A 56,221-nucleotide genomic window follows, 5' to 3' on the forward strand; every position below is an offset into this window, starting at 1 on the left:
GCACCCGGGCGGGCGCCGGTCGCGGGCGGCGGGCGGCGGGCTCGGGTCGCCGGGCGGGGCCCGGTACCCGGCGGCGCGGGGGATGCCGGTCGGTCACTGGGTCACCTGCCGGGGCTCGGAGCGGTGCGGGGAGGGCGCCGGGGAACCGGCGGGCGGGAACGGGGTGCTGGATTCGGCGGCCAGCCGCGCGGACGCCGAACTCCGGGGCGTGGCCGGGGAGTTGGGCGAGGCGGTGGCGGACGGGCCGGGCGAGGCGGCGGGTGCCCGGGTGCGCAGGGCGGACGGCGAGGCGGTGGACGGTACGCCGCGCACCCGGCCGTCGGGCCCGAGGAAGGCGGGGTCGCCGCCCGGCACCAGGCCGAGTTCACGGGCGCGGCGCTGCAGGGCGTCCGGGTCGGAGTAGCCGTTCACATCGTGCTGGAGCTCCTGCTCCTGGTCGGTGAGGTCGGTGGTCTCCTTCTTCAGCCGGCTCAACTGGAACGAGCCTTCGTTCAAAGAGGAGTTGAGCATCAGCAGGGTGATCAGCCCGCCGCTCAGCAGGACCACCACCAGCAGGACGAACGGTGTCCTCGCGGCTCGGCTCGGTCCGGTGGGGAACATCCGGGCCAGCCTGGCGGCCCGCCCCCTCAGCCGGGGTGCACTGCTCATCCGTCCCTCCCCTGCGGTGTGGTGGTGCGCTGCTCAGACGGTGGCCCGCGGTCGGCGGCTCATTCGGCGTCCTCGCGGATGCGCTGGGCGCCGCGCAGCCGCGCCGGGGCGGCCCTGCGGTTCTCGGCGATCTCCTCCTCGGTGGGCAGTTCCGCACCGCGGGTGAGGAGCTTGAGGCGGGGCTGGTACCGCTCGGGCACCACCGGCAGCCCGGCCGGCGCGGTGCTCGCCGCCCCGGCCGCGAGCACCTGCTTCACCAGCCGGTCCTCCAGCGACTGGTACGAGAGCACCGCGATCCGGCCGCCGAGGGCGAGCGCCCCGACCGCCGCCGGCACCGCCCGTTCCAGGACCGCCAGTTCACCGTTGACCTCGATCCGCAGGGCCTGGAAGGTGCGCTTGGCCGGATTGCCGCCGGTGCGCTTCGCGGCCTGCGGGAGGGCGTCGCGGATCACCTGGACCAGACGGGCGCTGTTGGTGAACGGTTCCCTCTCGCGCTCCCGCACCACGGCGCCGACGATCCGCTTCGCCTGCTTCTCCTCGCCGTACGCCCGCAGGATCCGCACCAGTTCGCCGGGCGGGTAGGTGTTGAGGACCTCCGCGGCACTGGCGCCCGTCGTCTGGTCCATCCGCATGTCGAGCGGGGCGTCCTGCGCGTAGGCGAACCCCCGGTCCGCCTCGTCCAGTTGCATGGAGGAGACGCCCAGGTCGAAGAGGACGCCCTGGACGCGGGGCAGGTCGAGCCGGGCGAGGACCTCGGGCAGCTCGTCGTAGACGGCGTGCACCAGGGTGGCGCGCTCGCCGAAGCGGGCCAGCCGCTCACCGGCCAGCCGCAGCGCCTCCTTGTCCCGGTCCAGGCCGATCAGCCGGACGGACGGGAAGGTACCGAGCAGGGCCTCGCTGTGCCCGCCGAGACCGAGGGTGCAGTCGACCACGACGGCGCCCGGGGCGGCGAGCGCGGGGGCCAGCAGATCAAGGCAGCGTTGCAGCATCACCGGTACGTGCCGGGTGTTCCCGGCGGCTTCGGGGGCGCCGGTCCCCTCCGGTGCGGCGCCGGGCTGTCGCGGCTGCGGTTCGCGCCCTTGCATTGGCCCTCTCAGGTCCTGCGGGCCCGTACGCACCGCCGGGTCCCCGCCCGCTCGTGAAGGGGAACGGCCCGCCGGCGCCGGGTCAGCGGCGTCAGCCGACCGGGAGCGGGAGGAGGCCGAGCCGTACGTGCGGGCCACGCACGCGGGGGGATTTCCGTGTGAACGGTAATCCCGGTCAGGATGTGAAGCAGACAGTGAGCTGGGAGGCCCCGCCTCCCGCTTCGCGTCACTTTAGTCCACCGGGTCGTCCGGTCAATCAACCGCCCTGCGCGTCGCCTGCGGCGGCGCACCAGCCCCCGCCGGCCATCTCACCCCTACGGGTGAACGAACTTGCGCGGCCACCCCCGTCATCCGGGACCATCGAACACATCTGCGGCGGCCCGGCCGACGAAATGCCCGCGGATCCGGCATAACGCCGCCGGTGTCCACAGGCAAGTGACACAAACGGGCACGCCAACAAGAATGCTCATGTGGCACCGCGCGGGTTCGGCCCGCGAGGTGTCCGTGATTTCGGGGTGGGACCGGTACGCGGCACACAGCGCGGGCCGGTCCGACATGGGGACCCAAGCTCGTCCGGAGCACGGGGAAGGGCCGAGGAGGGCCGGTGACGACCTATGACGATCGAGCGAGCCTCACTGACTTGACCAGCACCGCGGAACGGGTGCGCAGGTCGGTGGAGGACGTGATCGAGGGCAAGCCCGAGGTCGTACGGCTCTCGCTGACGGTGCTGCTCGCCGAGGGGCACCTGCTGATCGAGGACGTGCCGGGCGTCGGCAAGACGATGCTGGCCAAGGCCCTCGCCCGCTCCATCGACTGCTCGGTGCGCCGTATCCAGTTCACACCCGATCTGCTGCCGTCCGACATCACCGGGGTCTCCATCTGGGACCAGCAGCGGCGGGACTTCGAGTTCAAGCCCGGCGCGATCTTCGCCCAGATCGTCATCGGCGACGAGATCAACCGCGCCTCCCCCAAGACGCAGTCGGCGCTGCTGGAGTCCATGGAGGAGCGGCAGGTCACCATCGACGGGAAGACCTACGAGCTGCCCGGCCCCTTCATGGTGGTGGCCACGCAGAACCCGGTCGAGATGGAGGGCACCTACCCGCTGCCCGAGGCGCAGCGCGACCGCTTCATGGCCCGCGTCTCCATCGGCTATCCCAGCCCCGAGGCCGAGTTGCAGATGCTCGATGTGCACGGCGGCGTCTCCCCGCTGGACGACCTCCAGCCGGTGGCGCACGCCCACGAGATCCTCAAGCTGGTCGACACGGTCCGCTCGGTGCACGTGGCGCCCGCGGTACGCCGGTACGCGGTGGATCTGGTCGCCGCCACCCGCACCCACCCGGACCTGCGGCTCGGCGCCTCACCGCGGGCCACCCTGCATCTGCTGCGGGCGGCGAAGGCGGCGGCGGCGCTGGCCGGCCGCGAGTACGCCCTGCCGGACGACGTCCAGGGCCTCGCGGTCGCCGTACTGGCGCACCGGCTGCTGCCCACCGCCCAGGCCCAGCTCAACCGCCGCACCGCCGAGCAGGTCGTCCAGGAGATCATGCAGCGCACCCCCGTCCCCGCCGCGCACGGCGGCCGCGGCGCCGGGCACCCGGCGTACGGGCAGCAGCCGCCCGGCGGCCGGGGGGCGTGATGAGTGCTCAGGGCGCCGCGGCGCCCGGGGCGGAGCAGCCGCGCGGCGGGGTGCGCACCGCACTGGCCGGGCTCACCACCCGCGGCCGGTCCTTCCTGGCCGCGGGGATCGCGGCCGGGGTGTGCGCCTTCGTCCTGGGGCAGAGCGAGTTGCTGCGGGTGGGCCTGCTGCTGGCGGTGCTGCCACCGGTGTGCGCCGTGGTGCTGCTGCGCACGCGGTACCGGGTCACCGCCAGCCGCCGCCTCTCCCCCGGCCGGGTCCCCGCGGGCGCGGAGTCCCGCGTCCACCTCCGGATGGACAACGTCTCCCGGCTGCCCACCGGCCTGCTGATGCTCCAGGACCGGGTGCCGTATGTGCTGGGCCCGCGGCCGCGGTTCGTGCTGGACCGGGTGGAGGCGGGCGGGCGGCGCGAGGTGTCCTACCGGGTGCGGTCCGATCTGCGGGGCCGCTATCCGCTGGGCCCGCTCCAGTTGCGGCTGAGCGACCCGTTCGGCATGTGCGAGCTGACCCGCTCCTTCTCCTCGTACGACACGCTGACGGTGGTGCCGCGGGTGGAGCCGCTGCCCACGGTGCGGCTCTCCGGCAAGGGCAGCGGGTACGGCGAGGGGCGGCAGCGCTCCCTCGCCCTGGCCGGCGAGGACGACGTCATCCCCCGCGGATACCGCTACGGCGACGATCTGCGCCGGGTGCACTGGCGCTCCACGGCCCGGTACGGCGAGCTGATGGTGCGGCGCGAGGAGCAGCCGCAGCGCTCCCGCTGCACGGTGCTGCTGGACACCAGAGCGTCGGCGTACCGCGCCGCCGGGCCGGGCTCCGCCTTCGAGTGGGCCGTCTCGGCCACCGCTTCGATCGTGGTGCACATGCTGGAACGGGGCTTCTCGGTACGGCTGTTGACCGACACCGGGAGCACGGTGCCCGGCGAGGGCGGTGACGGGTTCGCGGCCAGCGGACAGGAGACGGCCGAGGCGGCCGGGCTGATGCTGGACACCCTCGCCGTGCTCGACCACTCCGAGGGCACCGAGCTGTCCCGCGCCTACGCGGTGCTGCGTACCGGCGGCGAGGGCCTGCTGATCGCGCTCCTGGGCGCGCTGGACGAGGAGCAGGCCGCGGTCGCCGCCCGGATGCGGCACCGCGGCGGCGCCGCCCTCGCCTTCGTACTGGACCCGGAGGCCTGGACTCGGGCGGGGGCGGGCAGCGGGGACGGCGCGGGTCTGCGGCTGCTGAGGGAGGCGGGCTGGACGGTGCTCCCGGTACCGCCGGGCGCCGAGCTGACCGAGCTGTGGCGCCGGACGGAACGCCTGCCCGGCGCCCCGGAACCGGCCTCCGTCCCGGGTACGGGCTTCGCCGGAGGATCTGCTCAACGGGCTTACGGAGCCGGGTCGTTCGGTTCCGCGTCCGCTCCGGGAACCGGGGCGGCAAGAGCCACCGGTGCCGGGACCGATTCCGGCGCGGGACCCTCGGGGGCTGCGGATGCCGGTGGCGCGCAGGGTGGTTCGGGGACCGGCCGGGACGGATCCCGGGGCACGGGGCTGAGGGGGCGGCGATGAGCGGACGGAGCCGGCTGGCGGTGAGCGCCGCCCTGGCGAGCCTGCTGGCGGCGTGCGCCCTGCTGCCGCTGGTCGACCGGTCCACCTGGATCCTCCAGGCCGCCTTCCTGGTCGCGGTACAGGCCGGGGTCGGCACACTGGCCCGGCGGATTCCGCTGGCCCGGCCGCTGACCGTGCTCGCCCAGGCCCTGGTGTCGCTGCTGCTGCTCACCCTGGTCTTCGCCCGCGAGCAGGCCCTCGCCGGTGTACTGCCCGGCCCGCAGGCCATCGACCGCTTCGGCCTGCTGCTCCAGGCCGGTTCGGACGACGTCGGCCGGTACGCCACGCCCGCGCCGCTGTCCGACGGGATCCGGCTGATGCTGGTCGGCGGAGTGCTGGTGGTGGCCCTGCTGGTGGACGCGCTGGCGGTCACCTTCCGAAACGCGGCCCCGGCCGGACTGCCGCTGCTGGCGCTGTATTCGGTGGCGGCCGGTCTGGCGGACAACGGGGCGGCCTGGCTGTGGTTCCTGCTGGCCGCCGCCGGCTATCTGCTGCTGCTCCTCGCCGAGGGACGGGACCGGCTCTCCCGCTGGGGGCGGGTCTTCGGCGGGGCGCCCCGCGAGCCGGACGGATCGGGGGGCCGGGCGGGCGGCGGGCGGGTCGTCGCCCCGGTGCGTACCGGCCGCCGCATCGGCCTGGTGGCGCTGGGCGTCGCGGTGGTGGTCCCGCTGACGCTGCCCTCGCTGGACGGCGGTCTGCTCGGCGGCGACGGCCACGGCCGCGGCCCGGGGCGCGGCGGCGGTGGGACGATCTCCGCGGTCAACCCCCTGGTCTCGCTCCAGAACAGCCTCAACCAGCCCGACGACCGCCAGGTCCTGGCGTACCGCACCACCACCCGGGACACCGAGGACCTGTACCTGCGGATCGTGTCCCTGGACGACTTCGACGGCCAGTCCTGGAAGCCCTCCCTCCGACGCATCGAGGACGTGCCCGCCACCCTCCCCACCCCGCAGGGCCTCAACCCCGGCGTGGGCACCACCGAGATCCGGACCAGCATCTCGGCCGCCGACTCGTACAAGCAGGACTGGCTGCCGATGCCGTATCCGGCGACCCAGGTCCGCATCGACGGCCGCTGGCGGTACGAGCCGGTGGGCCGCACCATCGTCGGCGACCACCGCCAGAACACCGGCGGCGCACGCTACGAGGTGACGAGCCTCGCGGTGCAGCCGACGGCCGAGCAACTGGCGGCCGCGCCGGACGCACCGGCCGGGCTGCGCCAGGAGTTCACCTCGCTGCCCCGCTCGGTCCCGCCGGTGGTGAAGGCCACCGCCCGCGCCGTGACCCGGGGCGCGGACAACGACTACCAGCGCGCTGTGAAGCTCCAGGACTTTTTCGCGGAGAGCGGCAACTTCTCCTACGACACCACGGTGGAGACCGGCGGCGGCACCGAGGCCATCGCCCGGTTCCTGAAGCAGCGGCGGGGCTTCTGCGTGCACTTCTCCTTCTCCATGGCGACCATGGCCCGCACGCTGGGCATACCGGCGCGGGTCGCGGTCGGCTTCACCCCCGGCTCCCCGGCTGCCGACGGCACCATGTCGGTCGGCCTGAAGGACGCGCACGCCTGGCCCGAGTTGTACTTCGAGGGCGTGGGGTGGACCCGCTTCGAGCCGACGCCGAGCCGCGGCACCGCCCCGCAGTACACCCGCCCCAACGCCCCGAGCAGCAACCCGGACAATCCCTCGGAGCCGTCCAGCGCCGCCCCCGTGCAACCGACCACCGCTCCCTCGGAGTCGGCCGGCTGCACCCCGGAGATGAAGAAGCTGGACGGCTGCGGCAGCGCGCCGCCCCAGGTCACCGGCGGTTCCGATTCCGGCGGTCCGCCGCTGGGGCTGCTGCTGGGCGGCGGTCTGGCGGTGCTGCTGGTGCTGTCCGTTCCGCTGCTGCCGATGCTCTGGCGGCTGCGGGAACGGTCGGTACGGCTCGGTTCGCGGGGCCGTACGGAACCGGACGCCGCGGACCGGACGCTGGCCGCCTGGCTGGAGTTGACGGACACCGCCTGGGACTACGGCATCGCACCGGACGGTTCGCTGACACCGCGGCGGGCCGCGGACCGCATCGTGCGGGTCACGGAACTCGACCCGGCGGCCGCGGAGTCGGTGCAGCGGGTGGCGGCTGCGGTGGAGCAGGTGCTGTACGCACCGCGGCCGCAGCCAGCGGCGGGGCTCGCCCAGGACGTACGGCGGGCTTCGGCGGCGATCGGTGCGGGGGCGGGCCGGGCGGCGCGACTCCGAGCGCTCCTCGCGCCGCGCTCCGCGGCCCGCGCCCTGTGGTGGTTCCGCGCCCGACGCCACACCCTCGCCACCCGCGTCGCCACCTGGTGGACCACCCACCACGCCCGCCGCGCCTGACGCGGGCCGCCGGAGGGGCGGCGAAGTGAGCGGGGGCGGGGTGGGACCGGCGGGTCGGCACCGAAGTCTGGCCGGAAACGAATGCCGGGCCGGAGGCGACAGAACCACCAACGACCCCGCGATAGGTGGCCACGGCGGCCCGGGCACGACGACCCCGGGGCACACCAGCGGGCCGCCCCGGACGGGAGACGGCCGACACAACCACCGGCGCCGCGGACAGGGCGGCGCCCACACGACTGTGGGCTGCCCCAAGCGGGACAGCCCACAGTCGGCGTTGAGTTGGAGTGCCGCGGGGGCACAGCCCGGTGCGGGCTGTGACACGGCCTAGCGGTCGTGGCCGCCGTCCTGGCGGCGCTGCCAGCGTTCCTCGATGCGGTCCATCATGGAGCGTCGCTGGCGGTTCTGGCGTCGGGCCGAGGGCGCATTCCCGGAATCGCGGCCTCCGGGTCCGGGCTGGGGCGGCTGCTCACCCGGCTTGGGTGCCTTCCGCCATCCGGTGATCGCGAGCACCGCGCACCCCAGCATCACGACAAAGCCCACCACGCTCAGCCACCACATCGACGGCACGATCATGCCGGCCATGAGGAGCGCGATACCGATCAGGAAGCCCACGACCGCCTGGTAGACCCGCCGCCGGGTGTACTTGCGCAGCCCGCTTCCCTCAAGCGCTGTCGCGAACTTTGGATCTTCGGCGTACAGCGCTCGCTCCATCTGCTCGAGCATTCGCTGCTCGTGCTCCGAGAGCGGCACGGAATCCTCCTCATCGTGCAGTCGCCTGGGCGACCGGGGGGTTCCCTTCAGGATAGGCAGGGAATCGCCCCCGTGAAACCCGCCCCTCTGCGCCAATCCACCTGCCGAACCGCCATGATGACCCGGCCCGCTGAAGCCTGCATTCCCCGGCGGGCGGCCCGCCATGCCGAACCGTCTCCCTCGATCATACGGCGCACCGCGCCATATCGGGCGCCGTGTGGCGTACTCCATCTGCCGCTGCGTACCTGATCAGCGGGTGCGCGTACGGGTGCGGTCAGGCGGTGGGAGGCGGCTGCTTCTCGCCGAGTACATGGAGTTGGGTGGCGACGGACTGGAAGGCCGGCAGTTCCGCGGCGGCGGCCTCCAGCTTGAGCAGGGCTTCCAGGGCGGCCGGTTCGGTGTCGACGAGGACGCCCGGCACCAGGTCGGCGAAGACCCGCACACCGTGGACGGAGGCGACCTGGACCCCGGCCTCTTCGACAAGGCCGGTGAGCTGCTCGGCGGTGAAGCGGTGCGGCACCGGGTCGCCCCCGCCCCAGCGGCCGTCGGGATCGGTGAGGGCGTGCCGGGCCTCGGTGAAGTGCCCGGCGAGGGCCCGGGCGAGCACGGCGCCGCCGAGGCCGGCGGCGAGCAGGCTGAGCACTCCGCCGGGACGCAGCGCCGCCACCACGTTGCCCAGGGCTTCGGCCGGCTCGTCCACGTACTCCAGGACGCCGTGGCAGAGCACCACGTCGTAGCCCTCGCGCCGGGCCACGTCGAAGAGGCCGTGGGCGTCGCCCTGGACGCCCTGGACCCGCTCGGCGACTCCGGCCTCGGCGGCGCGGCGCTCCAGCGCGAAGAGGGCGTTGGGGCTGGGGTCGACCACGGTGACCCGGTGGCCGAGGAGGGCGGCGGGCACGGCGAAGTTGCCACTGCCGCCACCGGTGTCCAGGACGTCGAGGGACTCCCGGCCCGCGGCCTTGACCCGGCGGTCGAGGGCGTCCCAGAGGACCTCCCAGACCACGGCGGTACGGAGAGAAGCGCGGGGGCGCATCGGGTCCGACACGGCAGTTGACTCCTCGGCGGGGCACCGCCTCGTACCGGCGGAGCGATCGGGGTGCTCCCGGGCCTCGGTGGCCTGCGGGAGCGGGGCAGGCCTGCCCACCCTATTGCCTCCGCTCCCCGGCTCCGTCCTGGCATACCGGCCCGCCCGGGACCTGCGCCCAGGCCGGACCCGGGCGCCCTCGCGCGTACCGGCGGGCTCATGGCGCCGGGGGGCGCGGCTGGGGCAGTACCGGCTGGAGTACCAGCATCCGTTCCACCAGGCGCAGGAACATCGCGGCGTCCCGGAGCAGGTCGTCGGCCTGGCGGCGGGCGACCGCGTTCCGTATGCCGGCTTCGGCGCGGGCGCGGCGGGCGGCGCCGGAGGCGAACAGGGCGCTCCACTCGGTGAGTTCGGGAGCGATCTCGGGGAGCACTTCCCAGGCGCTGCGGATCTTGGCCCGGCCGCGGCGGGTCGGCTCGGGGCGGGCGCGGGCGGCGAGGACGGCGGCCGCGGTGCGCAGGGCGGCCAAGTGGGCTGTGGCGTAGCGCTCGTTGGGGGTCTGGTGGTGGGCCGCCTCGTCGAGCCCGGCGCGGGCCTGGGCGAGCAGTTCGAGAGCGGCGGGCGGGGCGGACGCGCGGCGCAGCACGGGGTGCACATCGCTGGCGGGTCCGCTCGGCGAGGGGGCAGGGCCGGTGGCGCGGCGCCGCGGTGCGGCTGCTGCGGACGAACTGGCCATGACGATCCTCCTGTCGTCTCTGTGACGGCGCTGTGGCCGTATGTGCCCATCGTGGAGTACGCCACTGACAATCGGCTCTGACCAGGCACTTTGCTTCGATCGCAGGTTCGGGATAGATTTTGAACTGACCGGTCAGTTCAAAAGAGATCGACGGTCGAGCGGCCGCCCGGGAAGCGGCGGCCGGTGGCGGCGACGGCGGAGGGGGCCGGTTCCGTGCAGGGGATGCACCACGGCAAGAGGCGGCACCGTAAGCGTTCCGAGCGTTCCGGTACGCCGGATGCGGGCGGCGGCGGAGCCGGGACCGGAGGCGCGACCGAGTCCGCCCCCACTACCGAACCACCCGCACCTGAAAGGGAATCCGAGCCTTCCGCCCCCGAACTCCCCACCCTTGACTGCGAGTCCGAGACATCCGCCCCCGAACCCCCCACCCCCGGCGTCGAGTTGAACGTGCACGGGTTCGGGTTGAAAGGGCCGCGGGGGTGGGTCTTTCGGGAGGTGGAGTTCAGGGCGCCGGGTGGGTCGCTGGTGGCGGTGGTGGGGCCGTCCGGCTCCGGTCGTACCTGTCTGCTGCTGGCGCTCACCGGGCGGATGCGGGCGAGCGAGGGGTGGGCGGAGGTCGGCGGGGTGCGGCTGCCGGGGCGGTCGGCGGCGGCGCGGCGGTTCTGCGGGCTGGCGCAGGTGCCGGGGGTGAGCGACCTCGATCCCTCGCTCACCGTCGCCGAGCATCTGCGCGAACGGGCCTTGTTGCAGCGGCGGTTCGGCGGTTCGGTGCGGGCGCTGCTGCGGCCGCCGTCCGAGCGGAGGTCGGACGCCCGCCGCCGGGTCGACGCGGCGCTGGAGGCGGCCGGGCTCGATCCGGAGGGCCTGCCCAAGGGCCTCCGTACCCCGGTGCGGGACCTGGAGCGGTTGGAGGCGCTGCGGTTGTCGGTGGCGCTGGCGCTGATCGGGGAGCCGAGGCTGCTGGCGGTGGACGACGCGGATCTGAAGCTGGGGCCCGCCGAGCGTGCCCAACTCTGGGCGCTGCTGCGGTCGTTGACCGACTCCGGCATCACCGTACTCGCGGTGTGCAGTGAGGTTCCGGAGGACGGCGGCCCCCTCGTCCTGGCCCGCACCGCCGCCGAGGCACCACCCCAACTCACCGCCTCCGCAGCGGAGTTCACCCCCATTACAGAGTCCCGAGAGGAGATGCCCGATGCGTGCACCGAGGCTGGCCGCGCTTGAGTTGAAGCGCTTCGGCCGGGGACGGCTGCCCCGTGCCGCGCTGGTCGCCCTGCTGCTTCTGCCGCTGCTCTACGGGGCGCTCTACCTGTGGTCGTTCTGGGACCCGTACGGCAGGTTGGACCGGATTCCGGTGGCGCTGGTCAACGAGGACCAGGGGGCGGAAGCCGGGGGGCGGAAGGTGGCCGCGGGGGCGGACATCGTGCGCGGGCTGCACGAGAGCAACACCTTCGACTGGCGCGAGGTGAGCGCCGCCGAGGCCCGTCGCGGGGTGGCGGACGGCACGTACTACCTGTCGCTGACCATGCCGCGGGACTTCAGTGAGCGGATCGCGTCCAGTGCCGGGGAATCGCCCGAGACGGGTGCGCTGCGGGTGCGGACCAATGACGCGAACAACTACATCGTGGGGCAGATCTCCCGCACCGTCTTCTCCGAAGTGCGCTCGGCGGCCTCCACCAAGGCCTCCCGCTCCTTCCTGGACCGGATCTTCATCTCGTTCTCCGACATCCACGGCGCCACCGAGCGGGCCGCCAAGGGCGCGGACCGGCTGGACAGCGGTATCGGCAGGGCGAAGCAGGGTTCCAAGGATCTCGCGGACGGGCTGAGGGACGCCAAGTCCGGCTCCGGCAAGCTGAGTAGGGGCCTGAAGAAGCTCGACAAGGGTGCGGGTGAGCTGCAGAAGGGTTCGCGCCAGGTGGCGGACGGCACCGAGCAGCTCGCCGGCAAGGTCAACACGACCGCGGACCGGGTCCGGCCGTTCCTCCGGGACCACGGTCAAACCATCGCGGACAGCGCGCAGTTGGTGGCGGACGGGGCGGGCGCCATCCGTGAGCACCTCGATGTACTGGTGGAGACGGCGCCGGCCGCGGAGACCGGCACCCGTAAGGCCGCCGACACCCTCGCCACGGTCTACCGCGACCGCTGCGAGAAGCCGGCCGACGCCCAACCCGCCCCGGACCAGGCCGACTTGGCGGGGCCCGACCCGGCCTGCGCCGACCTGAAGAAGGCCCGGGACGCCGCCGCCGAAGCAGCGAAGCTGACCAAGGACGTGCACACCGTCCTCAAGGACTACGACGGCGACGTCGAGGACTTGGACAAGGACCTGGGCACGCTCCAGCAGCAGGCCAGGGCGTTGAAGAAGGCCGCGCCGACCCTCGCCGACGACCTCGACGGCGCCGTAGCCAAGATCAACAAGCTGAACGAGGGCGCCGGCAAGGTCGCCGACGGGGCCAGGACCCTGCACACCGGTCTCGGCACCGCCCGCAGCGGTGCCCGCGAACTCGACGCGGGCATAGGCAAGTTGGGGGCGGGGGCGAACGATCTGGACGGCGGACTGTTCAGGTTGGCGGACGGTTCCGGGAAGCTCGCGGGCGGCCTGCATGACGGCGTCGACCGGATACCCGACTACGGCAAGCAGGACCGCGACCGGCGGACCGGAGTGATGGCCGACCCGGTGCGCCTCGCCACCCAGGATCTGCACAAGGCGCCCAACTACGGCACCGGTTTCGCCCCTTACTTCATCCCGCTGTCGCTCTGGGTCGGCGCCATGGTGGCGTACATGCTGATCCAGCCGCTGAACCGGCGGGCGCTGGCGGCGGGCGCCTCGGCCTGGCGCACCACGGTGGCGGGCTGGCTGCCGGTGGCGGCCGTGGGCGTGCTCCAGACCGCGGCACTGATGTCGGTACTGCACTGGGGTCTGGGCCTGGAGATGGCCAGGCCGGCGGGGACGGTCGGCTTCCTCTGCCTGGTCACCGCCTGCTTCGCGGCGATCGTGCAGTGGCTCAACGCCCGCTTCGGCGCGGCCGGCCGCATCCTGGCGCTGGCGCTGCTGATGCTCCAGTTGACCTCGGCGGGCGGCACCTACCCGGTGCAGACCAGTCCCGGCTTCTTCGCCGCCATCCACCCGTATCTGCCGATGAGTTACGTGGTGGACGCGCTGCGGCGGCTGATCACCGGGGGCGGGCTGGGGCCGGTGTGGCAGGCGGGTGTGGTGCTCGCCGCGTTCACCGCGGGCGCGCTGGCGCTGACCGCGGTCGCCGCCCGGCGCAGCCAGGTGTGGACGGTGGACCGGCTCCATCCGGAGCTGAGCCTGTGAGCCTGCGCGGCCCCGCCGCCGGGCCTGTGAGAATCGTCGGCATGGACAGCAGCAGCACACGCCGCCGGGCGACCCGGCAGAAGCTCTACGAGGCGGCCGTCACCCTCATCGCGGAGCAGGGTTTCTCCGCCACCACCGTGGACGAGATCGCGGAGCGGGCCGGCGTCGCCAAGGGCACCGTCTACTACAACTTCGCCAGCAAGTCGGAGCTGTTCGAGGAGTTGCTGCGGCACGGCGTGGGGCTGCTGACCGCCTCGCTCAAGGAGGCCGCCGAGCGCACCGAGGCGGCGGGCGGCAGCCGGGTCGACGCGCTGGACGCGATGATCCGCGCCGGCCTGGTCTTCATCGACCGCTACCAGTCCTTCACCCAGCTCTATGTGGCGGAGCTGTGGCGCACCAACCGGGCCTGGCAGTCGACGCTGCTGGTGGTGCGGCAGCAGGCGGTGGCCGTCGTCGAGGACGTACTGCGCGAGGGGGTGCGGCGGGGGGAGCTGAGCGAGGAGATCGATGTGCCGCTGACCGCGGCGGCCCTGGTGGGGATGGTGCTGGTGGCGGCGCTGGACTGGAAGTCCTTCCAGCCGGAGCGGTCCCTGGACGATGTGCACGCGGCGCTCTCCCGGCTGCTCCAGGGCCGGGTCGGCGGCAGCCGCTGAGACGGTTCCCCGGTGGCGGGCCCCGGACGTGCCGGGGCCCGCCGAGCGGAGCGGAGGCCGCCCGCAGGGAGCCGGGAGGTCCGCACTGCGCGGGCCCGCCCGGGACGCGCGCCGTTCCGCCGCCCCGTGTCGGCGGTCCGGCGCACTGCGTCCTTCCGCCCCCACTCTCTCCCCCTCCGCCCCGCCGCCCCATCCGCGCGGCTACTCATCCGGGCGTCTGGGTACGGGTACTCAGCCCCGGCCACGGCACCGGGGCGGGGAGTGTCGGTGGCGGCCGATACAGTCGCCGACATGGGACGTATCGCGGTGATCGGGGCCGGCATGGGCGCCATGGCGGCGGCCGCCCGGCTGGCCGTGGCGGGCCACCGGGTGGTGGTGTTCGAGCGGGCGGACGGCTTCGGCGGCGCGCTGGGCACGGTCCGCCGGGACGGCTTCGCCTTCGACACCGGGCCCGGTCTGCTGCTGCTCCCCGCGGTCTGGCGGGACCTCTTCGTGAAGACCGGCCGGACGGCCCTGGAGGACGTCCTGGAGCTGGCCCAGGTGGAGCCCGCGACCCGGCACGTCTTCGCCGACGGCACCGGGGTACGGCTGCCGAACGCCTCCCGGGCCGGCGTCACCGAGGCGCTGGACGGCGCGCTGGGCACCGGCCGGGGCGCCCGCTGGGCCGCGTTCATGAACCGCGCCCGGGACGCCTGGGACCGCTCCCGCCGCCCCCTGCTGGAGGAGCCGCTCTGGCCCAACTGGCAGGTGCTGGCCGAGAAGGAGCCCTATCCGGCCCTGGAGCGGCGCCGGCTGCTGCGCCGTACCGAGACGGCCGCCACCCTGGCCGGGATCGCCCGCCTGGAGCTGGACGACGAGCCCCGGCTGCGCGCCCTGCTGGAGGGGTACGCGCTGGAGTACGGCCTCGATCCGCGGACGGCGCCCGCCTCGGCGGCCGTACTGCCGTATCTGGAGCAGACCTTCGGGACCTGGTCGGTGCGGGGCGGGTTGCGGGCGCTGGCTTCGGCGGTGCACACGCGGTGCGAGGAGCGGGGCGTGGAGTTCCGTTTCGGTGCGCGGGCGGTGCGGATCGTGGAGAAGGACGGCCGGGCCGCCGGTGTGGAGCTGGCCGACGGCACCGTGCAGGAGGCGGAGTTCGTGGTGGCGGGTGTCCCCCCGAGCGTGCTGGAGTCGCTGCTGCCGGGGGTACGGGCGGACGGCGGGGTGCCGCCGCAGTCCGGGCTGCCGAGCCGGGTGAAGCTGCTGCTGGCGTTGCGCGGCGCCCGCCCCGAGGGCACCGCGCACCGCACCGTGGTGCACGGCGCGGACCGGGACGCGGAGTTGGCCGCCCTCTTCGGCCCGGAGAGCGGCCGGGGCCTGCCCGCCTCCCCGACGGTGACGGTGCTCCGCCCCGGGGACCCCGCCCAACTCCCTTCGCCCGAGCATGAGTCGGTGACGGTGACGGCCACCGTGCCCGCGTCCTGCGAGGTCTCGGCGGAGGATGTGGGGCGGCTGCTGGAGCGGGCCGGGCGGGCGGTGGAGGGGCTTGCCGAGCGGCTGCTGTGGCACGAGGTGCTGGGCCCTGCCGAGGTGGAGCGGGACACGGGGGCGGCGGGCGGTGCGGTGCCCGCTCCGGCGCTGGCCGCGGCCGGCGGCAGGCTGCTGCATCCGGCCAACTCCACGCGGCTGCCCGGCCTGTTCACGGTCGGCGGCTGGTCGCATCCGGGCGGCGGTCTGGCGCACGCCGGGATGTCGGGCGCTCTGGTGGCCGGTCTGATCGTGGAGGGCCCGGAGTTCCGCGGCTCCACCTGAGCCGGTCGCCGGGGCGGGCTCAGTAGCGGTAGTGCTGGTCCTGCTGGCCGGGCTCGGGGGCGGGCGGCCAGGGGGTCACCGGCTCATAGCCCTGCTCGGGTCCGCCCGGGTAGGTGGGTGTGCCCTGGTACGGCGGGTAGGGCTGCTCGGGCGGGAGGGCGCCGTCGCCGTACTCGTGGTCCGCGGTGCCGCGCTGCTGCGGGACCCAGACGCCGCCCGGCGGGGTGTCCTCCGCGTAGGCCCCGGCGTACGGGTCCTGCGCCGGGTGGCCGCCGGTGCCGTAGCCCGGGGTGTAGGGGTCGTGGGCCGCCGGGTAGCCCGCCGCCGCGTACGGGTCGGGCGCCGCGTAGGGGTCGGGGTAGCCGTTGCCGTATGCGGTGGCGGTCTGGTCGTAGCCGGGCTGTGCGTGGGGGTGCTGGTCGTAGCCGGGGTAGGCGGTCTGGTCGTAGGCGGGGGCGGCCGGGTCGGTGCCCCAGGGCTGACCCGGGTCGACGGTGGCCTGGGTGTCCGTGCCGTAGACGCCGTACTGGCCGGTGTCGTCGGGCAGCGGTTCCGGTTCGTAGAGGGGAGCGGCGGGCGCCTGCTCGGGGGGCGGGGGCGGTGTGCCGGGGTGCTCGTACTCCAAGTCGGAGACGTGCAGGGCGGGTTGCTGGGGTGGGGCGGCGCGGCGTCGGCGGCTGGCGCCCGGTTTGCCGCCGAGGGCCCAGCCGGTGGAGAAGCCGCGGCGGAAGGAGAGCGTCACATAGGTCTGGCCGACGGCGAACGCGGCGGCGCCCAGCCCGATGACCGGAATGGAGCGCAGCAGCACCCCGCCGACCACACAGAGGAATCCGCCGAAGGCCAGCAGCCGCCACCGCAGCCGCGCCTTGTACTGGAGCAGCACCTCTCCCAGCAGCCAGAGAGCGACGATGCCGAACGCGATGTAGAGGACCGTCAAGCCCATGTACGCCCCTCTCGTACGCACGGCGACCGAAGCAGTGCTGCGGCCAGCGTACGGCCGGACTAGGCCGGCGAGTGGTGCAGGCCGAGATTTTCGTGGATTTCCAGCGTCGCCGTCGAACTGTTCAGGGTGATGAAGTGGAGCCCCGGGACGCCCTCGTCGAGCAGCCGCGCGCAGAACCCGGTGGCGAACTCGATCCCCATGGAGCGTACAGCGGCCGGATCGTCCTCGGCATCGAGCATCCGCTGCTTCAGTTCGGCGGGGAAGACGGCGGTGCTCAGGGTGGGCAGCCGCTTCAGCATCCGCACGCTGGTGACCGGCAGCACCTCGGGGATGACGGGCGTCTCGCAGCCCGCGGCCGCCACCCGGTCCCGCAGCCGCAGATAGGACTCGGGGTGGAAGAACATCTGGGTGATCGCGTAGTCGGCGCCGGCCCGGCACTTGTCCACGAAGTGCCGTACGTCGGTGGCCTCGTCGGTGGAGCGGGGGTGCAGGTCGGGGAAGGCGGCGACGCCCACGCAGAAGTCGCCGGACTCCTTGATGAGGGAGACCAGTTCGGCGGCGTAGGTGAGGCCCTGGGGGTGGGCGATCCACTCGCCCATCGGGTCGCCGGGCGGGTCGCCGCGGACGGCGAGCATGTTGCGGATCCCGGCGTCGGCGTACTGGCCGATGATGTTGCGCAGTTGGGCCACCGAGTGGTCGACGGCGGTGAGGTGGGCGACGGGGGTGAGGGTGGTGTCGGAGACGATCTGCTCGGTCTCGCGGACCGTGCCCTCCCGGGTGGAGCCGCCCGCCCCGTAGGTCACGGAGACGAAGTCGGGTGCGACGGCCTCGACCCGGCGCAGTGCCTTCCACAGGGACCGCTCGCCCTTGGGCGTCTTCGGCGCGGAGAACTCGAAGGAGATCGCCGTTTTGCCGGTCGCGAGCATGTCACGCACGGTGCGTGCGCGATCAGTGCGGGTGGATGCGGTACCGAAGGCCATAACGGCAGGTTAGCCAGGTGGGCGCGGTCCCCCAACCGGAGCAGCATGATTTGTCACGTTTCGCCGGGCTGCTGTCCACGCCTCGGACAGCAGCCCCCGTTCCGTACGGCGGCGGCTCAGCTCTGCCGCAGCCGCCGGGAGAACTCCTCGGCCGCCGCCTTGGGGTCGTCCGCCTCGGTGAGGGCGCGGACCACGACCACCCGGTGGGCGCCCGCGTCGAGCACCTCGTCCAGATTGCCCAGGTCGATTCCGCCGATGGCGAACCACGGCCGGTCGGTGCCGAGGGCGGCGGTCCGGCGCACCAGGTCGAGGCCCGGGGCGTGGCGGCCGGGCTTGGTGGGGGTGGGCCAGCAGGGGCCGGTGCAGAAGTAGTCGGCGCCGGGCTCCACCGCGGCGGCCGCCGCCTCCGCCCCGGCGTGGGTGGAGCGGCCGATCAGCACCTCCGCACCGAGCAGGGCGCGGGCCGCGGGCACCGGCAGATCCCCCTGCCCGAGGTGGAGGACGTCCGCCCCGGCGGCGTGCGCCACATCGGCCCGGTCGTTCACCGCGAGCAGCTTGCCGTGCCGGCGGCAGGCCTCGGCGAGGACGGCCAGATGTTCCAGCTCCTCCGCGGCCTCCATGCCCTTGTCCCGCAACTGCACGATGTCGACGCCCCCGGCGAGCACCGCGTCCAGGAACTCGGGCAGATCGCCCTGCCGCTTGCGGGCGTCGGTGCACAGGTACAGCAGGGCGCCGGCCAACTGCTCGCGGGGGCCGGTGGGCTCGGTGCGGGTCATGGGCGGCGGCTCCTCGGGCTGGGCGATCACCGGCACGACGGCACGCGCACCACCGGCCTGGGCAGCACAGCGTACGGGCCGCGGACGTTCCGCGGCCCGTACAGGCAGCCCGGTGCTGCGGTCGGTCGGACGGTGGGCGGGGTCAGACGGCGAGCGCCTGGGCGCGGCGCTTCACCTCCGTACCGCGGTTCTCGCTCAGGGCCTCGGCGGGGGTGCCGGGCAGGGACGGGTCAGGGGTGAAGAGCCACTCCAGCATTTCCTCGTCGGTGAAGCCGTCGTCCCGCAGGAGGGTCAGGGTGCCGCTGAGGCCCTTGACCACCTTGTCGCCGTCGATGAAGGCGGCCGGCACCTGGAGGACGCGGTTCTCACCGCGGCGCACGGCGATCAGCTGGCCCTCCTTGACGAGCTGGCGTACGCGCGTCACCTCGACGTCGAGCTGCTCGGCGATGTCGGGGAGGGTGAGCCAGGCGGGGACGAGAGCATCGGTCTTCATGTCAATCTCGGTCACGGGGACAAGCGTGCCATCTGCCACCGACAGCCGCACGTGCCCCGCCCCCGCCACCACTCCCGCAGGGGGTGCCGCGGCGGCGAACGGGGCTATCTGCGGGCCGACTTGAGCGGTCGGGCCGGGTCGGACAGCGCCTGCGGGTCGAGTGCCGCACCGGACTCGATGAGCTTGCGGCCCTGCGCCAGGTCCCGGGGCCGGCCCACCGCGAGCACCGCCACCAGCCGCTCGCCCCGCAGCCAGCACACCGACCAGGCGGCGCCCTCCGGATCACCCCGCCAGACCACGGCGTCGGCGCCCGCGTGATGCCCGGCGTACTGCACGAAGCGGCCGAACTGCTCGGACCAGAAGTACGGCACCGGGTCGTAGCGGATCGGCTCGCCCGCCTCGTCGCCGACGATGTCCGCGGCGACGGTGCGCGGGCCCTGGAGGGCGTTGTCCCAGTGGTGCACCAGCAGCCGTTCGCCGTAGCGGCGGGACGGGAAGGAGGCGCAGTCGCCCACCGCGTACACCCCGGGCAGGGAGGTGCGCAGACGGTCGTCGGCGAGGATCTCGCGGTGCTCGCCGAGGGCGATGCCGGAGCCGGCCAGCCAGCCGGTGGCGGGGCGGGCGCCGATGCCGACGACGACGGCTCCGGCGGGCAGCCGCGTCCCGTCGTCGAGCAGGACGGAGCCCGGCTCGACGCCCACCACCCGTACGCCGGTGCGGAGTCGGGCGCCGGCTTCGGTGTACCAGCGGGCCATGGGGGCGGCGACCTCGGCGGGCAGCGCACCGGCCAGCGGGCGGTCGGCGGCCTCCACCACGGTGACCCGGCAGCCCGCCTCCCGGGCCGCGGTGGCGAACTCGGCGCCGATCCAGCCCGCCCCGACCACCACCACGTCCCGCTGCCCGGCGAGGACGGGACGCAGCCGCGCCGCGTCGTCCAGGGTGCGCAGCAGATGGACGCCGGGGACGTCGGCGGGGCCGGGCAGCCGGACCGGTTCGGCGCCGGTGGCGATCACCAGGGAGTCGTAGGGGACGGGCCCGGCCTCGGTGTCCAGGGTGTGCTCGGCGGCGCGCAGGCCGGTGACCGGGAGGCCGAGGCGGAGGGTGACGCCGAGCGCCTCGAAGTCGACGTCGAAGGCGGAGTCCTCGGCCTTGCCGAGGAGGACGGCCTTGGACAGCGGGGGCCGGTCGTAGGGCTGGTGGGGCTCGGCGCCGAGCACGGTGATCGGGCCGGTGAAGCCCTGTTCGCGCAGGGCGACGGCGGTCTGCACACCGGCCATCCCGGCGCCCGCCACCACGACGCTCCGCCCCGTCCGCTCTGCCTGTGCCCCGCCACCGGGCCGCGTCTCGTCGCTCATCCCGGTCACCCTATCCACCCGGCCGCCCGGGGTCAGCGGGCTTCCTCCGTGATGCCGTGCACACGCCCGCCGCCGGCCCGGTACACCGCCGGCACCCCTACTGCGGCTGGGGCGGCAGGGGCTAGGGTGGCGGCGGACCACACTCGCGGGAGCCCGTACGCGGCGGGCTGAGAGGGAGGCCGAAGCAGCCTCCGACCGTACGAACCTGATCCGGGTCATGCCGGCGAAGGGAGGGGCTGGACGCCCATGTCAGCACGGTCAGCACAGCACAGGGCCGGTGCGCCCGCCGGGGCGGCGGGGCAGCTTGACGTCCTGGTCGTCGGGGGCGGCGTCATCGGACTGGTCACGGCCTGGCGGGCGGCGCAGCGGGGGCTGCGCACCGCGGTCGCGGACCCCGAACCGGGCGGCGGCGCCGCCCGGGTGGCGGCCGGAATGCTCGCCGCCGTCACCGAACTCCACCACGGCGAGCAGACCCTGCTCGGCCTCAACCTGGCCTCCGCGCACCGCTATCCGGACTTCGCCGCCGAACTGTCCGAGGTGAGCGGGCAGGACCTCGGCTACCGCCGCTGCGGCACCCTCGCCGTGGCGCTGGACGCCGACGACCGGGCGCATCTGCGGGAGCTGCACACCCTCCAGACCCGCTCCGGGCTGGACTCCGAGTGGCTCTCCGGGCGGGAGTGCCGCCGCCTGGAGCCGATGCTGGCGCCCGGGGTGCGCGGCGGGCTGCGGGTTGACGGCGACCACCAGATCGACCCGCGGCGGCTGGCGTCCGCCCTGGTCACCGCGTGCGAGCGGGCCGGAGTCGCCCTGCACCGGCAGTGGGTGGAGCGGCTGCGCACGGCCGGTGACCGCGCCACCGGTGCCGTCCTCGGCGACGGGACCGAACTCGCCGCGGGCCGCACCGTACTGGCCGGCGGCAGCCTCAGCGGGAAGCTGGCCGGGGTGCCGCCCGAGGTGCTGCCGCCGGTGCGCCCGGTCAAGGGGCAGGTGCTGCGGCTGCGGGTGCCGGCCGGGTACGGGCCGTTCCTGAGCCGTACGGTGCGCGCCGTGGTCCGCGGCGGCCAGGTGTATCTGGTGCCGCGGCTCAACGGTGAGCTGGTGCTCGGCGCGACCACCGAGGAGCTGGGCTGGGACACCACGGTGACCGCCGGCGGGGTCTACGAACTGCTGCGCGACGCCCATGAGTTGATCCCCGGCATCACCGAACTGCCGCTCGCCGAGACCCGGGCCGGACTGCGCCCCGGCTCCCCCGACAACGCCCCGCTGCTCGGGCCCACCGGCCTGGACGGCCTGCTGCTCGCCACCGGCCACCACCGCAACGGGGTGCTGCTCACCCCGATCACCGGCGACATCCTGGCGCACGCCCTGACCGAGGGCGAACTCCCCGCCGAGGCCCGCCCGTTCACCCCCCGGCGGTTCACCGCCGGCGCACCCGTGGAGCTGCCCGTATGAGCCCGCTGAGCCCGCGCCCCGACTCCGTGCTCCTCTCCGTCAACGGCGAGCAGCGCGCCGTACCCGCCGGGACCGCGCTGGACGCCCTGGTCGCCGGGCTGTCCGCGGCGCCGAAGGGCGTGGCGGCCGCGGTCAACGAGAGTGTGGTGCCCCGTGCCGAGTGGTCCGGGACCGTGCTCGGGGACGGCGACCGGGTCGAGATCCTCACCGCTGTCCAGGGAGGCTGACCATGGCGGACGACCCGCTCGCCCTCGGCGGGACCACGCTGTCCTCGCGGCTGATCATGGGGACCGGCGGCGCCCCCAGCCTGGAGGTGCTGGAACGCTCGCTGGCCGTCTCCGGTACCGAGCTGACCACGGTGGCGATGCGCCGCCTCGACCCGGGCGTACAGGGCTCGGTGCTCTCGGTGCTGGAGCGCCTCGGGATCGCCGTACTGCCGAACACCGCGGGCTGCTACACCGCGGGTGAGGCGGTGCTGACGGCGCGGCTGGCCCGGGAGGCGCTGGGCACCGACCTGGTCAAGCTGGAGGTGATCGCCGACGAGCGGACCCTGCTGCCGGACCCGGTGGAGACCCTGGACGCGGCGGAGATCCTGGTGGACGACGGTTTCACGGTGCTGCCGTACACCAGTGACGACCCGGTGCTGGCGCGGCGGCTGGAGGACGCGGGGTGCGCGGCGGTGATGCCGCTGGGGTCGCCGATCGGTTCCGGGCTCGGCATCCGCAATCCGCACAACTTCCAGTTGATCACCGAGCGGGCGCGGGTCCCGGTGATCCTGGACGCGGGCGCCGGGACCGCCTCCGATGTGGCGTTCGCCATGGAGCTGGGCTGCGCCGGTGTGATGCTCGCCTCGGCGGTGACGCGTGCGCGGCGGCCGGTGCTGATGGCGGAGGCGATGCGCGGCGCGGTGGTCGCGGGGCGGCTGGCGTACCGGGCGGGCCGTATCCCGCGCCGCCACTTCGCGGAGGCCTCCTCACCGCGGGACGGCCGGGCGGCGCTGGACCCGGAGCGGCCGGCGTTCTGAGCGGGGCCGGTGGCGAGCGTCACCAGGGGGTGTCTTCCCGATCTTCGCGGGCGTCGGGTGTGCCGTTTCGCTCCTCGTAGACTCACCACGTGGACACGACCCTTCAGGACCCGCTCATCGGGCAGGTGCTCGACGAGCGCTATCGCATCGACGCGCTGATCGCGGTCGGCGGGATGGCCACGGTCTACCGGGCCCTGGACACCCGCCTGGACCGGGTGCTCGCGGTCAAGGTGATGCATCCGGCGCTCGCCGCCGACGCCTCCTTCGTGGAGCGCTTCATCCGCGAGGCCAAGTCGGTCGCCCGCCTCTCCCATCCGAACGTGGTCGGCGTCCACGACCAGGGCCGGGACGGCGCCTATGTCTACCTCGCCATGGAGTACGTGGCGGGCTGCACCCTGCGGGACGTGCTGCGGGAGCGGGTGGCGCTCCAGCCGCGGGCCGCGCTGGACATCCTGGAACCGGTACTGGCCGCGCTGGGCGCCGCCCACCGCGCGGGTTTCGTCCACCGCGACATGAAGCCGGAGAACGTGCTGATCGGGGACGACGGCCGGGTGAAGGTCGCCGACTTCGGACTGGTCCGCTCCGTGGACACGGTCACCAGCAGCACCGGCGCGGTCCTCGGCACGGTGTCGTATCTGGCGCCCGAGCAACTGGAGGACGGCACCGCCGAGCCCCGGGTCGACGTCTACGCCTGCGGGGTCCTGCTCTACGAGATGCTGACCGGCGCCCGACCGCACTCCGGGGACTCCCCCGCCCAGGTCCTCTACCGGCATCTGCACGAGGACGTACCGCCGCCGTCCCGGCTGGCGCCCCAACTCGCCGCCGGGCTGGACCGGTTGGTGGCCTCCGCGACGGCGCGTACTCCCGGGCGGCGCCCCAAGGACGCGGTGGCGCTGCTGGCCGCGGTCCGCGAGACCCGGGCGGCGCTCACCGCGGAGCAGCTTGACGCGGTACCGCCGGCGGCCGGTCCCGAGGGGGCGGACTGGCTCACCGCGCACGACACCAGGGACGACCGCACCAGCGTCCTGCCCCGCTCCGGCCGCCTCACCGGCACCCGGCCCGCCACCGGGTCCCGCCGGGCGCGCGAGACGGACCCGGAGGCGGAGCTGCACCGCACCAGCGTGCTGGCGCCGCCCCCGCCGGGCCGCCCGCGGGGCCGCGGGCCGCGGCTGCGCACCCCGGGCCGCGGCCCGCTGGCCGTACTGCTCGCGGTCCTGGTGATCCTCGGCGCCGGCACCGGCATCTGGTACATCAACTCGGGCCAGTTCACCAGGGTGCCGCCGCTGCTGGCGAAGACCGAGGCGCAGGCCCGGCAGCGGCTCGGCCAGGCCGGTCTGGAGGCCGGCGCAGTCAAGCGGTCCTACAGCGCGACCGACAAGCGGGGCACCGTCATCTCCACCGACCCGGAGACCGGGCAGCGCATCCGCCGCCACGACCGGGTCGCCCTGACCATCTCGCTCGGCCCGCGCACCGTACGGGTCCCGGACGTGGACGGGGAGCCGCTGGACCGGGCGCGGACCATGCTGAGGTCGGCCGGGCTCGCCCCCGGCATGGTCACCCGCACCTTCAGCGAGGACATCGCCCGGGGTTCGGTGGTCCGCGCCACCCCCGGGTCGGGCACCTCGCAGCGGGCCGGGACCGCGGTGGCGCTGGAGGTGAGCCGGGGCCGGCCCGTCGACCTGCCGGATGTGACGGGTGAGACGCCGGCCGACGCGGAGGCCGCGCTGAAGAAGGCCGGGCTGAAGGTGCGGACCGCCTCGGGGCGGGTGCACTCGCAGTTCGACGCGGGCCGGGTCGCCGCCCAGTCCCCGGACTCGCCCCGGCAGCTCGCCGCCGGGGACACCGTCACGCTGACCCTGTCGAAGGGCCCGCAGATGGTGCCCGTACCGGATGTGATGGGCGAGACGGTGGACACGGCGCGGGCCCGGCTGTCCGCCGCCGGGTTCAAGGTGAAGGTGGACCGGGGCCTGCTGGGCGGCCTGTTCGGCGGGGACAAGGTGAAGTCCCAGTCGGTGGACGGCGGCGAGAAGGCACCCAAGGGCAGCGAGATCACGGTCGAGGTGGGGTAGCCCCGCCGCCCCCGGTGGCCAGAGGCCGTGCCACCCTGGCTGGCGTGATCAGCAGCGCCCTCCCCCGTAATCCCGTCGGCGGCCATGTGCCGGTGGCCGGTGGACTCGCCGCGAACGGCCTGGCCTACGCCCGCACCATGGGCGCCGAGACCGTGCAGGTCTTCGTCGCCAATCCGCGCGGCTGGGCGACGCCCACCGGCAATCCGGCGCAGGACGAGGCCTTCCGCACCGCCTGCGCGGAGGAGGGCATCCCGGCCTATGTGCACGCGCCCTATCTGATCAACTTCGGTTCGCACACGGTGGCCACGGCCGAGCGCTCGGTGCTGTCGCTGCGGCACTCGCTGCGGCGGGCCCGTGCGATCGGCGCCCTCGGCGTGGTGGTGCACACCGGCTCCGCGACGGGCGGCCGGGATCGCGCCACGGCCCTGGCCCAGGTACGGGAGTTGCTGCTGCCGCTGCTGGACGAGCTGACGCACGAGGACGACCCGTATCTGCTGCTGGAGTCGACGGCCGGGCAGGGCGCCTCGCTCTGCGCCCGCACCTGGGACTTCGGGCCGTACTTCGAGGCGCTGGACGCGCATGAGCGGCTCGGGGTGTGCCTGGACACCTGCCATGTCTTCGCCGCCGGGCACGACCTGGCCGGGCCGCACGGGGTGGCGCAGACCCTGGACCTGCTGGTGGGGACGGTCGGCGAGGGGCGGCTGCGGCTGATCCACGCCAATGACTCCAAGGACGTGGCCGGCGCCCGCAAGGACCGCCACGAGAACATCGGCGCGGGGCATATCGGCGAGGAGGCGTTCCGCGCGCTGCTGGCGCATCCGGCGACCGAGAACGTACCGCTGATCATCGAGACGCCGGGCGGTCCGGAGGGCCACGCCCGCGATGTCGCCCTGCTGAAGAAGCTCCGCGGCTGAGGGCTCTCCCCGGGCGGAATACCCCCAGGGGGTATCTCGTTGACCGGTGCGGACACCATCCGACCGGCGACGAGGGGACGCACCATGCGAGAGACGGTCCAGCCGGAGGAACAGCGCCGGCACAGCCACAGCCCTGGGCAGGGCCACGCGCACGGGCACGGCGGGTGGCCGGGTCACCTGGTCCGCCGCCGCGCAGGCCACGCTGCACTGCCTCACCGGGTGCGCCCTCGGCGAGGTCCTCGGCATGGCCGCCGGTACGGCGCTGGGCTGGGGCAATCCGCCCACCATGGCCCTGGCGGTGGTCCTGGCCTTCGTCTTCGGCTACTCGCTCACCCTGCGCGGTGTACTCCGGGCCGGGCTGGGGCTGCGGGCTGCGGTGCGGGTGGCGCTCGCCGCGGACACCGTGTCCATCGCCGTGATGGAGCTGATCGACAACGGGGTGATCGCGCTCTGGCCCGCCGCGATGGACGCCACCCTCGGCCAGGCCCTCTTCTGGGGCTCGCTCGCCGTCTCCCTGGCACTGGCCTTCCTGCTCACCACACCGGTGAACCGCTGGATGATCGGCCGCGGCCGGGGCCACGCCGTGGTCCACGCCCACCACGCCCACTCAGTCCGGCCGCCCAACTCGGGCCGGTCCGTTCAGAGTTCGGGGCCCTCGCCCGGCTCCTCCTGGTAGGAGTAGCGCTGCTCGCGCCAGGGGTCGCCCACGTTGTGGTAGCCGCGCTCCTCCCAGAAGCCGCGCCGGTCCGCCGTCATGTACTCGACGCCCCGCACCCACTTGGGGCCCTTCCAGGCGTAGAGGTGCGGGACGACCAGGCGGAGGGGGAATCCGTGCTCGGCGGTGAGGAGTTCACCGTCCTTGTGGGTGGCGAAGACGGTGCGCTCCGAGGCGAAGTCGGCGAGCCGGAGATTGGCGCTGAAGCCGTACTCGGCCCAGACCATCACATGGGTCGCCGAGGGCGCGGGCGGCGCCAGCTCCAGTACCGTCCGGGCCCGCACCCCGCCCCACTCGGCGCCGATCATGCTGAACTTGGTCACGCAGTGCAGATCCGCGACGACCGTGGCGTACGGCAGGGCGACGAACTCCTCGTGCGTCCAGCGGTGCTTCCCGTCGTCGGCGGTGGCCCCGAAGACCCTGAACTCCCAGCGCTCGGCGCGGAACTTGGGCACCGGGCCGTAGTGCGTGACGGGCCATCCGCGTTGCAGACGCTGCCCCGGCGGAAGCTCCGACTCTGCTGCTTGCCGCGGTGTGCGGTCCACCGGATGACCCATACCTCCATCCTGACAGACCCGGAGCGCCGGACCGGGCCGGCCCCACCACCCCGCCCTACCCGCTCATGTCTGCATATGTCATCGCAACCACACCAACTCACAGTAAGCCTGCACTTACTGGACGGTCACACACGGCCGATGGAAAGATGCGCGGACCTGCCCACTTCCCTTACGGAAGGAGCCTCTGCGATGCAGGGCGACCCCGAGGTCATCGAGTTCCTCAACGAGCAGCTCACCGCCGAGCTGACCGCGATCAACCAGTACTTCCTGCACGCGAAGATGCAGGAGAACAACGGCTGGACCAAGCTCGCCAAGCACACCAGGGCCGAGTCCATGGACGAGATGCGCCATGCGGAGGTCCTCACCGACCGCATCCTCTTCCTCGACGGACTGCCCAACTACCAGCGGCTGTTCCATGTGCGGGTGGGCCAGACCGTCACCGAGATGTTCCACGCGGACCGGCAGATCGAGGTCGAGGCGATCGACCGGCTGAAGCGCGGTGTCGAAGTGATGCGCGCCAAGGGCGACATCACCTCGGCGAACATCTTCGAGTCGATCCTCGCCGACGAGGAGGAGCACATCGACTACCTGGACACCCACCTGGAGTTGATCGAGAAGCTCGGCGAGCCGCTCTACCTGGCGCAGCACATCGAGCAGCCGGAGAGCTGAAGCACCCGGAAGGCTAGGCGGCCTCGGGCAGGATCCCGGGGGTGCCGTCCTGCTCCGGCAGTGCGGCGCCTCGCCGGTCCAGCAGTTCGCGCCGCGGGCAGGCGCCCCGGCCGAGCAGGGCCTGGATCCGGCGCACGCAGGAGCCGCAGTCGGTGCCCGCCTTGCAGGCGGAGGCGATCTCGCGCGGGGTGCAGGCCCCGTCCTCCGCGTGCCGCTTGACCTGGTCCTCGGTCACCCCGAAGCAGTTGCAGACGTACACGCGGTTCACCTCCGGGGGCTGCGCGGTGGTGCGGGATCGACAGTTGCGGCCGCACTCGGCGTTCCCGCTGGGAGCGTCCCGGTGAGGCAAACCTAACCTTACCCACACCGCGGGGGTGGGGAAAAGTCCCGGCTACGGCGATGGGGCACGGATCACACCGATCCGTGCCCCATCCGTCCGTCCGAAGCCCGCGAGGCTCCCGGGCGCTACTGGTCCCGGTACATCTCGGCGACCAGGAAGGCCAGGTCCAGCGACTGGCTGCGGTTGAGCCGCGGGTCGCAGGCCGTCTCATAGCGCTGGTGCAGATCGTCCACGAAGATCTCGTCGCCGCCGCCCACGCACTCGGTGACGTCGTCGCCGGTCAGCTCGACATGGATGCCGCCGGGGTGGGTGCCGAGCGACTTGTGCACCTCGAAGAAGCCCTTGACCTCGTCCAGCACATCGTCGAAGCGCCGCGTCTTGTGCCCGGAGGCGGCCTCGAAGGTGTTGCCGTGCATCGGGTCCGTCACCCAGGCCACGGTGGCGCCGGAGGCACTGACCTTCTCCACCAGCTCGGGCAGCTTGTCGCGGATCTTGTCCGCGCCCATCCGCACCACGAACGTCAGCCGGCCCGGCTCCCGCTCCGGGTCGAGCCGCTCCACGTACTGCAACGCCTCCTCCGCGGTGGTGCTGGGGCCGAGCTTGATGCCCAGCGGATTGCGGATGCGGGAGGCGAACTCGATGTGCGCGCCGTCGAGTTGGCGGGTGCGCTCGCCGATCCACACCATGTGCCCGGAGACGTCGTAGAGGCGGCCGGTGCGGGAGTCGACGCGGGTGAGGGCCGACTCGTAGTCCAGCAGCAGCGCCTCGTGGGAGGAGTAGAACTCGACGGTCTTGAACTCCTCCGGGTCGGTGCCGCAGGCCCGCATGAAGTTCAGCGCGTTGTCGATCTCGCGCGCCAACTGCTCGTAACGCTGCCCGGACGGGGAGGACTTGACGAAGTCCTGGTTCCAGGCGTGCACCTGGCGCAGGTCGGCGTAGCCGCCGGTGGTGAAGGCGCGGACCAGGTTCAGTGTGGAGGCGGAGGCGTGGTACATCCGCCGCAGCCGCTCCGGGTCCGGGATACGGGCATCTTCGGTGAAGTCGAAGCCGTTGACCGAGTCACCGCGGTAGGTCGGCAGGGTCACACCGTCGCGGGTCTCGGTCGGCTTGGACCGCGGCTTGGAGTACTGGCCCGCGATCCGGCCCACCTTCACCACGGGCACCGACGCCGCGTACGTCAGCACGGCGCCCATCTGGAGGAGGGTCTTCAGCTTGGCCCTGATGTGCTCCGCGGACACCCCGTCGAAGGACTCGGCGCAGTCGCCGCCCTGGAGCAGGAACGCCTCGCCGCGGGCGACGGCACCCAGCTGGGCGCGCAACTGGTCGCACTCGCCGGCGAAGACGAGCGGGGGCAGTTCGCCGAGGTCCGCGAGGACGCGCCGGAGGGCTTCCTGGTCCGGATACTCCGGCTGCTGCGCCGCAGGGAGGTCTCGCCAGGTGCTCAGGTCGACAGAAGAGGCTTGTGCGTTCACGCCCACCAGATTACGGGGTGCCGGACGGGTGTCCGCCCGGTGCCCAGAGTGTGGGACGCGGTAGCGGGGGTGCGGTGGAGGCGGGCCGGCGATGGACACGGTGTGGCCCGGCGCCGTAGGGTGCCGCCCATGTTCGCGCAGCAGACCCGTTCCTGGTGGTGGACCGCACATCCGGCGGCCCACTGACTGCGCGTACCCAGCTCGCCGAGGCCGCCCGAGGGGCGGCCTTCGTCATGTCCGGGGCCGTTCCTCTCCACCGTGCCGCCGCAGTGTGCGGCGCCCCACCGGAAGGAACCCGCACCCATGAACAAGCCGTACCAGCCGCACCAGCCGCAGCGACCGCGTCCCGCCCCCCGCCTGGACCGGCTGGCCGAGCCGGACGGCCGGCCGTTCGCCCTGCTCAGGCGGCGCACCCCGGGCCTCTCCGGGGACACCGTGGAAGTGCTGCGCGGCCCGGTGACGGAGGTGGAGCGTCTCGCCGATATTCCGGTGGGTGAGACACCGTGCCTGGCGCTGGTGCCGTTCCGGCAGATCCGGGAGCGCGGCTTCGACGTCCACGACGACGGCACCCCGCTCTCGGTGCTCACCGCCGAGGAGACCTACGAGGTGCCGCTGGACCAGGCGCTGGCACAGCTCCCGGACCGTGCGGTGCGGGTCACGGACGGCGGCTTCGATGTCTCGGACGCGGAGTACGAGCGGATCGTGGGGCGGGTGCTGCGGGAGGAGATCGCCTCCGGCGAGGGTGCCAACTTCGTCATCCGGCGCACCTACACCGGGCGCGTCGACGGCTTCGGCCCCGGTGACGCGCTGGCCCTCTTCCGCCGGCTGCTGGCGCAGGAGCGGGGCGCCTACTGGACGTTCGTGGTGTACACCGGCGCGGCCGGGGGCGGGCGGACGCTGGTGGGGGCGAGCCCCGAGGTGCATGTGCGGATGTCCGGCGGGACGGTCGTGATGAATCCGATCAGCGGCACCTACCGGTACCCCGCGTCCGGCCCCACCGCCGAGGGCCTGCTCGGTTTCCTCGCGGACGCCAAGGAGACCGAGGAGCTGTCGATGGTGGTGGACGAAGAACTCAAGATGATGTGCACCGTCGGGGACCGCGGCGGTGTGGTGATCGGTCCCCGGCTGCGGGAGATGGCCCATCTGGCGCACACCGAGTACGAGTTGCGCGGCCGGACCTCGCTGGATGTGCGGGAGGTGCTGCGGGAGACGATGTTCGCGGCGACGGTCACCGGCTCCCCGGTGGAGAACGCCTGCCGGGTCATCGAACGGTACGAGCCGCTCGGCCCGGACGGCACCGCCCGCGGCTACTACGCGGGGGCGCTGGCGCTGATCGGGCGGGACGCGGGCGGTGCCACCACCCTGGACTCCCCGATCCTGATCAGGACCGCGGACATCGCCGGGGACGGCGGGCTGCGGGTGCCGGTGGGCGCCACCCTGGTCCGCGGTTCGCAGCCGGCGGGCGAGGTCGCCGAGACCCACGCCAAGGCGGCGGCGGTGCTGGCCGCGCTGGGGGTGCGGCCGGCTCCGCGGCCGGCGTCCGGTGGCCGGGCGCCCAGGCTGGCGGACGATCCCCGGGTGCGGGCCGCGCTGGACGGGCGGCGGGCCAGGCTGGCGCCGTTCTGGCTGCGGTTGCAGGAACCGCACACCGAGGGCGCGTCGGGCCGGGCGCTGATCGTCGACGGCGAGGACACCTTCACCGCGATGCTCGCCCATCTGCTGCGCTGCGCGGGCCTGGCGGTCGCGGTGCACCGCTACGACGAACCCGGCCTGGCCCGCACCGTACGGGAGCACCGCGGTCCGCTGGTGCTCGGCCCCGGTCCCGGTGACCCCTCGGACGCCACTGATCCCAAGATGCGGCTGCTGCGGGAGCTGACCGCCGAGGCGCTGTCCACCCATCGGGACGGGGTGCTCGGAGTGTGTCTGGGGCATGAGCTGATGGCGGCCGAGATGGGCCTGGACATCGTGCGCAAGGAGGTCCCGTACCAGGGGGCGCAGAGTGTGGTCGACCTGTTCGGGCGGCCGGAGACGGTGGGCTTCTACAGCAGTTTCACGGCCCGCTGCGACGACGAGGCGGCGGCCGAACTGGCCGCGCACGGCGTGGAGTTGAGCCGGGCCGCGGGCAGCGGCGAGGTACACGCCCTGCGCGGGCCCGGCTTCGCGGGGCTCCAGTTCCATCCGGAGTCGGTACTGACGCTGCGGGGTGCGGACATCGTGCAGGAGCTGCTGACCCAAGTACGGGGCGGCGCCGGTTCGTTCGGGGAGCGGCGCCCGGCCCGGTAGTCGCAGCGGGCGGGCGGCCGCGCTCAGGGCTCCTCGTCCAGGCCCCGTTCGATGGCGTAGCGCACCAGCTCCACGCGGTTGTGGAGCTGGAGCTTGCCCAGGGTGTTCTGTACGTGGTTCTGCACCGTGCGGTGGGAGATGACCAGGCGTTCGGCGATCTGCTTGTAGCCGAGGCCCTTGGCGACCAGCCGCAGTACCTCGGTCTCCCGCTCGGTCAGCCGCGGCGCGTCCGGTTCGTCCGGTGCCGCGGCGGCCGGTTCGGAGGCCAGCCGCCGGTACTCGCCGAGGACGAGACCCGCGAGCCCCGGGGTGAACACCGGGTCCCCGGCCGCGGTACGGCGCACCGCGTCGATCAGCTCCTCGGTGGAGGCCGACTTGAGCAGATAGCCGGTGGCGCCGGACTTCACCGCCTCCAGCACATCCGCGTGCTCCCCGCTCGCGGAGAGCACCAGCACCCTCAACGCCGGGTCGGCGCCCACGAGTTCGCGGCACACCCGCACCCCGGGCAGCTTGGGCAGATTCAGGTCGAGCACCAGCACATCGGGGCGCGCCGCCCGGGCCCGCCGTACCGCCTGCTCGCCGTCACCCGCGGTGGCCACCACGCGGAAACCGGCCTCGGTCAGATCGCGGGCGACGGCGTCCCGCCACATGGGATGGTCGTCCACCACCATCACGGTGACACCGTCCCGCTCCGTCTGCTGCTCGCTCATCCGCCTGCCTTCCCCCCGGGAACCCTCAACTCGACCTCCGTGCCCTGGCCGGGTACGGAGACGAAATCCGCGGTGCCGCCCAGGTCCCGCAGCCGCCCCTTGATGGACTGGGCGACACCGAGCCGCCCCTCGCCCGCCGCCTGCGCCAGCCGGCCCGCCGGAATCCCGGGGCCGTCGTCGCGGACGGTGACCAGGACCGCGTCCGGTTCGTCCTCCAGCAGGATCCAGGCGGCGGCCTCGGGACCGGCGTGCCGGCGCACGTTGTCCAGGGCGGCGCCCACCGCGGCGGCCAGCTCACGGGCGGCGGCCGGCGGCAGCAGTACCGGGGTGCCGGGCGCCGCGAAGGTGACCCCGGACGCGGCGTGCCCGGAGAGCAGCGGCCGCAGATCGACGGGCGCGCCCTCGTCCGGCGCGGCAGGGTGCGCCGTGGGCGCCGGGTCCAACTGGCCGGTGTCGGGGCGGGGTTCGGGGAGCAGGCCGCCGGAGACCAGGGTGCGCAGCGCGATCTCCTGCTCCCCCGCGAGCCGGCCCAGCTCGGCCGCCTCACCACCGAGTGCGGTGCCCCGGCGCTGCACCATCGCCAGCACCTGGAGCACCCCGTCGTGGATGTCGCGGGCCAGCCGCTCGCGTTCCCGGGTCGCGGCGTCGATCTCCAGCGCCCGCGCCAGAGTCCGCTCGGAGGCCCGCGCCACCTCAACCACATAGCCGATGGCGATGGACGCCACCCACACCAGCAGCACATTGTGCGCGGTGTCCCGGCTGAGCGCGCCGCGCTGCACGATATTGGCGACGCCGACCAGTGCGGAGGCGCCCGCCGCCCACCGCCAGCCGCCCTTGAGCGCGAAGGCCAGTACCGAGCCCGCCGCCCAGATCGACGGCAGCGTCGGCCCGCCGGTGACGACCCGCTCATGGGTCACCGCGAGCGGGGTGAGCAGGATGCCGGTCAGCGCCAGCAGCAGATCGGCGGCGAGGAAGCCCCGGGTGCAGGTGGCCGCGGAGCGCACCCGGCCCAGGGTGGCGAAGGTCCAGCCGGTGAGGACCAGGTAGTAGACGACGGCGACGGCGGGGCGGTCGAAGCGGTCATGGCCGACGACGCCGAGGCCGATCGCGTAGCAGAGGGCGAGTACGCGGTACCCGGTGAGCGCACGCCACAGCGGCTGCTCGACGGACATCCGCACGACGCCCCGCCCCTGCTCCCGACCCGCCATCTCCCCACCCGTCCGCTGTCCCTTGCCCCCGCTGTCCGCTGCCCCCGGCACCGGTACATCCGCCCCGGCGCCTATGCCTACGAGTCGCCCCGCCCGTCCTTCACCGGCTGCGGCCCGGCGGTATCGGAGGCCTCGGCGGGGGCGGCCTGTGGCTCGGCGCTCTCCCCGGACACGGCCTGCGGTCCCACGCTCCCGGCCCTCTCGCCGGGCGCCGCCTGCGAGTTGACGTTCCCACCGGGCTCCGACGCCCCGGGCTCCGCCGCTTGCGCAGGCCGCGAGGACTTCGCCGCCGCCTTCACGGCCTCCGCCCTGGCCGCCTTCTCCGCCTTCTCCGCTTTCGCGGCCTCCGCCTTCGCGGCCTTCTCGGCCTTGCCGGACTCGGCCCTGGCCGCCTTCTCCGCCTTCTCCGCGTCCGCGATCTGCCGCTTGGCGGCCGTCGCGTAGATGTCGACGTACTCCTGGCCGGAGAGCTTCATGATCTCGTACATGACCTCGTCGGTCACCGCGCGCAGGACGAAGCGGTCGTGCTCCATGCCCTGGTAGCGGGTGAAGTCGAGGGGTTCGCCGATGCGGATGCCGGGGCGCAGCAGCTTCGGCATCACCTGGCCGGGCGGCTGGATCTTCTCCGTGTCGATCATCGCCACCGGGATCACCGGCGCTCCGGTGGCCAGCGCCACCCGGGCCAGGCCGCCCGGCTTGCCGCGGTAGAGGCGGCCGTCGGGCGAGCGGGTGCCCTCCGGGTAGATCCCGAACAGCTCGCCCCGCTCCAGTACCTCGATACCGCTGCGGATCGCCGCCTCGCCCGCGCCCCGCGCGCCCGAGCGGTCCACCGGCAACTGCCCGACGCCCTTGAAGAAGGCGGCGGTCAACCGGCCCTTGACGCCGGGGGTGGTGAAGTACTCGGCCTTGGCGATGAAGGTGACCTTGCGGTCCAGCACGGCGGGCAGGAAGAAGGAGTCCGAGAAGGACAGATGGTTGCTCGCCAGGATCGCGGGGCCCTTGGCCGGGATGTTCTCAAGGCCCTCCACCCAGGGGCGGAACGCCAGCTTCAGCGATCCCCCGAGGGAGAACTTCATGGCTCCGTAGATCAACCGAGTGCCCTCCTGTGTGCCGGATCAGCACCCTAACCCCTGCCGGGCCGCCGGACGGCTGTCGCGGGGCGCTGCGGCCCTGGTCGGTGGCGGGGCGGTCGCGTACCGTGAAGTACCCCCCGGGTGTGTGTCCCCCGCCCGGTTCCTCCCACATGAACAGGAGACCGAAGGTGCCGGTCCTGCCTGGAGCCGAGCCGTACCGCCACGAGGGCGGCGAGGTCGGCGTCCTCCTCTGCCACGGTTTCACCGGGTCGCCGCAGTCGCTGCGGCCCTGGGCCGAGTTCCTCGCGGCGCGGGGCCTGACGGTGTCGCTGCCGCTGCTGCCCGGCCACGGCACCCGCTGGGAGGACCTCCAACTCACCGGCTGGCAGGACTGGTACGCGGAGGTCGACCGGGCGCTGCGGCTGCTGCGGGAGCGGTGTACGGAGGTCTATGTCTTCGGCCTGTCGATGGGCGGGGCGCTGGCACTGCGGCTCGCGGCGCGGCACGGGGCGGCGGTCCGCGGCCTCGTCCTGGTCAATCCGCTGAACAAGCTGCACGGCCTGTCCCCGTACGCGCTGCCCGCCATCCGGCACCTGGTGGCGTCCACGCCGGGCATCGCCAGTGACATCGCGCGGGAGGGCGGGACGGAGACGGGCTACGACCGGGTGCCGCTGCACGCGGCGAACTCCCTGCGGCGCCTGTGCCGGGTGGTCGACGCCGAACTGCCGCAGGTGACACAGCCGTTGCTGCTGCTGCACAGCGTCGTGGACCATGTGGTGTCGCCGGCCGACTCGGCCCGGGTGCTCAGCCGGGTGTCCTCCACCGATGTCACCGAGATCCTGCTGGAACACAGCTACCACGTGGCGACGTTGGACTACGACGCGGACCGGATCTTCGAGGAGAGCCTCGCCTTCCTCGGCCGGCTCGCCCCGAGCCTGGGCAAGGACCTCGGCAAGGACCCCAACGAAGACCTCGACGAAGACCTCAGCAAGGAAGGGACGGCCAGCGGTGGCTGAGCAGGACCGGCGCGGACCCGATCGGGACGAGGGCCGCGAGCCGGAGGAGGGCACGACGGGCCGGAGCACCGGCCCGGCCGAGGACGCCCCGGCCGACAGCGGCCCCCCGGCCCAGGCCGCCGCCCCCGCCCCGGAATCCACCTCCCCCGCCGACACCACCCCCGCACCCGACCCGGCACCGGACTCCGCACCGGACTCCACGCCTGGCTCCGCACCTGGCTTCGACGAAGAGGCGGCGTGGGCGGCGATCGTCGCCGGGTACGGGGAGGAGCCGCCGGACCCGCCGGGCGCCAAACCCTTCAAGTCCTTCCGCCCGGTACGGGACCTGCATCTGCCGGAGCCGGCCGACGAGTCAGAACCGGACGCCGGCGGGAACGGCTCCGCCGCGGACGGCACCGGCGAGGACGGCAAGGACGACCGTGGCACCCGTCAACCGGCGGGCGCCGGGGGCCGGTTGGGCGGTTCCGTGTCCTTCGCGCCCGGTGTCGGGCCCCGCGACTACACGCCGGAGCCCGACCCGGAGGAGGACCACTTCGTCCCGCCGGACCCGCCGCTGCCGGAGGCGGACGTCACCGCGAAGTTCGCCTGGCTCGCCGTGGTGGGCGGGCCGGTGCTGATGCTGGTCGCGGTGATGCTGCGCTGGGAGATGACGTGGTGGCTGACCACGCTCTGCGTCGGCGGCTTCGTCGGCGGCTTCGCCACCCTGGTGCTGCGGATGCAGTCCGACGACGAGGACGACGACCCGGGCCGCGGCGCCGTGGTCTGACCCGCCCCCGTCACCCCGCGGGCAGTCGTACCGCGGCCAGGACCGGGAGGTGGTCGGTGGCCGCGGTCAGGTCGGCGGGGTCCACACCGGGGAGGCCGGCGGGGACGCCGCAACCCAGCACCTCCACGCCCTCGGTGGCGAAGACCGCGTCGATCCGCTGCCGCGGCCCGGCCGCCGTGGAGGTGTGCTCACCGCCCCACGGCGCCACCGCCCACCCGTCCTGGAGCCGCTCCGCCAGCCGCCCGAAGGTACGGCCCCCGGGGCGCTCGTTGAGATCCCCGCCGGCCACCGCGTACGGCACGTCCAGCGCGGCCAACTGGTCGAGCAGCAGGGCGCCTTGGGCGCGGCGCTCCTCCTCGGCGAGGGAGAGGTGGCAGCTCAGTACGCCGAGCCGGGCGGCGCCGAAGCGCAGCACGGCGGTGGCGAAGCCGCGCCGGTGCAGGCCCGGGGTGGGCGGCAGCAGTACGTCCTCGGTGCGCTCCACCGTGGCGCGCAGCGAGCAGAGCAGGGCGGGACCGGCCGCGGTCGCCCCGCCGGAGAGCGTCACCAGGCCCGATCCGGTGGCGAGCCGGGCGAGTTTCTTGCGCCAGCGGAAGAAGCGCGGCGCCTCCTGGAGCAGCACCACATCGGGTGCGCAGGCGGTGATCACCCGGGCCACGGCGGCCGGATCGTCGCGCAGCGAGCGGACGTTGTAGCTGAGGACCCGGACGACGGCGGCTCCGTCCGACTCGGTCCGGGACGCGGGAAGATCACTGAGGCTGATCGGCATGACGATCAAGATACGACGCCGTGCCGGGCGGCGCCGCCGCTTCCCCGACCCGGCGGGCGGACGGGGGCGGCGGCGTGCGGGCCCGCGGTGCGGTCAGCCCTGGCGGGCGAGGTCGGCGGCGCCCACCAGGCCCGCCTTGTTGCCGAGTTGGGCGGCGAGCACCTGGGCGTGCGGGCGCCACTCGGCACCGATCAGCCAGCGCCGGAACGACTTGCGGATCGGGTCGAGGACCAGCTCGCCCTCGTCCGAGACGCCGCCGCCGACGATGAACGCGGACGGGTCGAAGAGGGACGCCAGATCGGCGAGCCCGGCGCCGGCCCAGCGGGCCAGCTCACGGAACGAGTCGACCGCCACCGGGCAGCCCTGCCGGGCGGCCTCGCTGATGTGCCGGCCCTCGATGCCGTCGACGGTGCCGTCGCCGAGGCCGAGCAGGATGGCCGCGTTCTCCGGGGTGGCGTGCGCGCGCTGCCTGGCGTACCGGACGAGGGCGCGGCCGGAAGCGTACTGCTCCCAGCAGCCCTGGCTGCCGCAGCCGCAGAGCAGGCCGTCCGGGACCACCCGGATGTGGCCGAACTCGGCGGCCACCCCGAAGCGTCCGCGGCGCAGCTTGTTGCCGATGACGATGCCGCCGCCGAGGCCGGTGCCGAGGGTGATGCAGATGACGTCGTCGTGGCCCTGGCCGGCGCCGAAGCGGTACTCGCCCCAGGCGGCGGCGTTGGCGTCGTTCTCCACCACCACGGGCATCCCGACGCGCTTCTCGACCTTGTCCTTCAACGGCTCGTGGCGCCACTGGATGTTGGGGGCGAAGAGCACGGTGGCGCGCTTGTCGTCCACATAACCGGCGGCTCCGATGCCGACGGCCTCGATCTCGCGCCCCTCGCCGGCGCCGGTCACCGCGGCGCTGATCGCGTCCACGATGCCGTCGGCGGTCGACGGGGTGGGCACGGTGTGCGTTTCGAGGATCGTGCCCTCTTCGTCGACCACACCGGCCGCGATCTTGGTACCGCCGATGTCGACGCCGATGGTGAGTCCCATGTGTCCCTCAGTTCCGGTCGAGCCCCGCTACGGCCAACCGTACCCGAGGGGACCACGCCCGGTGACCGCCGGAGCACTCCCCCGGACACCCTCCACCATCGGAACAGAACCCTCCGCACAGCGCCGGGATTCCGGGCCGACCGGCACCCGGGCCCTGGCCGGCCGGGGCCGGTGGGACGGGTGCTTCAGTCGAGGTCGATGTGCTCGCCGGGGCCGGGTTCGTCACCCCTGCCGTCCCGACCGTCCCGGCCGTCCCCGGCGGCCTTGCCGTCCGCTCCGGTCCTGCCGGTACCGCCGGTCTCGGACTTGCCGGTCTCGTACTCGCCGCCGTCGTCGGGGCCGCGGGTCCAGCGGGACTCCTGCTGCTGGGCAGCGGAGCGGTAGGCGGCGAGCAGTTCGGAACCGGCGGCGGCCAGGTGGTCGAAGACCTCCGGATTGCGCTCGACCACCGGTTCCACGGCGGCCCTGGCCTGCCGGATCATCTGCTGGGCCGCCGCCCCGAAGAGCGGCGCCCCGGCTCCCGCGGCACCGGACAGGTCGGACAGCTTCCCGGCGACCGCGTCCATCAGCCGCCGCAGTTCCTCGGCGGCGGAGCCGGGCGGCTCGGCCCCGGAGCGGCGGCGCCTGGCCTGCTCGGCGGCGAGGTCCTCGGCACAGGCCTGCGCCCAGGCGTCGGCGTCCGGCGTCTCGGCCGCGGGCACCTCGGTGACCGGCACCTCCGCCTCCGGACGCGCCGGGCCGGAGTCCGGGTGTGCGGGCTCCGCGGCGCCCGAAGGGTCCTGGGGGTCCCGGGGAAGCCCGGTGTCATCGCTCATGGCGGTCCGACTCCTGCTGGCTGGCGGGCGAATGGTCCGGCGGTACCGGCCGGTGGTGCGCCGTGCCGGGCACGGTGGCCACCGCTGTCGACGGTACCCGAACGGCAGCCGCCTGTTCACGCCCCCGCCACCCGCCCCGTACGGGGTTGACGGCGCGGGGTCAGTCCCGCCGCGGCCAGAGGTCCGGATCGGGACGGAAGCGGACGCCCAACTCGCCGTCCCGCAGCCCCGCGCCGACCACCGTGCACCGGCGGAGCGCGGACGGCAGCTCCACGATGCGGCGGAACGCGCCCACGGTGACCACGAGTTCGTCGCCCCGGCGCACCAGGCCGAGCTCCTCCCGCCGCGCCCCGGGCAGCGGGATCCGCCACACCAGGACGCCGTCCTCGGCCCGCCGGTCGGCCACCGGCCAGGTCACCGGCGGCGGGGCGGCGGGCGGCGCCGGCACATCGAGCGCGGCCAGGTCCTCGGTGCCGCGCGGATCACGGCCGAGGTGGCGGACGGTGCGCACGGGGACGGCCCCAGTACCGCCGGCGTCCGCGGCAGCCCGCCAGCCGTCGAGGGCCTTGCGCTGCTGGGCGACCGGCCCGGCCAGCCAGCCGTCGGCCTCGTCCGGCAGCACCCGGTTGGCGAGCAGCCCGTCCACCCGCAGCCCGTACAGGGCGAGGCCCGCGGTGGCGGTGTGCAGCGCGTCGGCGGCGGCCGGACCGGGCTCGGCGACCAGCCGCACCGTGGTCTCCGGATCAGCCAACACGCCCTGTACGGCGGCCAGTTCGAGGTCCCAGCGCTGGGCGGCGGCGTAGATCCGGTCGGTGGGGACGGGCACCCCGGCCAGACGGCCGAGCACCGGGCGCAGCGCACTGGCGACCTGTCGCTCCGCGGGCAGCAACCGCCGCAGATAGCGCCGGAGTTGGGCCGGCCGGGCCAGCGCGGCCAGCGCCTCCGCAGTGGCCGGCAGATCCACCACCAGCAGCTCGTACGGCCCGGCGGCGGCCTCGTGCAGGGCGTGCAGCAGGGCGAGTTCGGCGGCGCCGGGCAGCGGGGTCAGCTCCTCGTCGTCCAGCCGCGCGGCGCCCAGCAGGTCGAGTACGGGCGCCGCCTGGTCCTGGAGGCGGAGCAGGCCGGTACGGAAGCGGGCGGCGGTGTCGGGCCGCAGCACGGTGAGACCGGGGGCCGCGGTGACCGGGGTGTCGCCGGTGGGGGTGCCGAGGGCGGCGCCCGGGGTGTCCTCCGGATCGGCGGAGAGCAGCAGGGTGCGCCGCCCGGCGCGGGCCGCGGCGAGGGCGGTGGCGGCGGCCAGGGTGCTGCGGCCGGCGCCGGCGGGGCCGGTGAGAAGTACGGTGCGCATCGGGTGGCCGGGGGCGGACTCGGGGCCGGCGGCGGTGGTCACTCGGACCGCTTCGGCTCCTGCTCGGACCCGGCTTTTCCCGCCGCTCCGGCGTCCCCGGTGCCGCCGTCCTCCGCCGCGTCGTCCCCGTCGTCGTCGGGGCCGGACTCGACGCGCTTCTTCAGCCCGGCCAGCGCACGGTCGATGATGACCTTCTCGGCCTTCCGCTTGATCATGCCGAGCATCGGGATCTTGACGTCGACGGTGAGCTGGTACGTCACCTCGGTACGGCCGGCGCCCGCCTCCCGCAGCCGGTAGGAGCCGTCCAGGGAGCGCAGCATCTGGGACTTGACCAGGGTCCAGCTCACCTCGTCCGCGCTGTGCCAGGTGTAGCCGAGGGTCTGGTCGTCCTTGATGGCACCGGCGTCCATGACCAGGCGGACCTGCTCGGCGCGGCCCTCGGAGTCGGTGGCGAGCACCTCGGCCTGTTTGACCTCGCCGGTCCAGTCCGGGTATCGGGCGAAGTCCGAGATCACAGCCATCACATCGGCCGGTGCCGCCTCGATCACAATGCTCGAACTGGTGTGTTCCGCCATCGCCGTGGCTCCTCCAGATGCGGTCCGGTCGGGGTGATCGCGGCTGCGCCGCGGGCCGTGCGCTGTGAAGGCTACCGCGCGCGGCGCCCCCTCCCGCCAAGGGCACCGGCCGACCGCCCCCGAGCCGACGGAGCGTCAGCACCGTCCCGGCCGCGCCCCCGTCGAAAGGTGCCGGACCTGCGTCTACCCCCACCTCGGCCACGGGGGTCGACTAGGGTGCGCGGAGCGTCGTCGCGACATGTGACGCAAAAAACATCTGGCGTCTCCCCACTATCGGAGAAGCCATACCGATGGGTAACGTCCGGACGGTCCAGTCGTGCTCCATGCCTCAGCGCCACCTAGCGTGCTCGGCCACTGACCGCACCGGAGCACCCGCCCAAGCCTTGGACCGCACCGTCGCATCGCACAACGTCGTGGCGCCGGCGCCCTATGAGGAGCAGCAGTCTTGCGCGAGTTCAGCCTTCCGGCCCTGTACGAGGTCCCCACGGACGGCAACATGACCGACATCGTGCGCAGAAACGCGGCACAGCACCCGGATGTGGCGGTGATAGCCCGCAAGGTGGACGGCGCCTGGCAGGACGTCACCGCCACGGTGTTCCTCGCCGAGGTCAGGGCGGCCGCCAAGGGCCTCATCGCCGAGGGTGTGCAGCCCGGCGACCGGGTCGGCCTGATGTCCCGCACCCGCTACGAGTGGGCCCTGCTGGACTTCGCCATCTGGAGCGCGGGCGCCATCACCGTGCCGGTGTACGAGACCAGTTCGCCGGAGCAGGTGCAGTGGATCCTCGGCGACTCGGGCGCGGTCGCCTGCCTCGTGGAGCTGGACGGCCACGCCGCCACGGTGGACTCCGTCCGCGACCGGCTGCCGGAGCTGCGGAACGTCTGGCAGATCGAGGGCGACGGCCTGGACACCCTGCGCGCCGCGGGCAGCGCACTGGACGACTCCGTGGTGGAGGAGCGCAGTTCGGTCGCCAAGGCCGACGACCCGGCCACCATCGTCTACACCTCCGGCACCACCGGCCGCCCCAAGGGCTGCGTCCTCACCCACCGCAGCTTCTTCGCCGAGTGCGGGAACGTGGTGGAGCGGCTGCGGCCCCTCTTCCGCACCGGGGAATGCTCGGTGCTGCTCTTCCTGCCACTGGCGCACATCTTCGGGCGGCTGGTGCAGGTGGCGCCGATGATGGCGCCGATCAAGCTGGCCTGCGTTCCCGACATCAAGCAACTCACCGATGAACTCGCCGCGTTCCGGCCCACGATGATCCTGGGCGTGCCCCGGGTCTTCGAGAAGGTCTACAACGGGGCGCGGGCCAAGGCGCAGGCCGAGGGCAAGGGCCGTATCTTCGACCGGGCCGCCGACACCGCCATCGCGTACAGCCGCGCTCTCGACACCCCGAAGGGCCCCTCCGTCAGGCTGCGGCTCAGGCACCGCGTCTTCGACAAGCTGGTGTACAGCAAGCTGCGTACGGTCCTCGGCGGCCGCGGCGAGTACGCGATCTCCGGCGGCGCCCCGCTGGGCGAGCGCCTGGGCCACTTCTTCCGCGGCATCGGCTTCACCGTCCTGGAGGGCTACGGCCTGACGGAGTCCTGCGCGGCCACCAGCTTCAACCCGTGGGACCGGGTGAAGATCGGCACCGTGGGCCAGCCGCTGCCCGGCTCGGTGGTGCGGATCGCGGACGACGGCGAGGTACTGCTGCACGGCGAGCACCTCTTCGCCGGGTACTGGAACAACCCGGACGCCTCCGCCGAGGCGCTTGCCGACGGCTGGTTCCACACCGGTGACCTCGGCACCCTCGACGAGGACGGCTATCTGCGGATCACCGGCCGGAAGAAGGAGATCATCGTCACCGCCGGCGGCAAGAACGTGGCGCCCGCGGTGATGGAGGACCGCATCCGGGCCCACGCGCTGGTCGCCGAGTGCATGGTGGTCGGCGACCAGCGGCCGTTCGTGGGCGCGCTGCTCACCCTGGACGAGGACTTCCTCGCCCGCTGGATCACCGAACACGGCAAGCCGGCCGACTCCACCCCCGCCTCCCTCGCCGAGGACCCCGACCTGCTGGCGGCCCTCCAGGAGGCCGTCGACGTGGGCAACGCGGCGGTCTCCAAGGCCGAGTCGGTACGCAAGTTCCGGGTGCTGCCAGGCCAATTCACCCAGGAATCCGGCCACTTGACGCCTTCGCTGAAACTGAAGCGCAATGTGGTCGCCAAGGACTACGCCGACGAGATCGAAGGACTGTATAGCTGACTGCCCGGCCCCGCTCAGAGCAGTTCGCGGAGGTCGCCCGCCAAGTGGTCCCAGCGCCAGCGGTCGTGGACCCAGGCTCGGCCGCGCTCGCCCATCCGGGCCCGTAGTTCCGGGTCGGACAGCAGCAGTACCAGGCGTTCCGCGGTCTGTTCGGGGGCGCCGCCGGGGACGACCCAGCCGGTCTCGCCGTCTAGTACCGCGTCGGGGGCGCCGCCGGATTCCCCGGCCAGGACCGGCAGTCCGGTGGCGGAGGCCTCCAGGTAGACGATGCCCAGGCCCTCCACGTCGAGGCCGCCGCGGCGGGTGCGGCAGGGCATGGCGAAGACGTCTCCGGCGCCGTAGTGCGCGGGCAGTTCCGCCCAGGGCACGGCGCCGGTGAAGCGCACCGAGGCGTCCACACCGCGCTCCCGGGCCAGCCGCCGCAGGTCCGCCTCGTAGGGGCCGCCGCCGACGATCAGCAGCACGGTGTCGGGGTGGGCGGCGAGTACCCGCGGCATCGCCTCGATCAGGGTGTCCTGCCCCTTGCGCGGCACCAGCCGGGAGACGCAGACCACCACCGGGCGTTCCGCCAGGCCCAGTTCGGCCCGGACCCGGGCACCGCCCGAGTCCGGATGGAAGGTCTTCTCGTCGACGCCCGGCGGCAGCCGCACCATCCGGGCCGCGGCCTGTTCGGTGAGCGCGGCGGCGATCCGGGACCTGGTGTACTCGCCGAGATAGGTGAGGGTGTCGGTGCCCTCGCCGATCCGCCGCAACAGGCCGCGGGCGGCGGGGAGTTGGGCCCAGCCCGCCTCATGGCCGTGGGTGGTGGCCACGATCCGGCGGGCACCGGCCCGGCGCAGCGCGGGCGCCATCAGGCCGAGCGGGGCGGCCGCGCCGAACCACACCGAGCGGCAGCCGTGCTCCCGCAGCAGCCCGGCGGCGCGGCGGGTGACCCGCGGGGTGGGCAGCAGCATGGTGGCGCGGTCCCGTACCACGGGGAAGGGCTGCTCGGCGTCGAAGGCGGCGGTCGCCTCGGCGCCCTCCCGGCCCCGCTTCCAGGTGGAGGCGTAGACCACGACCTGCTCAGGGTCCAGGCGCAGCGCCATGTTGTGCAGGAAGGCCTGGATGCCGCCGGGGCGGGGCGGGAAGTCGTTGGTGACGATCAGGGTCTTGTCCATCGCCGCCGACAGTACCGAAGGCGCGGGCCCCGGTCGCACGGCCCGTCGCGTCGAATGGCCCCCGTGCGGCCGGGACCGGCATCATGGCGGGCGGACGCCGGCCGGGGCCGGGACGCGAGACGGGACGAGGTGGGCATGGCCGCCCCATTGGCCGCCGGACGGCAGTTGGCGCTCCTGGCCGTGTGGGGGGTGAGCCGGCTGCTGCTGATGCTCTTCGTGCTGAGGGTGCTGGTCTTCCCGGGCCCCGATGTCACCCCGGATGTGTCGGTGATCTACCACGGCTGGTACGAGGTGCTGCGCTCCGGGACGTTCCCGGTGGACGACGTCACCTGGCAGTACCCGCCGGGCGCAGCGCTCGCGATCCTCTCCCCCGCGCTGCTGCCGTGGCTGGAGTACCCCACGGCGTTCTTCGTGCTGTCGCTGGTGGCGGACGCGGTGGTGCTGGCGCTGCTGCTGCGGGCCGGGCGCGGGCGCCGGGCCCGTGCCACCGGGTCCGGTGCCCGCAGCCTGCGCGGCGCCTGGGTGTGGGCGGTGGGCGTCCCCCTCCTCGGGCCCACCGTGTACGCCCGCTACGACCTGATGGTGACGGCGGTGGCGGTGGCGGCGCTGGTCGCCGGGGTGGGTCGGCCGCGGGTGTTCGGGGCGCTGACCGCGTTCGGCGCGATGCTGAAGGGCTGGCCGGTGCTGCTGCTGCTGGGCGCGGGCCCGGGGCGCGACTGGCGGCGGAGTTGGGGGGCGGCCGCGGTGACCGGGGCGGTCCTGCTGGCGGCTTCGGTGGCCGCGGCGCCGGGCTCGCTGGACTTCCTCACCGCGCAGCGGGACCGGGGTACCGAGGTGGAGTCGGTGGGCGGTCTGGTCTTCCAGGTGGGGCACCACTTCGGGTGGAGCGGCGGGGTGTGGTTCCACTACGGCTCGATGGAGTTCTTCGGGCCGGGGGTGGCCGGGGTGGCCACCGCGTCGAAGGTGCTGTCGGTACTGGTGCTGGCCTGGCTGGTGCTGTGGCGGCTGCGCGCCAGGCACTGGTCACCGGGTACGGCGGCGGACGCGGCGTTCACCGCGGTCCTGCTGTCCACCGTGACCAGCCGGGTCATCAGCCCGCAGTACCTGGTGTGGCTGGTGGGTCTGGCGGCGGTGTGCCTGGTCTTCGCGGACAGCTGGATGGGGCGCCCGGCGTGGCTGGTGGTGGCGGCCTCACTGGTGACGGTGGTGGAGTTCCCGGTCCTCTTCACCGATGTGGTGACCAGCACCCCGACGGGGGTGGCGCTGCTCCTGGTACGCAACGGCCTGCTGGTGTGGGCCGCGGCCGCTGCCGCCGCCCGCCTGTGGCGCCGTACGGTGACCGGGCAGGCGGAGGCGGTGCCCGCCGGGGAGCCCGCCTCGCTCCGCCAGGAGCCGCTGGTCGACTCGCCGTGACCGGGGCCGCCGGGTGAAGTCCCCGCGGATTCAGCCGAGTTGGGCGCGGAGGTAGTCCCGCCAGCGGTGGGTGAAGGCGGCGGGGGTGGTGCCAAGGACGTCATGGAGGGCGTCGGCGACGGCGCCGTCCCGGCCCTGGTGGGCGCCGACCGCCCGGTAGAAGTCGTTCAGCTTCTGCTCGCCCCAGTGGTCGGCGATCATCCGGCAGGCGAGCCAGCCGCCCTCGTAGGCCTCGGCGAGGGGTCCCGCGGCGCGGGAGAAGCCGAAGTCGCCGTCGGTGGGCAGTTCCCGGGGCAGCCGCCCAGCGGCGACGGCACGGGCCAGCTCGGGCGCGATGCGGGGTGCGGTGCGCTCCGAGTCGCGGTAGCCGACCCAGTCGGCATAGCCCTCGGAGAGCCAGAGCGGGGTGGCGTCGGAGGTGGCGGCGCGGGTGGCGACATGGGTGGCCTCATGGGTGAGGACGACCTGCTTGCCGAAGTCGGCGAGCACCCGGTAGGCGTCCGGGTTGACCACGATGCGGTCGGCGGGCGCGGAACGGGAGCCGCCCGCCTCGCCGGTGGTGACGGCGGCGATACCGCGGTAGCCGGCGGCCGGGGAGCCCAGCAGCGCCGCCATCCCGTCCAGGTCGCGCGGCACCAGCAGCACCAGGCGCCGGGACCAGGAGCGGCCCCAGGCGCCCTGCACGGCGGGCACCGCGCGGTCGGCGAGGGCCGCGAAGTCGCGGAGCCTGGCGCGGCTCTGCCCGGTGCCGAGGACCAGGCTGCGGGCGCCGCGTACCGCGCTGACCCGGCCCTGCTCCCACATCTGCCGGGAACTGCCGCGCGCGGGCCGGTCCGAGGTCACATACCAGCGGCCCTGGACGCGGCGCAGTTGCACGGTACGGCGGGTGGTGACGGGCGCGGAGTCGTAGCCGGCTATGCGGTAGCGCAGCTCGGTGGCGGCCTCGGCGCTGGTGCCGGTGCGGTGGAAGCCGGTGACGCGGTACTCCCAGGACCCGAAGGGCACGCCGGCGAGGTCGCGGTACTCGGTGCGGGAGCGGTCGCCCGCTGCCCGGTCGAGGCCGGCGCCGCCGGTGCGGGCGTAGGCGCTCTCGTCGTGCGCGAGGACCGCTTTGCCGCGCCGGTCGAGCACCTGGGCGACGGGCGCGAGTGAGGCGTCGGCGGTGGTCCGGGAGCCGCAGCCGACCAGCCCGGTCAGCACGGTCGCGGCGAGCAGCAGTGCGGCCGGCCCACACCCGAGCCGTGCCGCTCGCCCCGCACCCCTGTGACCTGCCACCTTGCGATGGTAAGCGCTCCCGGCCGGGCGTGTCGGCCCCGGGGCCGCCGCGGTCAGACGCGGGTGACCGAGGAGATCGGCATCATCGCCACCGGGTCGTGGCGGACGGCGGCCCCCGGGTACGGGGCGTGGACGACCTGGCCGCCGCCGACGTACATGGCGATATGGCCGGCGTCGGCGCCGTAGGTGACGAGGTCGCCGGGGCGGGCCTCGGCGAGGGGGATACGGCGGCCCGCGTTCCGCTGCTCCTGGGAGGTGCGCGGCAGGGCCACCCCGGCCTGGGCGTAGGCCCACCGCATCAGTCCTGAGCAGTCGAAGCTGCCCGGTCCTTCGGCGCCCCAGGCGTAGGGGCGGCCGAGGGCGGTGCGGACGGCGGCGACGGCGGTCCCGGCGCGGGCGGACGGCGCGAGTCCGGAGAGCGGGCCGAGCAGGCCGGGCGGCAGGGCCGCGGGGTCGCCGCCGCGGGAGGCCCGGCCGTACCCGGCCCGGCGGTCGGCGGGCAGCGCGCCCAACAGCCGCCGGGCGCGGGCGAGTTTGTGTTCCACGGTGCGCTTGTGGCGGGCCACGGCGCGGCGGTCGCGTTCCAGTGCGGCGAGGGTGCCGCGGGTCTCGGCGCGGTCCTGGGAGAGTTCGCGTTCGGCGCTCAGCAGGGAGCGGAGCTGGGCGGCCCGGCGCACCCCGATGCGGTCCAGGGTGCCGGCCCGGTCCAGGTAGTCGTCCGGGTCGGAGGAGAGCAGCAGCACCATCGACGGGGCGAGGCCGCCGCTGCGGTACTGCGCGCCCGCCAGTGAACTCAGCGCGCCCCGCAGGGTGTTGACCCGGTCCTGGACGCGGGCGATGCGGTCCTGCCCGGCGCTCGCCCGCTTCCGCAGCGAACCGACGTGCTCCCGGGCCCCGTTGTACGCCTCGGTGGCGCGCTCCGCCTCCCGGTAGAGCCGGTCCAGCTCGGCGCCCGGGTCGGCGGTGTGCCGCGGTCCGGCGGGCGCGGGTCCGGGAGCGGCACCGGCGGGGGCGGCGAGGGCGGCGGCCGCGACACCGACCACGCCGACGAGACCGGCGGTGGCGCGCGGGGCGTGGACGATCCGGACGGTGCCCGGTCTGCGGCGATGGGACCCCATGGGCGGCCGCTCTCCCTTCCGCTGACGTCCTCCGCGGGCGCGGAGCGATGCGACGCCGAACGGTAGCCGCGCGCCCACCTCACAACCAGCGAGGAAGCCGTCACGGACGGTGACACCTCGCCGCTGACGCAGGTCAACGACGGGGTGTGCGGCGGAAGTTCCCGGTGGAATTCGCCCGTTCGGGGGCGGGCACGATGCCGGGGTCCAGGGGTGGGGCCGGGGGTCCGGAGAGGGGACCGGGGTCGCCGCCCCGGTCCCCGTGTCAGCGGCCGAAGCCTCCGACTCGGCGGTGCCTCAGAGGCGGACGCCGAACTGGAACGGCATGTTGTTGATCGACTCGTAGCGGACCACGGTGCCGGTGCGCGGGGCGTGCAGCACCTTGCCGCCCCCGGCGTAGAGGCCGACGTGGTGCAGGTCGCCGTAGAAGAGCACCAGGTCGCCGACCTGGAGCTGGCTCTGCGAGGAGATCCGGGTGCCCGCGCCGGCCTGGGCCTGCGAGGTGCGCGGGATGGAGACGCCGGCCTGGTTGTAGGCCCAGGAGGTGAGGCCGGAGCAGTCGAAGGAGCTGGGGCCGGTGGCGCCGTAGACGTAGGGCGTGCCTATCTTCGACTGGGCGGCGGCGAAGGCGGCGCCCGCGCGGCCCGAACCGGGCTTGGGGGCGGGGGTGTTGTCGCCGCCGCCCGGGTCGCGGTCGCCGCCGCGGCTGGCCCGGTCGTCGTCCTCCATCTGCCGCCGCTCCTCGGCGGTCAGGCTGTTCAGAAGCCGCTGGGCCTCGCCGAGCTTGCCCTGGATCTGCTTCTTCTTCTTGCCGATCTCCTTGCGGGTCTCGGAGAGGTCGGCCAGCTTGTCCGCGGCTTCCTTGCGCTGCTGGGAGAGGACGCGCTGCTTGCCCTGGATCTTCTTGAGCTGCGCCACCTGCTGACCGCTGAGCTGGTCGAGGGTGGACGCCTTGTCCAGGTAGCTGTCCGGGTCCGCGGAGAGGAAGAGCTGCAAGGAGGGGTCTATCCCGCCGGAGCGGTACTGGGCGCTGGCGAGCGAACCGAGGCCGTCACGCAGCTTGTTGAGGTCCTCCTGGCCGCGGGCGACCTTGTCCTGGAGCTCCCCGGTCTGCTTCTCCAGCTTCTGCTGCTTCTCCTTGGCCCCGTTGTACTTCTCGGTGGCCTGCTCAGCCTGCTCGTAGAGCTTGTCGACCTTGGACTTGACCTCGTCCTTGTCGGGCTTCGGGGCGGCCTGCGCGGCCTGCGAGGTCAGGGCCACTGCTGCTGCGGCGGTCGCGGTGAGCACGGTCACTCGTGCGCGGCTCGGCTGCTTGGGTCGACGGTGGGACGCCACGGGGGCGAGCTCCTTCTTCCTCCAGCCGCCTACCGACACACCGGTGGGCGGTGCCCCTCCACCGTCACTCCCGATGAGTGATCAACCGAGCGGAGGTTCGAGCCAGACCCTAGTGACCTTCTTGTGATCAGTTCAAATCCTGACGGGAAAAAAGTACGGCTCGCCGGACATTCTTTGCTCACAACTCACAGCAGGTAGCGACCCCTTGACGGAAGGTCGCCCCACCCGGCCCTCAATTCGGGCAAGCAGCACAGAAGTTGCAGTCGGGACAGTCGCGACGAAGAGATCGAACGCGGCACCGGGCATCGGACGACGCCCCCCGCGGCGCTCGGAGTCAGGCGCGGGAGAGCCGCTTGAGGAGTACGGCGGAGGCCACCGGGCGGGCGCCGGCCTTGGCGATGCCGTCCGCCACCTCACGGTCAGTGGAGACCACGATGACCGGCCGCCCCGGCGGTTCGGCCCGCACCAGCTGCCGGATCAACTCGTCCGCCGTCACCCCGGGCTTGGAGAACAGCACCCGCACCCCGCGCGGTGGCGCCAGCAGTACCGGCGCCGCCAGTTCGGCCCCGTCGAAGACGCAGGTGACCTCGGCGCCGGTCTGCGCGGCGAGTTGGGAGAGGGTGCCCAGCAGCCGCAGCCGCTGCTTCTCCAACGGCATCTGCGGATAACCGGTCTTGGTGACGTTGTAGCCGTCGACGACGAGATGGGCCTGCGGCAGCGCCAGCAACTGGTCCAGTACCGCCGGGTCGTGCTCGGAGAGGGCGCGGGCCGCGATGTCCTTGGGCGTCATCCGGCCCGGCTCGACCGCGTCCACCGTCTCCGCGGGCCGTACCGACACCGGCGGCAGGGCCAGTTCGCGGCGCAGGCCCTGGGTGGCGTCGAGGAGGGTGTCGAGCAGCAGCCGCACCCGCATGTCCTCCACGCTGCGGCCCTCCCGCGCGGCCCGCCGGGCGGCCTCCAGCGCCGCCTCCGCCTCACCGAGGCGGGACTTGAGGCGGCGGTTCTCGCTCTGCGCGGCCGACAGCCGGCCCTCCTGATCGGCCCGCGCCTCCTCCGCCCGCTGCTCCGCCTTGCGCACCGCGGCCTCACCGCGGCGTACATCGCTGAGCGCGGCCCGCAGCTTGCGGTGCAGGGAGTCGCCGTGCCGCCGGGCCTCTTCGAGTTCGGCGCGCAGCGAGTCGGTCTGGGCGCGCACCCGGTCCTGGGCCTCGGCCAGTTCGGCGCGCAGCCGCCGCACCTCGGCGCGGTGCTCGTCCCCGGCGCGCTCGGCGTGGGCGCGCTGCACCTCCTCGCCGGCGGCGGTCACCAGCTTCGCCCAGCCCGGCGGGCGCAGCACATACGCGGCGGCGGCCACCTCCTGCGGGTCGGCGGCGGGCGGCGGATTGCCCGCTTCGAGGGCGGCCACCAGCTCCGGCTGGGCGGCCCGCAGCTTCTCCCCGATGCGCTGCCGGAAGACCGGGTCGCCCTCCACCGCGGCCGCCATCGCGTTCCCGGCGAACCTGACCCGCCGGCTCGGGGTGAAGCGGGCGTACTGCCGGAGCTGGGCGGGCAGCTCGGCGACGGTGAGCCCGCCGAAGCCGTCCGAGACGAGCTGCACGACCCGGCGGCGCACCGCCTCGGGCAGCGGGCGGTCGAGCACCTCAGCGGTGCCGTCGTCCGGCTCCCCGCCTGCGCTCTCCACCATCGTCACCCCATCTGCTCCCTGGGCCGGCCCGGTCAGGAACCGGCGCCCGGCCTGTCCACCAGCTCGACCTGGTCCACCGCGTTGCACCAGCGGCACCGCACCGACTCGATGGTCTCACTGACCACCTCGCGCTCCTCCACGCTCGGCTCCCCCGCGAGGTCCAGGTGCACGTACTCGACGACCTTCGACGAGCGGGTCACATCGAACCGGGTCAGATTGCCGCAGAGTGTGCAGCGCCAGCGGGTCTCGGCAGTCGGCAGGGGGACCGTCATGGTGGCTGTCGCATCCTTCGGGTTTCCATGGTGCGCCGCTTTACTCGGTGCTCCGGGTCAGCGTGCTGCGTACGCCCCGCAACCCTAGCCTGCCCGGCGGAAGCGGCCGCTCCCCGTCCATGGCGCGATCCGGCGAGGCGGTCCGGACCGGCGGGACCCCTTACGTCATGATCTGCGCATGATGCGGGTACGGGGCGGCAGCCGGCGGCGGGATACGCGGACCGGCCGGGTACGGGGGCCGTCCGCGCCGGTGACGTACGGGCTGATGCTGCTGTGCGGTCTGCTCTTCGCGGGCAGCCCCGCGGCGGGCCTGGTCCGGCCCGGCGACGGCACCGCGGCGCTGCTCGCCGCCCAGCAGGACTACTTCGACCGCTGGGGCGTGGTCCCGGCCCGGCTGCTCGGCGGCCCGCCCCCGCTGCACCTCGTCCCGAGCGCCGCGGACACCCTCCTCAGCGCGCTGTTCGTGCACGCCAACTGGGTTCATCTGCTGGGCAATCTGCTCTTCCTGCACGTCTTCGGCGCGATGGTGGAGCAGCGGATGGGCCGGATGCGGTTCACCTTCTTCTACCTGGTGTGCGGGGCGCTGGCGCTCCTCGGCTACGCGCTGGCGCACTCCGGCTCGGAGCAGAGCCTGGTGGGGGCCTCGGGCGCGATCTCCGCGGTGCTCGGCGCCTTCCTCTTCCTCTTCCCCAAGGCCCGGGTCACCAGCCTGCTGCCGTTCCTCTTCTTCCTGCCGCTGCGCTTCCCGGCCTGGGTGGTACTTCCGTTCTGGGTGGTACTCCAGTGGCTCTCGGTACGGCAGGCGGACCAGGGCCCGGGGGTCGCCTACCTCGCCCACCTGGTCGGCTTCGGTCTGGGCTTCGGCTACGCCTGGGTGCGGTGGGGGCGGGCGGGCGCCTCGGCACACGGCACCGGAACACGGGGCACTAAAGTTGGCAGCGCCCCAGCTCCGGCCCCCGAGGGAGACAGCCAGCCGTGATCACCGCGATCGTGCTCATCAAGACCAGCGTGGACCGGATCCCGGAGATCGCGGAGTCCATCGCCGCGCTGGACAGCGTCAGCGAGGTCTTCTCGGTGACGGGGACCTACGACCTGATCGCCATGGTGCGGGTCGCCCGCCATGACGACCTGGCCGAGGTCATCCCCGGCAGCATCAGCAAGATCCCCGGCGTGGAGGGGACGGACACCCATGTCGCCTTCCGCACCTACTCCCAGCACGACCTGGAGGCGGCCTTCTCCATCGGCCTGGACTCGTAGTCCGTTGACGGCTGGGCGGGCGGCTCAGCGGGCGGTGGCCGGGTCCGGGACGCAGCGGCCGTCCTCGGTGCGGTAGGTCCAGCGCGCCCCGTCCCGCACCAGCTCGGTCACCGCCCGTACGAAGCGGTCGATGTGCTCGTCCGGGGTCCCGGCGCCGAAGCTCACCCGGATCGCGTTCAGCGACCTCTCCCCCGGCGCCGCCTCCGGCGCCCCGCACTCGCCCTGGTCCCCCGGCTCCGCCCCGAGCAGCGTCCGCACCAGCGGGTGCGCGCAGAACAGCCCGTCCCGTACGCCGATGCCGTACTCGGCGGAGAGCGCCGCCGCGAAGTGCGAGCTGTTCCAGCCGGCTACCACGAAGGACACCACCCCGACCCGCGGCGCCGCGTCCCCGAACAGCGACAGCACCCTCACCTCCGGCACCCCGGCGAGCCCCGCACGCAGCCGGGCCACCAACTGCTCCTCCCGCGCCACCAGTTGACCGAAGCCCGCCTCGGTCAGCGCCCGGCAGGCGGAGGCCACGGCATGGGCACCGATCACATTCGGCGAACCGGCCTCATGCCGCGCCGGCCCCTCCTGCCACTCCACGTCCACCCCGCCGTCCGCCCGCCGCGCCACCTTCCGCGAGGCACCCCCGCCCGCGAGGTACGGCTCGGCCTCCCGCAGCCAGTCCGCGCGCCCGGCGAGCACCCCGGCACCGAACGGGGCGTACAGCTTGTGCCCGGAGAACGCGACCCAGTCGACATCGAGCCGGGCGATGTCCACCGGCCGGTGCGGGGCGAGTTGGGCGGCATCCAGCACGATCCGGGCACCGTGCGCATGGGCGGTGGCCGCCAACTCGCGCACCGGCCACAACTCCCCCGTGACATTGGAGGCACCGGTCACACACACCAGGGCGGGCGTCCCCGCACGGCGGGCGGCGAGCGCCGCGTCCAAGGTGCGGAGGGCCTGCTCGGGGGTGCGGGGCGCGTCGAGGAAGGTGACCTGGGCGCCGCGCCAGGGCAGCAGCGAGGCGTGGTGCTCGGTCTCGAAGACGAAGACCTCGCAGTCCGCGGGCAGCGCGGCGGCCAGCAGGTTCAGCGAGTCGGTGGTGGAACGGGTGAAGACCACCTGGTCCCCCTCCCGGCAGCCGAGGAAGTCCCCGACGGTACGCCGCGCGCTCTCGAACAACTCCGTGGACAACTGCGACAGATACCCGGCCCCCCGATGCACGCTGCCGTAGTACGGGGCGTAGGCGGCGACGTCGTCCCAGACCCGCTTCAGGGCCGGGGCGCTGGCGGCGTAGTCGAGCGCCGCGTATTCGGTCTCGCCACCGGTGACGAGCGGCACCCGAACATCGGCCCCGAGCACGGGCAGCACGACCTGCTCGGTATCGGCGGGTGCGGTGACGGGAGTGGTGGCGGGGGCGGTGGCAGTGACGGCGGTTGCAGACATGGCGAACTCCATTGCGGCGCAGGCGAGTTGACCGGCCGAAGCAGCGGGCGGCACACAGGTACGCGGGGCGCGGCGGGCAGTGCGCGGCGGCGCGGCGCGTGACGGCGGACCACCGGACGGCGGCACCGGGCAGCCGGTACGGGGACACGGGTGCGGGTGCCGGCCGGGGCTTCGGCGCGGGCGGATCAGATGAGGCGGAGGTGGGGCGCTTCGCCCTATCGCATTCGCTTGCTCACGGAACAGCTCCCCGAGGACCAAGGACCCCGCGGGGTCCGCGCTTGCCGAAGGCTTCTGCCGACGGCCCGGTCTTCACCCGGGGCACCCCGCCACGGACGGAGGGTTGCCGGACAGCGGGCCGGGGCCGTAGTCGCTGTCGCTCATGACCTGCCGAGCACTATGCCAGACGCCAACGCCCCGACGAAACCTGGTCCACATACCGGAATCCCCCGGAGGTTCCCGTCCCCCACCGAGGTCGGAACGGGCGGGCGCGGACTTCGGTGCGCGGAAGTCCCCGCACCGAAGTCCGCGCCCGCCCGAAAGGGACTCCCCGCAAAGGGAACCGCGACTACACCTGCGTGGCCCGGGCCCACCGCTCCAGGGCCGCCCGTGCCGCACCCGAGTCGATGGACTCGGCGGCCACCTCCATACCCGCCCGCAGTTGCCCGGCGAGCGTCCCCTCCCCCGGCCGGACGGCCACCAGCGCCGCCGCCGAGTTCAGCAGCACCGCGTCCCGTACGGCACCCCGCTCCCCGTCCAGCAGGCGCCGCGCCACCTCCGCGTTGTACGAGGAGTCCCCGCCGCGCAGCGCCTCCACGGGTACCGGCTCGATACCGACGTCCCGCGGGTCGAAGCGCTCCTCCCGCACCACCCCGTCCCGTACCACCCACACCCGCGAACCGCCGGTGACGGTCAGCTCGTCGAGGCCGTCGTCGCCGCGGAAGACGAGGGAGGAGTTACCGCGTTCGGCGAGGACGCCGGCCACCACGGGCGCCATCCGCTCATCGGCGACACCGACGGCCTGGGCGCGTACCCGGGCCGGATTGGTCAGCGGGCCCAGCAGGTTGAACACGGTGCGGATGCCGAGCTGCCCGCGAGCCGTGCCCGCGTACCGCAGCGCCGGGTGGAACTTCACCGCGAAGCAGAAGGTGATCCCCGCCTCCTCCGCGACCTGGGGGATGCGGTGCGGCGGCAGATCCAGATTGACGCCCAGCTTCTCCAGTACGTCGGAGGAGCCGGACTGGGAGGAGGCGGCCCGGTTGCCGTGCTTGACGACCTTGACGCCCGCGCCGGCCACCACGATCGCGGACATGGTGGAGATGTTGACGGTCTTCGCGCCGTCGCCGCCGGTACCGACGATGTCGACGGTCTCGCCCGGCACCTCGATCACATTGGCGTGCTCGTACATCGCGTCGACCAGGCCGGAGATCTCGGCCACCGTCTCGCCCTTGGCCCGCAGCGCCACCACGAACGCGGCGATCTGCGCGTCCGTGGCCTCACCACGCATGATCCGGTCCATGGCCCAGGCCGTGGCGTCGGCGCTCTGGTCCTGACCGGAGAGCAGCGCCTCCAGGACGCGGGGCCAGGAACGGCCCGCCGCGGTGTCGCCTCCAGCGGGGTTCACAGCGTTCATATGCCGCTCCTGGTATTCGAAGGATCCGGACCCCACCCTATCCAGCGCCGGAGACAGCGAAGAGCCCCGCCCAGGTGCTGGACGGGGCTCTGCGCTGTGGCGGTACGGCCGTGGCGACGGCCTGCCGGGCGCGCGAAGGAATCAGTGGTGGCCGTGGCCGCTGGTGATCTCCTCGTACTCCTCGACGGTCGGCTTGGGGATCTGGTTCCCCTCGCCGTAGTAGCCCTTGGAGAGCTTCGCGCGGAGCCTGTCGACCGGCGACACCTTGCGCTGAACACCGTTCTCGTCGACGGTCTCGCCGATCTCGTACGGCTGGTACTGGTCGTGCGCGGTGAGGGTGTGCAGGGCCTCCGCGTCGAGCGGCTCGTGCACCTCCACGAACTCACCGTGCGGCAGGCGCTTGATGATGCCGGACTCGCGCCCGTGCAGCACCTTCTCCTTGTCCCGGCGCTGGAGGCCGAGGCAGATCCGCTTGGTGACGATGAAGGT

The 56,221-nt window shown here is 73.9% G+C and carries 49 protein-coding genes, 3 pseudogenes and 2 riboswitches (1 of these 54 cut by a window edge); of the genes and pseudogenes, 22 read left to right on the plus strand and 30 right to left on the minus strand.

Annotation, left to right across the window (positions count from 1 at the left end; genetic code table 11):
• Positions 1–93 precede the first annotated feature (93 nt).
• Together ACFVST_RS16940 and rsmH are read right to left on the minus strand one after the other, a co-directional pair.
• Entirely contained in the window at positions 94–648 is a 555-nt protein-coding gene (locus ACFVST_RS16940) for a septum formation initiator (RefSeq protein ID WP_390151866.1), read from the minus strand.
• A gap of 59 nt (positions 649–707) precedes the next feature.
• Entirely contained in the window at positions 708–1,733 is a 1,026-nt protein-coding gene (gene rsmH / locus ACFVST_RS16945) for a 16S rRNA (cytosine(1402)-N(4))-methyltransferase RsmH (protein ID WP_390151869.1), read from the minus strand.
• Positions 1,734–2,337: 604 nt separating this feature from the next.
• Between rsmH and ACFVST_RS16950 the strand changes: the two genes are divergently transcribed.
• The 3 genes from ACFVST_RS16950 to ACFVST_RS16960 are packed head-to-tail and all read left to right on the plus strand — an operon-like array spanning position 2,338 to position 7,300.
• A complete protein-coding gene (locus ACFVST_RS16950; RefSeq protein WP_390151872.1) occupies positions 2,338–3,366 on the plus strand; it encodes an AAA family ATPase in 1,029 nt (342 codons plus the stop codon).
• Entirely contained in the window at positions 3,366–4,913 is a 1,548-nt protein-coding gene (locus ACFVST_RS16955) for a DUF58 domain-containing protein (RefSeq protein WP_390151875.1), read from the plus strand. The genes ACFVST_RS16950 and ACFVST_RS16955 overlap by 1 nt, the downstream gene beginning before the upstream one ends.
• Positions 4,910–7,300: a DUF3488 and DUF4129 domain-containing transglutaminase family protein gene (locus ACFVST_RS16960; protein ID WP_390151877.1), complete on the plus strand. Its 2,391-nt coding sequence runs from the start codon at positions 4,910–4,912 to the stop codon at positions 7,298–7,300. Before ACFVST_RS16955 ends, ACFVST_RS16960 begins: the two co-directional genes overlap by 4 nt.
• A gap of 324 nt (positions 7,301–7,624) precedes the next feature.
• Here the strand turns inward: ACFVST_RS16960 and ACFVST_RS16965 are convergent, their stop codons facing one another.
• The 3 genes from ACFVST_RS16965 to ACFVST_RS16975 form a co-directional block, all read right to left on the minus strand.
• Positions 7,625–8,050, minus strand: coding sequence for a DUF3040 domain-containing protein (locus ACFVST_RS16965; RefSeq protein WP_390151880.1), 426 nt, complete (start codon positions 8,048–8,050; stop codon positions 7,625–7,627).
• A gap of 274 nt (positions 8,051–8,324) precedes the next feature.
• Positions 8,325–9,095: a methyltransferase gene (locus ACFVST_RS16970; protein ID WP_390151883.1), complete on the minus strand. Its 771-nt coding sequence runs from the start codon at positions 9,093–9,095 to the stop codon at positions 8,325–8,327.
• A 196-nt stretch (positions 9,096–9,291) separates the two neighbouring features.
• Positions 9,292–9,810, minus strand: coding sequence for an SAV_6107 family HEPN domain-containing protein (locus ACFVST_RS16975; RefSeq protein WP_390151886.1), 519 nt, complete (start codon positions 9,808–9,810; stop codon positions 9,292–9,294).
• A 441-nt stretch (positions 9,811–10,251) separates the two neighbouring features.
• Here ACFVST_RS16975 and ACFVST_RS16980 point away from each other — a divergent pair, with 441 nt between their 5' ends.
• The 4 genes from ACFVST_RS16980 to ACFVST_RS16995 all read left to right on the plus strand — a co-directional run bounded on the left by ACFVST_RS16980 (position 10,252) and on the right by ACFVST_RS16995 (position 15,567).
• On the plus strand, positions 10,252–11,031 hold the full coding sequence (locus ACFVST_RS16980; RefSeq protein WP_390151889.1) for an ATP-binding cassette domain-containing protein: 780 nt from the start codon (positions 10,252–10,254) through the stop codon (positions 11,029–11,031).
• Positions 11,003–13,123 carry a YhgE/Pip family protein gene (locus ACFVST_RS16985; RefSeq protein WP_390151891.1) on the plus strand — a complete coding sequence of 707 codons (2,121 nt, stop codon included), beginning with the start codon at positions 11,003–11,005 and terminating at the stop codon, positions 13,121–13,123. Before ACFVST_RS16980 ends, ACFVST_RS16985 begins: the two co-directional genes overlap by 29 nt.
• A gap of 41 nt (positions 13,124–13,164) precedes the next feature.
• Positions 13,165–13,776, plus strand: coding sequence for a TetR/AcrR family transcriptional regulator (locus tag ACFVST_RS16990; protein WP_390151894.1), 612 nt, complete (start codon positions 13,165–13,167; stop codon positions 13,774–13,776).
• 291 nt (positions 13,777–14,067) lie between these two features.
• Positions 14,068–15,567, plus strand: coding sequence for a phytoene desaturase family protein (locus tag ACFVST_RS16995; RefSeq protein ID WP_390151897.1), 1,500 nt, complete (start codon positions 14,068–14,070; stop codon positions 15,565–15,567).
• A 19-nt stretch (positions 15,568–15,586) separates the two neighbouring features.
• On the opposite strand, the gene ACFVST_RS17000 is transcribed toward ACFVST_RS16995, so the two are convergent.
• The 5 genes from ACFVST_RS17000 to ACFVST_RS17020 all read right to left on the minus strand — a co-directional run bounded on the left by ACFVST_RS17000 (position 15,587) and on the right by ACFVST_RS17020 (position 20,114).
• Positions 15,587–16,510 carry a hypothetical protein gene (locus tag ACFVST_RS17000; RefSeq protein WP_390151900.1) on the minus strand — a complete coding sequence of 308 codons (924 nt, stop codon included), beginning with the start codon at positions 16,508–16,510 and terminating at the stop codon, positions 15,587–15,589.
• Between the two features lie 59 nt (positions 16,511–16,569).
• Positions 16,570–17,490, minus strand: coding sequence for a methylenetetrahydrofolate reductase [NAD(P)H] (gene metF / locus ACFVST_RS17005; protein WP_390151902.1), 921 nt, complete (start codon positions 17,488–17,490; stop codon positions 16,570–16,572).
• Between the two features lie 116 nt (positions 17,491–17,606).
• Complete coding sequence (gene thiE / locus ACFVST_RS17010) at positions 17,607–18,266, minus strand: thiamine phosphate synthase (RefSeq protein WP_390151904.1); 660 nt, start codon at positions 18,264–18,266, stop codon at positions 17,607–17,609.
• A gap of 142 nt (positions 18,267–18,408) precedes the next feature.
• Positions 18,409–18,774, minus strand: coding sequence for an Rv2175c family DNA-binding protein (locus ACFVST_RS17015; RefSeq protein ID WP_390151907.1), 366 nt, complete (start codon positions 18,772–18,774; stop codon positions 18,409–18,411).
• Positions 18,775–18,863: 89 nt separating this feature from the next.
• Positions 18,864–20,114 (minus strand): NAD(P)/FAD-dependent oxidoreductase, encoded by a 1,251-nt coding sequence (locus ACFVST_RS17020; protein WP_390151910.1) that lies wholly within the window; start codon positions 20,112–20,114, stop codon positions 18,864–18,866.
• 135 nt (positions 20,115–20,249) lie between these two features.
• Positions 20,250–20,363: riboswitch (TPP riboswitch) on the plus strand.
• Between ACFVST_RS17020 and thiO the strand changes: the two genes are divergently transcribed.
• The 6 genes and pseudogenes from thiO to ACFVST_RS17050 form a co-directional block, all read left to right on the plus strand.
• The gene (thiO, locus tag ACFVST_RS17025; protein ID WP_390151913.1) at positions 20,361–21,566 is read left to right on the plus strand and encodes a glycine oxidase ThiO; all 1,206 of its coding nucleotides are present in this window, start codon (positions 20,361–20,363) and stop codon (positions 21,564–21,566) included. It overlaps the preceding riboswitch by 3 nt.
• Positions 21,563–21,793, plus strand: a complete 231-nt coding sequence (gene thiS / locus ACFVST_RS17030; protein ID WP_390151916.1) for a sulfur carrier protein ThiS — start codon at positions 21,563–21,565, stop codon at positions 21,791–21,793. The genes thiO and thiS overlap by 4 nt, the downstream gene beginning before the upstream one ends.
• 2 nt (positions 21,794–21,795) lie before the next feature.
• Positions 21,796–22,590 (plus strand): thiazole synthase, encoded by a 795-nt coding sequence (locus ACFVST_RS17035; protein WP_390151919.1) that lies wholly within the window; start codon positions 21,796–21,798, stop codon positions 22,588–22,590.
• A gap of 89 nt (positions 22,591–22,679) precedes the next feature.
• The gene (gene pknB, locus ACFVST_RS17040) at positions 22,680–24,659 is read left to right on the plus strand and encodes a Stk1 family PASTA domain-containing Ser/Thr kinase (protein WP_390151921.1); all 1,980 of its coding nucleotides are present in this window, start codon (positions 22,680–22,682) and stop codon (positions 24,657–24,659) included.
• Between the two features lie 35 nt (positions 24,660–24,694).
• The gene (locus ACFVST_RS17045; protein ID WP_390152060.1) at positions 24,695–25,573 is read left to right on the plus strand and encodes a deoxyribonuclease IV; all 879 of its coding nucleotides are present in this window, start codon (positions 24,695–24,697) and stop codon (positions 25,571–25,573) included.
• A gap of 84 nt (positions 25,574–25,657) precedes the next feature.
• Positions 25,658–26,174, plus strand: a pseudogene (locus ACFVST_RS17050) (DUF4396 domain-containing protein); the annotation flags it as partial.
• 38 nt (positions 26,175–26,212) lie between these two features.
• Here the strand turns inward: ACFVST_RS17050 and ACFVST_RS17055 are convergent.
• Complete coding sequence (locus ACFVST_RS17055) at positions 26,213–26,845, minus strand: sulfite oxidase-like oxidoreductase (protein ID WP_390151924.1); 633 nt, start codon at positions 26,843–26,845, stop codon at positions 26,213–26,215.
• Positions 26,846–27,034: 189 nt separating this feature from the next.
• Between ACFVST_RS17055 and bfr the strand changes: the two genes are divergently transcribed.
• A complete protein-coding gene (gene bfr / locus ACFVST_RS17060) occupies positions 27,035–27,514 on the plus strand; it encodes a bacterioferritin (protein ID WP_390151927.1) in 480 nt (159 codons plus the stop codon).
• Between the two features lie 13 nt (positions 27,515–27,527).
• On the opposite strand, the gene ACFVST_RS17065 is transcribed toward bfr, so the two are convergent.
• The gene (locus tag ACFVST_RS17065) at positions 27,528–27,773 is read right to left on the minus strand and encodes a bacterioferritin-associated ferredoxin (RefSeq protein ID WP_390151930.1); all 246 of its coding nucleotides are present in this window, start codon (positions 27,771–27,773) and stop codon (positions 27,528–27,530) included.
• 206 nt (positions 27,774–27,979) lie between these two features.
• Positions 27,980–29,332 carry a class II 3-deoxy-7-phosphoheptulonate synthase gene (locus tag ACFVST_RS17070; protein WP_390151933.1) on the minus strand — a complete coding sequence of 451 codons (1,353 nt, stop codon included), beginning with the start codon at positions 29,330–29,332 and terminating at the stop codon, positions 27,980–27,982.
• A 123-nt stretch (positions 29,333–29,455) separates the two neighbouring features.
• Between ACFVST_RS17070 and ACFVST_RS17075 the strand changes: the two genes are divergently transcribed.
• Together ACFVST_RS17075 and ACFVST_RS17080 are read left to right on the plus strand one after the other, a co-directional pair.
• Positions 29,456–29,512, plus strand: a complete 57-nt coding sequence (locus ACFVST_RS17075) for a trp operon leader peptide (RefSeq protein ID WP_390152062.1) — start codon at positions 29,456–29,458, stop codon at positions 29,510–29,512.
• A 117-nt stretch (positions 29,513–29,629) separates the two neighbouring features.
• Complete coding sequence (locus tag ACFVST_RS17080; protein WP_390151935.1) at positions 29,630–31,609, plus strand: anthranilate synthase family protein; 1,980 nt, start codon at positions 29,630–29,632, stop codon at positions 31,607–31,609.
• A 23-nt stretch (positions 31,610–31,632) separates the two neighbouring features.
• Here ACFVST_RS17080 and ACFVST_RS17085 read toward each other — a convergent pair whose 3' ends face one another.
• The 3 genes and pseudogenes from ACFVST_RS17085 to ACFVST_RS17095 form a co-directional block, all read right to left on the minus strand.
• Complete coding sequence (locus ACFVST_RS17085) at positions 31,633–32,319, minus strand: response regulator (protein ID WP_390151937.1); 687 nt, start codon at positions 32,317–32,319, stop codon at positions 31,633–31,635.
• Positions 32,316–33,527, minus strand: coding sequence for a MacS family sensor histidine kinase (gene macS, locus ACFVST_RS17090; RefSeq protein WP_390151939.1), 1,212 nt, complete (start codon positions 33,525–33,527; stop codon positions 32,316–32,318). Before macS ends, ACFVST_RS17085 begins: the two co-directional genes overlap by 4 nt.
• Before the next feature lie 326 nt (positions 33,528–33,853).
• Positions 33,854–34,603, minus strand: a pseudogene (locus ACFVST_RS17095) (lysophospholipid acyltransferase family protein); the annotation flags it as partial.
• 185 nt (positions 34,604–34,788) lie between these two features.
• Between ACFVST_RS17095 and ACFVST_RS17100 the strand changes: the two are divergent.
• Together ACFVST_RS17100 and ACFVST_RS17105 are read left to right on the plus strand one after the other, a co-directional pair.
• Positions 34,789–35,616 (plus strand): alpha/beta hydrolase, encoded by an 828-nt coding sequence (locus ACFVST_RS17100; protein WP_390151941.1) that lies wholly within the window; start codon positions 34,789–34,791, stop codon positions 35,614–35,616.
• Positions 35,609–36,382: a hypothetical protein gene (locus ACFVST_RS17105; protein ID WP_390151944.1), complete on the plus strand. Its 774-nt coding sequence runs from the start codon at positions 35,609–35,611 to the stop codon at positions 36,380–36,382. The genes ACFVST_RS17100 and ACFVST_RS17105 overlap by 8 nt, the downstream gene beginning before the upstream one ends.
• Before the next feature lie 10 nt (positions 36,383–36,392).
• On the opposite strand, the gene ACFVST_RS17110 is transcribed toward ACFVST_RS17105, so the two are convergent.
• The 5 genes and pseudogenes from ACFVST_RS17110 to ACFVST_RS17130 form a co-directional block, all read right to left on the minus strand.
• Positions 36,393–37,151, minus strand: coding sequence for an endonuclease/exonuclease/phosphatase family protein (locus tag ACFVST_RS17110; protein ID WP_390151946.1), 759 nt, complete (start codon positions 37,149–37,151; stop codon positions 36,393–36,395).
• Between the two features lie 93 nt (positions 37,152–37,244).
• Positions 37,245–38,186, minus strand: coding sequence for an ROK family glucokinase (locus tag ACFVST_RS17115; protein ID WP_390151949.1), 942 nt, complete (start codon positions 38,184–38,186; stop codon positions 37,245–37,247).
• A 185-nt stretch (positions 38,187–38,371) separates the two neighbouring features.
• Positions 38,372–39,001, minus strand: a complete 630-nt coding sequence (locus tag ACFVST_RS17120; RefSeq protein WP_390151952.1) for a DUF5304 domain-containing protein — start codon at positions 38,999–39,001, stop codon at positions 38,372–38,374.
• Positions 39,002–39,161: 160 nt separating this feature from the next.
• Complete coding sequence (locus ACFVST_RS17125) at positions 39,162–40,349, minus strand: ArsA-related P-loop ATPase (RefSeq protein WP_390152065.1); 1,188 nt, start codon at positions 40,347–40,349, stop codon at positions 39,162–39,164.
• A 140-nt stretch (positions 40,350–40,489) separates the two neighbouring features.
• Positions 40,490–40,924 (minus strand): annotated as a pseudogene (locus ACFVST_RS17130) (SRPBCC family protein); the annotation flags it as partial.
• Positions 40,925–41,369: 445 nt separating this feature from the next.
• Here ACFVST_RS17130 and ACFVST_RS17135 point away from each other — a divergent pair.
• Positions 41,370–43,163 (plus strand): AMP-dependent synthetase/ligase, encoded by a 1,794-nt coding sequence (locus ACFVST_RS17135; RefSeq protein WP_390151953.1) that lies wholly within the window; start codon positions 41,370–41,372, stop codon positions 43,161–43,163.
• 14 nt (positions 43,164–43,177) lie between these two features.
• Here the strand turns inward: ACFVST_RS17135 and ACFVST_RS17140 are convergent, their stop codons facing one another.
• Positions 43,178–44,320 (minus strand): glycosyltransferase family 4 protein, encoded by a 1,143-nt coding sequence (locus tag ACFVST_RS17140; RefSeq protein ID WP_390151955.1) that lies wholly within the window; start codon positions 44,318–44,320, stop codon positions 43,178–43,180.
• 135 nt (positions 44,321–44,455) lie between these two features.
• Here ACFVST_RS17140 and ACFVST_RS17145 point away from each other — a divergent pair, with 135 nt between their 5' ends.
• Positions 44,456–45,733 (plus strand): glycosyltransferase 87 family protein, encoded by a 1,278-nt coding sequence (locus ACFVST_RS17145; protein WP_390151958.1) that lies wholly within the window; start codon positions 44,456–44,458, stop codon positions 45,731–45,733.
• Between the two features lie 30 nt (positions 45,734–45,763).
• On the opposite strand, the gene ACFVST_RS17150 is transcribed toward ACFVST_RS17145, so the two are convergent.
• From ACFVST_RS17150 to ACFVST_RS17170, 5 genes are all read right to left on the minus strand, one after another.
• Entirely contained in the window at positions 45,764–47,008 is a 1,245-nt protein-coding gene (locus tag ACFVST_RS17150) for a hypothetical protein (RefSeq protein WP_390151960.1), read from the minus strand.
• A gap of 53 nt (positions 47,009–47,061) precedes the next feature.
• Complete coding sequence (locus tag ACFVST_RS17155; RefSeq protein WP_390151963.1) at positions 47,062–48,126, minus strand: NlpC/P60 family protein; 1,065 nt, start codon at positions 48,124–48,126, stop codon at positions 47,062–47,064.
• 294 nt (positions 48,127–48,420) lie between these two features.
• Positions 48,421–49,458 carry an NlpC/P60 family protein gene (locus ACFVST_RS17160; RefSeq protein ID WP_390151965.1) on the minus strand — a complete coding sequence of 346 codons (1,038 nt, stop codon included), beginning with the start codon at positions 49,456–49,458 and terminating at the stop codon, positions 48,421–48,423.
• Between the two features lie 334 nt (positions 49,459–49,792).
• Positions 49,793–51,142, minus strand: coding sequence for an NYN domain-containing protein (locus ACFVST_RS17165; protein ID WP_390152066.1), 1,350 nt, complete (start codon positions 51,140–51,142; stop codon positions 49,793–49,795).
• A 32-nt stretch (positions 51,143–51,174) separates the two neighbouring features.
• Positions 51,175–51,414, minus strand: coding sequence for a hypothetical protein (locus ACFVST_RS17170; RefSeq protein ID WP_390151968.1), 240 nt, complete (start codon positions 51,412–51,414; stop codon positions 51,175–51,177).
• A 178-nt stretch (positions 51,415–51,592) separates the two neighbouring features.
• On the opposite strand from ACFVST_RS17170, the gene ACFVST_RS17175 reads away from it, so the two are divergent.
• Positions 51,593–52,393 carry a rhomboid family intramembrane serine protease gene (locus tag ACFVST_RS17175; RefSeq protein ID WP_390151971.1) on the plus strand — a complete coding sequence of 267 codons (801 nt, stop codon included), beginning with the start codon at positions 51,593–51,595 and terminating at the stop codon, positions 52,391–52,393.
• The gene (locus ACFVST_RS17180) at positions 52,390–52,671 is read left to right on the plus strand and encodes an Lrp/AsnC family transcriptional regulator (protein ID WP_390151974.1); all 282 of its coding nucleotides are present in this window, start codon (positions 52,390–52,392) and stop codon (positions 52,669–52,671) included. The genes ACFVST_RS17175 and ACFVST_RS17180 overlap by 4 nt, the downstream gene beginning before the upstream one ends.
• A 24-nt stretch (positions 52,672–52,695) precedes the next feature.
• Here the strand turns inward: ACFVST_RS17180 and ACFVST_RS17185 are convergent, their stop codons facing one another.
• From ACFVST_RS17185 to ACFVST_RS17195, 3 genes are all read right to left on the minus strand, one after another.
• On the minus strand, positions 52,696–54,102 hold the full coding sequence (locus ACFVST_RS17185; RefSeq protein WP_390151977.1) for an aminotransferase class V-fold PLP-dependent enzyme: 1,407 nt from the start codon (positions 54,100–54,102) through the stop codon (positions 52,696–52,698).
• 269 nt (positions 54,103–54,371) lie between these two features.
• Positions 54,372–54,487, minus strand: a riboswitch (SAM riboswitch).
• A 180-nt stretch (positions 54,488–54,667) separates the two neighbouring features.
• Positions 54,668–55,732: an anthranilate phosphoribosyltransferase gene (gene trpD, locus ACFVST_RS17190; RefSeq protein WP_390151980.1), complete on the minus strand. Its 1,065-nt coding sequence runs from the start codon at positions 55,730–55,732 to the stop codon at positions 54,668–54,670.
• 141 nt (positions 55,733–55,873) lie between these two features.
• On the minus strand, positions 55,874–56,221 hold the end of the coding sequence (locus ACFVST_RS17195; protein WP_390151983.1) for a cytochrome bc complex cytochrome b subunit. It continues 1,296 nt past the right edge of the window; only the last 348 of its 1,644 coding nucleotides appear in the window; its start codon lies off the right edge, out of view — the gene reads right to left on this strand; it ends in the stop codon at positions 55,874–55,876.

This window comes from Streptomyces sp. NPDC058045, from assembly GCF_042885635.1.
In the GTDB taxonomy this organism is placed as follows: Bacteria; Actinomycetota; Actinomycetes; order Streptomycetales; family Streptomycetaceae; genus Streptomyces.

What these genes read in the sequence shown, in the direction of transcription:
- ACFVST_RS16995 (WP_390151897.1), top strand. Translation starts at nt 14,068, where the DNA reads ATGGGACGTATCGCGGTGATCGGGGCCGGCATGGGCGCCATGGCGGCG.
- ACFVST_RS17185 (WP_390151977.1), bottom strand. Translation starts at nt 54,102, where the DNA reads ATGTCTGCAACCGCCGTCACTGCCACCGCCCCCGCCACCACTCCCGTC.
- ACFVST_RS17165 (WP_390152066.1), bottom strand. Translation starts at nt 51,142, where the DNA reads ATGGTGGAGAGCGCAGGCGGGGAGCCGGACGACGGCACCGCTGAGGTG.
- ACFVST_RS17020 (WP_390151910.1), bottom strand. Translation starts at nt 20,114, where the DNA reads ATGAGCGACGAGACGCGGCCCGGTGGCGGGGCACAGGCAGAGCGGACG.
- rsmH (WP_390151869.1), bottom strand. Translation starts at nt 1,733, where the DNA reads ATGCAAGGGCGCGAACCGCAGCCGCGACAGCCCGGCGCCGCACCGGAG.
- ACFVST_RS17035 (WP_390151919.1), top strand. Translation starts at nt 21,796, where the DNA reads ATGGCGGACGACCCGCTCGCCCTCGGCGGGACCACGCTGTCCTCGCGG.
- macS (WP_390151939.1), bottom strand. Translation starts at nt 33,527, where the DNA reads ATGGCGGGTCGGGAGCAGGGGCGGGGCGTCGTGCGGATGTCCGTCGAG.
- ACFVST_RS16940 (WP_390151866.1), bottom strand. Translation starts at nt 648, where the DNA reads ATGAGCAGTGCACCCCGGCTGAGGGGGCGGGCCGCCAGGCTGGCCCGG.
- ACFVST_RS17170 (WP_390151968.1), bottom strand. Translation starts at nt 51,414, where the DNA reads ATGACGGTCCCCCTGCCGACTGCCGAGACCCGCTGGCGCTGCACACTC.
- ACFVST_RS17145 (WP_390151958.1), top strand. Translation starts at nt 44,456, where the DNA reads ATGGCCGCCCCATTGGCCGCCGGACGGCAGTTGGCGCTCCTGGCCGTG.
- ACFVST_RS17110 (WP_390151946.1), bottom strand. Translation starts at nt 37,151, where the DNA reads ATGCCGATCAGCCTCAGTGATCTTCCCGCGTCCCGGACCGAGTCGGAC.
- trpD (WP_390151980.1), bottom strand. Translation starts at nt 55,732, where the DNA reads ATGAACGCTGTGAACCCCGCTGGAGGCGACACCGCGGCGGGCCGTTCC.
- ACFVST_RS17120 (WP_390151952.1), bottom strand. Translation starts at nt 39,001, where the DNA reads ATGAGCGATGACACCGGGCTTCCCCGGGACCCCCAGGACCCTTCGGGC.
- ACFVST_RS16990 (WP_390151894.1), top strand. Translation starts at nt 13,165, where the DNA reads ATGGACAGCAGCAGCACACGCCGCCGGGCGACCCGGCAGAAGCTCTAC.
- ACFVST_RS17055 (WP_390151924.1), bottom strand. Translation starts at nt 26,845, where the DNA reads ATGGGTCATCCGGTGGACCGCACACCGCGGCAAGCAGCAGAGTCGGAG.
- thiO (WP_390151913.1), top strand. Translation starts at nt 20,361, where the DNA reads ATGTCAGCACGGTCAGCACAGCACAGGGCCGGTGCGCCCGCCGGGGCG.
- ACFVST_RS17155 (WP_390151963.1), bottom strand. Translation starts at nt 48,126, where the DNA reads ATGGGGTCCCATCGCCGCAGACCGGGCACCGTCCGGATCGTCCACGCC.
- ACFVST_RS17085 (WP_390151937.1), bottom strand. Translation starts at nt 32,319, where the DNA reads ATGAGCGAGCAGCAGACGGAGCGGGACGGTGTCACCGTGATGGTGGTG.
- bfr (WP_390151927.1), top strand. Translation starts at nt 27,035, where the DNA reads ATGCAGGGCGACCCCGAGGTCATCGAGTTCCTCAACGAGCAGCTCACC.
- ACFVST_RS17115 (WP_390151949.1), bottom strand. Translation starts at nt 38,186, where the DNA reads ATGGGACTCACCATCGGCGTCGACATCGGCGGTACCAAGATCGCGGCC.
- ACFVST_RS17140 (WP_390151955.1), bottom strand. Translation starts at nt 44,320, where the DNA reads ATGGACAAGACCCTGATCGTCACCAACGACTTCCCGCCCCGCCCCGGC.
- thiE (WP_390151904.1), bottom strand. Translation starts at nt 18,266, where the DNA reads ATGACCCGCACCGAGCCCACCGGCCCCCGCGAGCAGTTGGCCGGCGCC.
- ACFVST_RS16955 (WP_390151875.1), top strand. Translation starts at nt 3,366, where the DNA reads ATGAGTGCTCAGGGCGCCGCGGCGCCCGGGGCGGAGCAGCCGCGCGGC.
- ACFVST_RS17175 (WP_390151971.1), top strand. Translation starts at nt 51,593, where the DNA reads ATGATGCGGGTACGGGGCGGCAGCCGGCGGCGGGATACGCGGACCGGC.
- ACFVST_RS16975 (WP_390151886.1), bottom strand. Translation starts at nt 9,810, where the DNA reads ATGGCCAGTTCGTCCGCAGCAGCCGCACCGCGGCGCCGCGCCACCGGC.
- ACFVST_RS17000 (WP_390151900.1), bottom strand. Translation starts at nt 16,510, where the DNA reads ATGGGCTTGACGGTCCTCTACATCGCGTTCGGCATCGTCGCTCTCTGG.
- metF (WP_390151902.1), bottom strand. Translation starts at nt 17,490, where the DNA reads ATGGCCTTCGGTACCGCATCCACCCGCACTGATCGCGCACGCACCGTG.
- ACFVST_RS16960 (WP_390151877.1), top strand. Translation starts at nt 4,910, where the DNA reads ATGAGCGGACGGAGCCGGCTGGCGGTGAGCGCCGCCCTGGCGAGCCTG.
- ACFVST_RS17080 (WP_390151935.1), top strand. Translation starts at nt 29,630, where the DNA reads ATGAACAAGCCGTACCAGCCGCACCAGCCGCAGCGACCGCGTCCCGCC.
- ACFVST_RS16985 (WP_390151891.1), top strand. Translation starts at nt 11,003, where the DNA reads ATGCGTGCACCGAGGCTGGCCGCGCTTGAGTTGAAGCGCTTCGGCCGG.
- thiS (WP_390151916.1), top strand. Translation starts at nt 21,563, where the DNA reads ATGAGCCCGCTGAGCCCGCGCCCCGACTCCGTGCTCCTCTCCGTCAAC.
- ACFVST_RS17125 (WP_390152065.1), bottom strand. Translation starts at nt 40,349, where the DNA reads ATGCGCACCGTACTTCTCACCGGCCCCGCCGGCGCCGGCCGCAGCACC.